Source organism: Mesorhizobium sp. CA14 (assembly GCF_020165195.1).
Classification (GTDB): domain Bacteria; phylum Pseudomonadota; class Alphaproteobacteria; order Rhizobiales; family Rhizobiaceae; genus Mesorhizobium.
In genome coordinates this window covers 1-57671 of record NZ_JAIUHR010000005.1, presented here as the reverse complement: position 1 = coordinate 57671, position 57671 = coordinate 1, and the positions used below count along the sequence as shown (strand labels likewise).

At 63.7% G+C, this 57671-nt stretch carries 42 protein-coding genes (1 of these 42 running past the window's edge); 22 read left to right on the top strand and 20 right to left on the bottom strand.

Features of this window, described 5'->3' with window-relative positions; translation table 11 throughout:
* Window positions 1-3420: the 3' portion of a PAS domain S-box protein gene (locus tag LB565_RS08235; protein WP_224582656.1), read on the top strand. Its footprint begins 543 nt before the window's first position; 3420 of the gene's 3963 nt are visible here — the last part of the coding sequence; its start codon lies beyond the left edge, outside the window; it ends in the stop codon at window positions 3418-3420.
* Between the two features lie 247 nt (window positions 3421-3667).
* On the opposite strand, the gene LB565_RS08230 is transcribed toward LB565_RS08235, so the two are convergent.
* Window positions 3668-5626 (bottom strand): acetoacetate--CoA ligase, encoded by a 1959-nt coding sequence (locus tag LB565_RS08230; protein WP_224582654.1) that lies wholly within the window; start codon window positions 5624-5626, stop codon window positions 3668-3670.
* Between the two features lie 263 nt (window positions 5627-5889).
* Here LB565_RS08230 and LB565_RS08225 point away from each other — a divergent pair, with 263 nt between their 5' ends.
* The gene (locus LB565_RS08225) at window positions 5890-7770 is read left to right on the top strand and encodes an AsmA family protein (protein ID WP_224582653.1); all 1881 of its coding nucleotides are present in this window, start codon (window positions 5890-5892) and stop codon (window positions 7768-7770) included.
* A 26-nt stretch (window positions 7771-7796) separates the two neighbouring features.
* Here the strand turns inward: LB565_RS08225 and LB565_RS08220 are convergent, their stop codons facing one another.
* The 6 genes from LB565_RS08220 to LB565_RS08195 form a co-directional block, all read right to left on the bottom strand.
* The gene (locus LB565_RS08220; RefSeq protein ID WP_224515774.1) at window positions 7797-8615 is read right to left on the bottom strand and encodes an ABC transporter permease; all 819 of its coding nucleotides are present in this window, start codon (window positions 8613-8615) and stop codon (window positions 7797-7799) included.
* Entirely contained in the window at window positions 8612-9577 is a 966-nt protein-coding gene (locus LB565_RS08215) for an ABC transporter permease subunit (RefSeq protein ID WP_224582651.1), read from the bottom strand. Before LB565_RS08215 ends, LB565_RS08220 begins: the two co-directional genes overlap by 4 nt.
* Before the next feature lie 9 nt (window positions 9578-9586).
* Window positions 9587-10726: an ABC transporter ATP-binding protein gene (locus LB565_RS08210; protein ID WP_224582649.1), complete on the bottom strand. Its 1140-nt coding sequence runs from the start codon at window positions 10724-10726 to the stop codon at window positions 9587-9589.
* 82 nt (window positions 10727-10808) lie between these two features.
* Window positions 10809-11906, bottom strand: a complete 1098-nt coding sequence (locus LB565_RS08205; protein ID WP_224582648.1) for a polyamine ABC transporter substrate-binding protein — start codon at window positions 11904-11906, stop codon at window positions 10809-10811.
* Window positions 11907-12244: 338 nt separating this feature from the next.
* The gene (locus tag LB565_RS08200) at window positions 12245-13210 is read right to left on the bottom strand and encodes a DMT family transporter (protein ID WP_224582646.1); all 966 of its coding nucleotides are present in this window, start codon (window positions 13208-13210) and stop codon (window positions 12245-12247) included.
* Between the two features lie 137 nt (window positions 13211-13347).
* Window positions 13348-14790, bottom strand: coding sequence for a short-chain fatty acyl-CoA regulator family protein (locus LB565_RS08195; protein WP_224582644.1), 1443 nt, complete (start codon window positions 14788-14790; stop codon window positions 13348-13350).
* A 252-nt stretch (window positions 14791-15042) separates the two neighbouring features.
* Between LB565_RS08195 and aceA the strand changes: the two genes are divergently transcribed.
* From aceA to LB565_RS08180, 3 genes are all read left to right on the top strand, one after another.
* Window positions 15043-16332 (top strand): isocitrate lyase, encoded by a 1290-nt coding sequence (gene aceA, locus LB565_RS08190; RefSeq protein WP_224582642.1) that lies wholly within the window; start codon window positions 15043-15045, stop codon window positions 16330-16332.
* A 54-nt stretch (window positions 16333-16386) separates the two neighbouring features.
* Complete coding sequence (locus LB565_RS08185; RefSeq protein ID WP_027168360.1) at window positions 16387-16629, top strand: hypothetical protein; 243 nt, start codon at window positions 16387-16389, stop codon at window positions 16627-16629.
* Between the two features lie 225 nt (window positions 16630-16854).
* Window positions 16855-17304: a response regulator gene (locus LB565_RS08180; protein ID WP_224582640.1), complete on the top strand. Its 450-nt coding sequence runs from the start codon at window positions 16855-16857 to the stop codon at window positions 17302-17304.
* Window positions 17305-17364: 60 nt separating this feature from the next.
* Here LB565_RS08180 and LB565_RS08175 read toward each other — a convergent pair whose 3' ends face one another.
* Both LB565_RS08175 and LB565_RS08170 read right to left on the bottom strand, forming a co-directional pair.
* Complete coding sequence (locus LB565_RS08175) at window positions 17365-18168, bottom strand: MerR family transcriptional regulator (protein ID WP_224582638.1); 804 nt, start codon at window positions 18166-18168, stop codon at window positions 17365-17367.
* 189 nt (window positions 18169-18357) lie between these two features.
* Window positions 18358-19071, bottom strand: a complete 714-nt coding sequence (locus LB565_RS08170; RefSeq protein ID WP_224582635.1) for an HAD family hydrolase — start codon at window positions 19069-19071, stop codon at window positions 18358-18360.
* Between the two features lie 146 nt (window positions 19072-19217).
* On the opposite strand from LB565_RS08170, the gene LB565_RS08165 reads away from it, so the two are divergent.
* The 4 genes from LB565_RS08165 (at window position 19218) to LB565_RS08150 (ending at window position 23561) form a co-directional block, all read left to right on the top strand.
* A complete protein-coding gene (locus tag LB565_RS08165; RefSeq protein ID WP_411970618.1) occupies window positions 19218-20654 on the top strand; it encodes a glutamine synthetase family protein in 1437 nt (478 codons plus the stop codon).
* Between the two features lie 45 nt (window positions 20655-20699).
* On the top strand, window positions 20700-21065 hold the full coding sequence (locus LB565_RS08160; protein ID WP_224582632.1) for a four helix bundle protein: 366 nt from the start codon (window positions 20700-20702) through the stop codon (window positions 21063-21065).
* A 76-nt stretch (window positions 21066-21141) separates the two neighbouring features.
* Window positions 21142-22428 carry an NAD(P)/FAD-dependent oxidoreductase gene (locus tag LB565_RS08155; RefSeq protein ID WP_224582630.1) on the top strand — a complete coding sequence of 429 codons (1287 nt, stop codon included), beginning with the start codon at window positions 21142-21144 and terminating at the stop codon, window positions 22426-22428.
* 248 nt (window positions 22429-22676) lie between these two features.
* Window positions 22677-23561 (top strand): SH3 domain-containing protein, encoded by an 885-nt coding sequence (locus LB565_RS08150; protein WP_224582627.1) that lies wholly within the window; start codon window positions 22677-22679, stop codon window positions 23559-23561.
* A 23-nt stretch (window positions 23562-23584) separates the two neighbouring features.
* On the opposite strand, the gene LB565_RS08145 is transcribed toward LB565_RS08150, so the two are convergent.
* Window positions 23585-24331, bottom strand: coding sequence for an SDR family oxidoreductase (locus LB565_RS08145; RefSeq protein WP_224582625.1), 747 nt, complete (start codon window positions 24329-24331; stop codon window positions 23585-23587).
* A gap of 292 nt (window positions 24332-24623) precedes the next feature.
* On the opposite strand from LB565_RS08145, the gene zwf reads away from it, so the two are divergent.
* From zwf to edd, 3 genes are all read left to right on the top strand, one after another.
* Window positions 24624-26093, top strand: a complete 1470-nt coding sequence (gene zwf, locus LB565_RS08140) for a glucose-6-phosphate dehydrogenase (RefSeq protein ID WP_224582623.1) — start codon at window positions 24624-24626, stop codon at window positions 26091-26093.
* Complete coding sequence (gene pgl / locus LB565_RS08135) at window positions 26075-26791, top strand: 6-phosphogluconolactonase (RefSeq protein ID WP_224582620.1); 717 nt, start codon at window positions 26075-26077, stop codon at window positions 26789-26791. The genes zwf and pgl overlap by 19 nt, the downstream gene beginning before the upstream one ends.
* A gap of 62 nt (window positions 26792-26853) precedes the next feature.
* A complete protein-coding gene (gene edd, locus LB565_RS08130; protein WP_224582618.1) occupies window positions 26854-28677 on the top strand; it encodes a phosphogluconate dehydratase in 1824 nt (607 codons plus the stop codon).
* A gap of 76 nt (window positions 28678-28753) precedes the next feature.
* On the opposite strand, the gene LB565_RS08125 is transcribed toward edd, so the two are convergent.
* Both LB565_RS08125 and LB565_RS30005 read right to left on the bottom strand, forming a co-directional pair.
* Entirely contained in the window at window positions 28754-30415 is a 1662-nt protein-coding gene (locus tag LB565_RS08125; protein ID WP_224582616.1) for a vWA domain-containing protein, read from the bottom strand.
* Between the two features lie 589 nt (window positions 30416-31004).
* On the bottom strand, window positions 31005-31451 hold the full coding sequence (locus LB565_RS30005; protein WP_411970617.1) for a hypothetical protein: 447 nt from the start codon (window positions 31449-31451) through the stop codon (window positions 31005-31007).
* Between the two features lie 728 nt (window positions 31452-32179).
* Between LB565_RS30005 and LB565_RS08115 the strand changes: the two genes are divergently transcribed.
* Window positions 32180-32995, top strand: a complete 816-nt coding sequence (locus LB565_RS08115; protein ID WP_224582612.1) for a class I SAM-dependent methyltransferase — start codon at window positions 32180-32182, stop codon at window positions 32993-32995.
* 374 nt (window positions 32996-33369) lie between these two features.
* Here the strand turns inward: LB565_RS08115 and LB565_RS08110 are convergent, their stop codons facing one another.
* The 3 genes from LB565_RS08110 to LB565_RS08100 all read right to left on the bottom strand — a co-directional run bounded on the left by LB565_RS08110 (window position 33370) and on the right by LB565_RS08100 (window position 38105).
* Window positions 33370-34377 (bottom strand): GlxA family transcriptional regulator, encoded by a 1008-nt coding sequence (locus tag LB565_RS08110; RefSeq protein ID WP_224515796.1) that lies wholly within the window; start codon window positions 34375-34377, stop codon window positions 33370-33372.
* Window positions 34378-34487: 110 nt separating this feature from the next.
* On the bottom strand, window positions 34488-35387 hold the full coding sequence (gene folD, locus LB565_RS08105; protein ID WP_224582611.1) for a bifunctional methylenetetrahydrofolate dehydrogenase/methenyltetrahydrofolate cyclohydrolase FolD: 900 nt from the start codon (window positions 35385-35387) through the stop codon (window positions 34488-34490).
* Between the two features lie 225 nt (window positions 35388-35612).
* Window positions 35613-38105, bottom strand: a complete 2493-nt coding sequence (locus LB565_RS08100; protein ID WP_224582600.1) for a GumC family protein — start codon at window positions 38103-38105, stop codon at window positions 35613-35615.
* Window positions 38106-38306: 201 nt separating this feature from the next.
* On the opposite strand from LB565_RS08100, the gene LB565_RS08095 reads away from it, so the two are divergent.
* On the top strand, window positions 38307-39602 hold the full coding sequence (locus LB565_RS08095; RefSeq protein ID WP_224582598.1) for a lipopolysaccharide biosynthesis protein: 1296 nt from the start codon (window positions 38307-38309) through the stop codon (window positions 39600-39602).
* A 3-nt stretch (window positions 39603-39605) separates the two neighbouring features.
* Here LB565_RS08095 and LB565_RS08090 read toward each other — a convergent pair whose 3' ends face one another.
* From LB565_RS08090 to LB565_RS08080, 3 genes are read right to left on the bottom strand one after another with little or no spacing between them, the layout of a single operon-like run.
* Window positions 39606-40532, bottom strand: coding sequence for a DUF6492 family protein (locus tag LB565_RS08090; RefSeq protein ID WP_224582596.1), 927 nt, complete (start codon window positions 40530-40532; stop codon window positions 39606-39608).
* Complete coding sequence (locus tag LB565_RS08085) at window positions 40529-41323, bottom strand: WecB/TagA/CpsF family glycosyltransferase (protein WP_224582594.1); 795 nt, start codon at window positions 41321-41323, stop codon at window positions 40529-40531. Before LB565_RS08085 ends, LB565_RS08090 begins: the two co-directional genes overlap by 4 nt.
* Window positions 41320-42492, bottom strand: coding sequence for a glycosyltransferase (locus tag LB565_RS08080; RefSeq protein ID WP_224582592.1), 1173 nt, complete (start codon window positions 42490-42492; stop codon window positions 41320-41322). Before LB565_RS08080 ends, LB565_RS08085 begins: the two co-directional genes overlap by 4 nt.
* A gap of 169 nt (window positions 42493-42661) precedes the next feature.
* Between LB565_RS08080 and LB565_RS08075 the strand changes: the two genes are divergently transcribed.
* From LB565_RS08075 to proC, 3 genes are all read left to right on the top strand, one after another.
* Window positions 42662-43660 carry a glycosyltransferase family 2 protein gene (locus tag LB565_RS08075; RefSeq protein WP_224582590.1) on the top strand — a complete coding sequence of 333 codons (999 nt, stop codon included), beginning with the start codon at window positions 42662-42664 and terminating at the stop codon, window positions 43658-43660.
* Complete coding sequence (locus LB565_RS08070) at window positions 43629-44948, top strand: O-antigen ligase family protein (protein WP_224582587.1); 1320 nt, start codon at window positions 43629-43631, stop codon at window positions 44946-44948. Before LB565_RS08075 ends, LB565_RS08070 begins: the two co-directional genes overlap by 32 nt.
* Window positions 44949-45030: 82 nt before the next feature.
* Window positions 45031-45846 (top strand): pyrroline-5-carboxylate reductase, encoded by an 816-nt coding sequence (proC, locus tag LB565_RS08065; protein WP_224582585.1) that lies wholly within the window; start codon window positions 45031-45033, stop codon window positions 45844-45846.
* Here the strand turns inward: proC and LB565_RS08060 are convergent.
* On the bottom strand, window positions 45821-47161 hold the full coding sequence (locus tag LB565_RS08060; RefSeq protein WP_224582583.1) for an NAD(P)H-dependent oxidoreductase: 1341 nt from the start codon (window positions 47159-47161) through the stop codon (window positions 45821-45823). The genes proC and LB565_RS08060 overlap by 26 nt on opposite strands.
* 407 nt (window positions 47162-47568) lie before the next feature.
* On the opposite strand from LB565_RS08060, the gene LB565_RS08055 reads away from it, so the two are divergent.
* From LB565_RS08055 to LB565_RS08040, 4 genes are read left to right on the top strand one after another with little or no spacing between them, the layout of a single operon-like run.
* Window positions 47569-49017 carry a TolC family protein gene (locus tag LB565_RS08055; RefSeq protein WP_224582581.1) on the top strand — a complete coding sequence of 483 codons (1449 nt, stop codon included), beginning with the start codon at window positions 47569-47571 and terminating at the stop codon, window positions 49015-49017.
* A 38-nt stretch (window positions 49018-49055) separates the two neighbouring features.
* Window positions 49056-51188 carry a type I secretion system permease/ATPase gene (locus tag LB565_RS08050; protein WP_224582579.1) on the top strand — a complete coding sequence of 711 codons (2133 nt, stop codon included), beginning with the start codon at window positions 49056-49058 and terminating at the stop codon, window positions 51186-51188.
* Between the two features lie 15 nt (window positions 51189-51203).
* Entirely contained in the window at window positions 51204-52493 is a 1290-nt protein-coding gene (locus tag LB565_RS08045; protein WP_224582577.1) for an HlyD family type I secretion periplasmic adaptor subunit, read from the top strand.
* Window positions 52483-53124 carry a ribbon-helix-helix domain-containing protein gene (locus LB565_RS08040; protein WP_224582575.1) on the top strand — a complete coding sequence of 214 codons (642 nt, stop codon included), beginning with the start codon at window positions 52483-52485 and terminating at the stop codon, window positions 53122-53124. The genes LB565_RS08045 and LB565_RS08040 overlap by 11 nt, the downstream gene beginning before the upstream one ends.
* Window positions 53125-53214: 90 nt before the next feature.
* Here the strand turns inward: LB565_RS08040 and LB565_RS08035 are convergent, their stop codons facing one another.
* On the bottom strand, window positions 53215-54159 hold the full coding sequence (locus LB565_RS08035) for a transglutaminase-like cysteine peptidase (protein ID WP_224582573.1): 945 nt from the start codon (window positions 54157-54159) through the stop codon (window positions 53215-53217).
* A 324-nt stretch (window positions 54160-54483) separates the two neighbouring features.
* On the opposite strand from LB565_RS08035, the gene LB565_RS08030 reads away from it, so the two are divergent.
* On the top strand, window positions 54484-57671 hold a 3188-nt coding region (locus tag LB565_RS08030; protein WP_224582571.1), incomplete at its 3' end, for a DUF5801 repeats-in-toxin domain-containing protein.

Sequence of the window (57671 nt, the reverse complement as noted above, 5' to 3'; positions counted from 1 at the left end):
AGCAGCGGCGACCGCATCGTCAAGCGCCTCGTGCCTGGCGCCGATACCGCCTACCCGGCCGGTTTTGCGCGGCTCACCGACACGCGCCATCTGCTGGTGGTGATCGACGAGGATCAGCTCGACGACTTCGATGGCGGCCAAGGAGATCGATCGACCACCGACCAGGGCGATCAGACCAGCGATCTAAAGGTTGCGCCCGAGTCCCAGTCCGCCCCGGACAGCCCTGTGCCGGCCGCGGCTGCCGGTGAAAAGGCAGAGCCGGCCCCAGACGCACGGCCGGACGCTGAAAGCCGTAGCTTGGCCGAGCAGCGGCCCATTCAGCCCGGCCGTCAGGCCGACGCCACCGACTCCAGCCGGGAGCCCGCCGATGCCGGAGCCGGCCAGCACGACCATTGGTATTTCAATGCCGGCGACGACGGCGCCGGGCATGCTCAACCGGCAGCGCCGGCGAAGGACGAACCGGAGGGCGCCGCCACGGCCGAAGGCCAAGGACAGGACGGCGCCGAAGCCGCCGAAGCCGAAACCGCCAAATCAGCCCGGCCGGCCCCGCCCCGCGACATCGATCGCTCCGCGCCGCCGCTGCGCTTCGTCTGGCGCACCGACGCCGAAGGCAGGTTCAGCGCGCTGTCGCCGGAATTCGCCGACATCGTCGGCCAGCCTGCCGCCGATGTGATCGGCCGCCGCTTCAGGGATGTCGCCGCCACTTTCGGTCTCGACGCCTCGGGCGAGATCGCCGGCCTGCTCGACCGGCGCGATACCTGGTCCGGCCGCTCGGTGCTGTGGCCGGTGGCCGGAACCGGTCTGAAGATCCCCGTCGATCTGGCGGCGCTGCCCGTCTATGGCCGCAGCCGCGCCTTCGAAGGTTTTCGCGGCTTTGGCGTTGCGCGCAGCGCTGACGCCGTGGTCGATCCCGAAGCGCTGGGGATGGCCCTGGTGCCGAATGCCGCCCGGACTGAGGCCGCCTCCGGCGGGACCGAACCGCCAGCCGAGCAGCCGGCGGAGCGGACGCCGCCGGAACAGCCGAAGCCCCAAGACCCGTTCCAGGGCGAAGTGCCGGCGCTGAGCATCGTGCCGAAGCCGGAGCGGCGCTTCGCCGACAAGGTGATAAGGCTGGCCGAGCATCGCCATCCGGCCAACGACAAGCAGCCGGGAACCGACACGCCGGCAAATCAGAAGAGCCTGTCGGTCCTCGAGCGCAGCGCCTTCCGCGAGATCGGCGAGCGGCTGCGCAAGGACAGCTCTGCCCCTGCCGAGCCGAATGCCCCCGAAGCCGACAAACGGCCCGATGCGGCGGCCGCCGGCGAGGACACGGCGGCGGTGAAGAAACCGGCCAACGAAGCGAGGGCCGACGCAAACCAACCGCTTCCGCCTGACGCGGCGAAGCACGACGATTCCGCGCGGCAAGCAAGCCCGGCATCCGCACCGGAAGCGTCGGAAGCCGATGACGCGAAGGCCGATGCGGAAACCGCGGAGGCGCAGACCGAGGCGGAGGACCAGGAAGACCTGGCGCGGCTCAACGGCATCGAGGACGCCGCCGAGATGGGCGCCGCCGGCCAAACCGGGAGCTCGGCCGGTTCCGGCTCGCTGCTCCACTACGCTGAAGAGGAAAAATCTGCCGAGGAAATTGGAGGCGCGCCGGTTTCCCAGCCCGAACAGGCAGAGGACGCCCGGCAGGCTGCCGTGGAGCCGCAGCAGCCGGTCGCTACCGGGCAGCCCGTCTCCGAGGCGACGGCCGACGACGACAGCATGACTGCCGACGATTTCCGCGATGCGCAGGACAATGAGGATTGGGCAGGCTCCGACGTGGATGCCGCCAAGGCAGCGGAAGAACAGCCGGAAGAGGCGCGGCCGCGCCTCGACGTGCCGCCCCTCAAACCGTCGGGTTTCGTGCCGTCCGCGTTTTCGACCGGAGAGGAAGCCAAGGCACCCGATACATCCATCATCGCCAGGCTGCCGGTGCCGCTGCTCATCCATTCGGGCGATGTGCTGCACTATGCCAATGACGCTTTCCTCGAACTCACCGGCTACGACGCGCTGGACGATCTCGCGGATGCGGGAGGCCTGGGCGCGCTCTTTGCCGATCCCTATGCCGAGGACACCGCGGCGGACGAAAGCGACCACTCGCTGAAGCTCAAGACCCGCCAGGGCCAGGAATTCCCGATCGACGCGCTGCTGCGTTCCGTACCGTGGCGCGGCGGCAGGGCGCTGATGCTGGTGGTGCGGCGCTCCGGCGAGGACGACGCGGCGGCGCATTTCACCGCCGCCAATGACGAACCGGCGCTGCAGCCGGACGTGCCGGAACTGAAATCGCGCATCGCCGAGATGCGCACCATCATCGACACCGCTACGGACGGGGTCGTGCTGATCGGCCGCGACGGCAACATCCGCTCGATCAGCCGGCCGGCGGAAGCGCTGTTCGGTTTCGACAGCGACGAGGTCGCGGGCAAGCCGTTCGCCTCGCTGTTTGCCATAGAAAGCCAGCGCGCGGCGCGCGACTATCTCGCCGGCCTTTCGGAGCCGGGTGTCGCGAGCGTCTTGAATGACGGCCGCGAGGTCATCGGCCGCGAGGCGCAGGGGCGTTTCATCCCGCTGTTCATGACCATCGGTCGGCTGCCCAACGACAGCGGCTTCTGCGCCGTCGTGCGCGACATCACGCAATGGAAGCGGGCCGAGGAAGACCTGACGCAGGCACGCGCGGTGGCAGAGCGCGCCTCCTCGCAGAAGACGGATTTCCTGGCCCGCATCAGCCACGAGATCCGCACTCCGCTCAACGCCATCATCGGCTTTTCCGAGCTGATGGTGGACGAGAAATTCGGTCCGATCACCAACGACCGCTACCGCGACTATCTGCGCGACATCAACCGCTCGGGCAATCATGTGCTCGACCTTGTCAACGACCTGCTGGACATCTCCAAGATCGAGGCCGGCCAGCAGGAGATGGATTACGAGGCGGTGTCGCTCAACGATACGCTGGCCGAGACGGTGGCGATGATGCAGCCGCAGGCCAATCGCGAACGGGTCATCATCCGCTCCAGTTTCGCCTCGCGGCTCCCGGAAGTGGTGGCGGATCTGAGAAGCGTGCGCCAGATCGCCCTCAACATCCTGTCCAACGCCATCCGCTACACCCAGGCCGGCGGCCAGGTGATCGTCTCGACCGCTTACGAAGCCTCGGGCGACGTCGTCATGCGCGTGCGCGACACCGGTATCGGCATGACCCAGGCCGAGATCGAGCAGGCGCTGAAGCCGTTCAAGCAGATCAATGCGTTGAAGCGCGGACGCGGCGACGGCACCGGCCTTGGCCTGCCCCTCACCAAGGCCATGGTGGAGGCGAACCGCGCCCGTTTCGCCATCACCTCCACACCAGGCGAAGGAACCCTGGTCGAGGTCGGCTTCCCCTCGACGCGCGTGCTCGCCGAATAACTTTACAGGAAAGGTTCGGCCAAAGAAAAAGGCGTCCAAGAGGACGCCTTGAGAAATGGGATGCTGTCACAACGGGGGCTTGAGCTGAACCTCAGGGGATGAGGAACGGGATTTCTCCCTCAAGTTACACGCGACTATCGGGGTCGTCCCTTAACAACTCCTTACCGGGCCGCGAAAAAATTTACGAATGTGTACCACCCGTGAAATCTAGGTAAATTCGCCGGATAGATTTCGTTAACCACATCGGTCAGCTTGCCAGTTGCGGCAGGTCGCGAAACAGCTCCAGCGCCTCGGGATTGGCGAGCGCTTCCTTGTTCTTCACGGCGCGACCGTGAACCACGTCGCGTACGGCCAGCTCGGTGATCTTGCCCGACTTGGTGCGCGGGATGTCGGTGACAGCGACGATCCTGGCCGGCACGTGACGCGGGCTGGCGCCGGAGCGGATCCTGGCGCGGATGCGCTTTTCCAGATCCTCGTCCAGGGTAACGCCTGCGGCCAGCCGCACGAAAAGCACGACACGGACATCATTGTCGAAATCCTGGCCGATGCAGAGCGCCTCGAGGATTTCCGGCATCTGCTCGACCTGGTTGTAGATTTCGGCCGTGCCGATCCGGACCCCGCCCGGATTGAGCGTGGCATCCGAGCGGCCGTGGATGATCATGCCGCCATGTTCTGTCCATTCGGCGAAGTCGCCATGGCACCAGACATTGTCGAAACGCTCGAAATAGGCCGCGTGATATTTCTTGCCTTCCGGGTCGTTCCAGAAGCCGATCGGCATCGAGGGGAAGGCCTCGGTGCAGACCAGCTCGCCCTTCTCCTGCCGGACAGGCTTGCCGTGATCGTCCCACACGTCGACCGCCAGGCCAAGGCCAGGGCCCTGGATCTCGCCGGTCCAGACCGGCTCGGTCGGCACGCCGAGCACGAAGCAGGAGACGATGTCGGTGCCGCCCGAGATCGAGGCCAGATGCACGTCCTTCTTGATGCCGTCATAGACGAAGCGGAAATCCTCCGGCGACAGCGGCGAGCCGGTGGAGGAGATGGTGCGCACGCTCGACAGATCGTGGCTCGCGATCGGCTTCAGACCGGCCTTGCGCACCGAATCGATGAATTTGGCCGAGGTGCCGAAATAGGTCATCTTCTCGGCATCGGCGAAATCGAACAGCGCGTTGCCGTCGGGATAGAAAGGCGAGCCGTCATAGAGCAGCAGCGTCGCGCCGGCGGCGAGGCCCGAGACAAGCCAGTTCCACATCATCCAGCCGCAGGTGGTGAAATAGAACAGGCGATCGCCGTCGAGCAGGCCGGCATGCAGCCGATGCTCCTTGACGTGCTGGATCAGCGTGCCGCCTGCCGAATGCACGATGCATTTCGGAATGCCGGTCGTGCCCGAGGAAAACAGGATGTAGAGCGGATGCGCGAAGGGCAGCCGCTCGAAGCTGACGGTCCTTGCGGCAAAGGGCGAGAGCGCATCTTCGAGCGCGGCCGCCCTGTCGATGGTGGCGGCGACGTCCTGAGAGGTGCCGAGATAGTCGACGATCAGCACCTTGCGCAGCGTGCCAAGCTTCGCCGCTACCGCGCGGACCTTGTCGGCCACCTCGATCGCCTTGCCATTGTACCAATAGCCGTCGGGCGCGATGAAGACGACCGGCTCGATCTGGCCGAAGCGGTCGAGCACGCCCTGCTCGCCGAAATCGGGAGAGCATGACGACCAGACCGCGCCGATCGAGCTTGCCGCCAGCATCGCGGCGATGGTTTCGGGCATATTCGGCATCATGGCGGCGACGCGGTCGCCGGCCTTGACGCCGAGCGCCAGGAAAAGCTGCTGCAGCCGCGAGGTCAACGCATGGAGCTCGTTCCAGGAGAGCCGCCGCTCGACCTTGTCCTCGCCGCGAAAGACGATGGCCAGGCCGCCGCCGGTCTTCTGCAAAAGGTTCTCGGCGAAATTGAGCCTGGCGTCGGGGAAGAAGCTGGCGCCGGGCATCCGCTCGCCGTCGACGAGGTGCCGCTCGCCCTTGTCGCCGACAAGCCCGCAGAAATCCCAGACCAGGCTCCAGAAGGCTTCGCGGTTGTCGATCGACCAGCGATGGAGTTCGGCATAGGAGGAGAAGGAAAGCGCAGCCTTCGCTTCCGCGGCCTTCATGAACGCGGTTAGGGGCGCTGCGTCGATGCGCTCCTGCGTCGGGGTCCACAAAGGTGTGTCGGCGGCCATCATCGCTCCTCCCAAAGCGTCGCGTTCGAGCCAGTTAAGCTCATCGTCGCCTGTGCCATCGTCCCAGAAACGGCGCGCGATTGCGGATCGGGATCGTGCAGCCCGCTTATGCATATTGCAGCGCAGCAGAGCAAGATTTTGTTCGGACGAGCCGTGGCTGCCGCTGCGCAAATGCCATCGCAAGGCCATAAAGACTTGAAAAGCGTCGGCGCTCGGTTACACCCGTCGGGCGATTTGTCGGCAATGAAAGCATACGGGGCGACATGCCATCATCTCTGATCCGGCGCGGGGTGTGGGCGATCGGCGTTGCCGTGCTCGTCATCGCGCTCGCGGTCGCGGCGCTGCCGCTGATTGCCTCGACCCGCATCGTACGCGACCGCATCGCCTGGGAGTTGAGTGCCTGGAGCGGCTTCAGGGTCACGATCGACGGCTCGCCGCGCATCGAGGTGTGGCCAAAGTTCCGGGCCATCCTCAGCGACGTGACGCTGTCGCAGTGGACCGAGACCGAAACACCGCCGGTGGTCGAGGCCGACCGGGTGGAAGTCGATCTCTCCGCCATGGCGGCCTTGCAGGGCAACGTCGCCTTCTCGACCGCAAGGCTGGTGCGCCCGACGATCAGGGTGCAGCGCACGGCGAGCGGCTTCTATCTGCCGCCGCTTCCGACCGGGGGGCGCATCACGCGCTCGATCGACACCGCGCGCGGTGTGGTCACCGCCAACCCGCAGAAGCCGGATCTCGGCAAATTGCCGTCCGATCCGTTCGGCACCGTCGAATTCCGCGATGGCCGCGTTGTGACTTCGGTTGACGGCAAGGAGGCCGAAATCCTGAGCAGCCTGAACGGCCAGGTCAATTGGGAAGCGATGAACAGCGATGCATCGCTGACCGCGACCGGAATCTGGCGCGGCGAAAGCGTGCAGCTCGATTTCTCCTCGGTGAAACCGCTGGTGCTGTTTGCCGGAGGGGCAGCTCCCGTCACCCTCTCCTTCAAGGCGGCGCCCGCGACATTCTCCTTCGAGGGAACAGCCTCGATGTCGGACAACGCCTATCTGGACGGCCAGGCGAAGTTCGCCGCGCCGTCGCTGCGGCGCGTGCTGGAGTGGTCGCAGGCCGGCATCGCGCCGGGTGCTGCGATCGGCGCCGTCTCGGTCAGCAGCAAGGTGAATGCCTCTGCGGGGCGCGCGAAGTTCGAGAACACCACAGTCACGCTCAACAACAATCCGGGCATGGGAGCGCTGGATTTCTCCTTCGCCGATGGGCGCCCGGTGATTGCCGGCACGCTCGCCTTCGATACGCTGGATCTGAGATCTTTCCTGTCGGCTTTCACGCCTGTCGCGCCCGCCGGCGAGGACGGCCCCGGCGACATCGACACCAGCTTCGCCGACCGCATCAACCTCGACCTCAGGCTGTCGGCGGCCCATGCCACGGTAGGAGCAGTCCAACTTGCCGACGTCGCTGCCACCGCGCAGGTCAAGAACGGCCTTGCCGTGTTCGACATATCCGACGCGTCGGCTTTCAACGGCACCATCCAGAGCAGCCTGCGCTTCGACCGCAAGCCGGAAGGCACGCAGGTCGAGATGCGGCTCCTGGCATCGGATGTGGATACGGGAGCCTTCGCCACAGCAGCCGGAATGACGCGGCTGGTGCCGGCCGGCACGGGCACGGTATCGGTCATCCTCAAGGGGCCGGGCAAGGCCTGGAATTCCATCTTCGAGAATGCCGACGGATCGTTCTCGGCGACGTTCGGGCCGGGCATGCTCAAAGGGCTCGACCTGCCGGCCTTCCTCAAGCGCAACCAGCAAGGCGGCTTCTTCGCGCTTGACGACGTCGCCAACGGTTCGCTGCCGATCGAAGGGGCCGAGATCAAGGCGAGCATTTCGAAGGGCGTGGCCCGCCTGGACAAGGCCGAGATCAATGCCCAGAAATACAAGATCTGGCTGTCGGGCATTGCCTCCTATGTCGGACGTGGGCTGGCGCTCTCGGGCGGAGTGGTGCCCAGCGGACAGCCGGCGCAGCAGCCTCAGCAGGCCAACGGCCAGGCGGCCAGTCCGCCGCCCCCTCCGCCGAACCAGTCGCTGTTCTTCGTCGGCGGCAACTGGAGCGCGCCGTTCATCTCGCCGATCGCGCCCGGCATTTCAGGCCAGTAAATGCGGGGGGCGCCCGCCCCCGTCGCTCAACCGCGCTGCGCGGCCTGTTCGTCGAGCTGGCGTTGGATCTCGCGGCGCTTGTTGGCGATCGAGGCTATGATGACGCCGATCGCCACCACCGCGATCAGGATGGTGCAGGCGGCGTTGATTTCCGGGGTCACGCCGAGACGCACCTGGCTGTAGATCTTCATCGGCAGCGTGGTGGCGCCGGGACCTGAGGTAAAGCTCGCGATCACCAGATCGTCCAGCGAAAGCGTGAAAGCCAGCATCCAGCCGGAGATGATCGCCGGCAGGATCACCGGCAAGGTGATCTGGAAGAAGGTCTTCACCGGCGGAGCGCCGAGGTCCATCGCCGCCTCCTCCAGCGAGCGGTCGAACGTCACCAGTCGCGACTGCACGACGACGGCGACGAAGCACATGGTGAAGGTGATATGGGCGAGCGTCACCGTGACAAAGCCGCGGTCGAGCCCGACGGCGACGAAGAGCAAGAGCAGCGAGAGGCCGGTGATGACTTCCGGCATGACCAGCGGGGCAAAGACCATGCCCGAGAAGAGCACCCGCCCCTTAAAGCGCGTGTAGCGCGTCAGCGTGATGGCGGCGAGCGTGCCGAGCACGGTCGCGACCGTTGCCGAGATGACGCCGACGCGCGCCGTCACCCAGGTCGCGTCCATCAGGCCCTGGTTGTGAAACAGCGACACATACCATTTGGTCGAGAAGCCGCCCCAGACGGTGACGAGCTTGGATTCGTTGAAGGAAAAGACGATCAGAAGCACGATCGGCAGATAGAGGAAGGCAAAGCCCAGCACGATCGAGGTGATGTTGAAGCGGCTCCAGGTCGAGTTCATCTGCCCTGCTCCTGTGCCTTTGCCTGCGCCTGCTGGAAGAACATGATCGGAATGGTCAGCACCAGAAGCAGGATGACGGCCACCGCCGACGACACCGGCCAATCTCGGTTCGAGAAGAACTCGTTCCAGAGCGTCTTGCCGATCATCAGCGTCTGCGAGCCGCCGAGGAGGTCGGGGATGACGAACTCGCCGACTGCCGGGATGAACACCAGCAGGCAGCCGGCGACGACGCCGGGCAGCGACAGCGGGAAGGTGATCTTCCAGAAGGCGCCGGTCGGCGGGCAGCCGAGGTCCTGCGCCGCCTCGATCAGCGAATAATCCATCTTCTCAAGCGAGGAATAGAGCGGCAGCACCATGAAGGGCAGATAGGAATAGACGATGCCGATGAAGATTGCGGTGTAGGTGTTGAGGATGACCAGAGGCTGGCTGATCAGGCCGGTGGCGAGCAGGACCTGATTGAGCAGCCCCTCGGGCTTCAGGATGCCGATCCAGGCATAGACGCGGATCAGGAACGAGGTCCAGAAAGGCAGGATCACCAGCATCAGCAATGTCGGGCGGATCGTGGCCGGCGCGCGGGCCATGCCGTAGGCGATCGGATAGCCAACGATCAGCGTGAGTATCGTCGAGATTCCCGCGATGATCAGGCTCGTCACATAGGCGTTGAAGTAGAGCGCATCCTGAGTGAGCCAGGTGTAGTTGTCGAAGTTGAGCTCGCGGAAGCCGGCGAAGAATCCCGCGACGCCATCCTTGAAGTCGAGCACGGGCGTATAGGGCGGCATCGAGATTGCGGTCTGCGACAGCGAAATCTTGAAGACGATGATGAAGGGAACGAGAAAGAAGAACAGCAGCCAGAGATAGGGAATGATGATGACGAGGCGGTCGACGAAGCCCTTCGCCAATGTCATCGGCGGGGCTGCGGCGGTTTCGGTCGACGAGGATGCGGCAGCGGCGATGTTGGTCATGACCCGCTCCTACCTCGTCAAAACGACGCCGGCGTCTGGCCGGAAGGAGACCCAGGCGCGGTCGTTCCAGGTGAGCGGATCCTCGGTGATCCGCGAGGCGTTCAATGCGCTCGCCCGCACGATCTGGCCGTCGTCGAGCTTGATATGATAGACCGTCATGTCGCCGAGATAGGCGACGTCATAGACCTCGCCTTCGAGCACGTTGACGGCATCGGCCGGCTTTTTCGAGGAAACCTTGATCTTCTCCGGCCGGATCGCGAAGATGATGTCGGAGCCGGCAGCGGCGGCGCCGCCATTGTCGACGACGATCTGCGCTCCGGTCGCGCCGGTGATGCGGGTCGTGCTTGCCGTGCGCTCGGCAACCCTGCCTTCAAACATGTTCACATTGCCGACGAAATGCGCCACGAAGCGCGAGGTCGGCGCCTCGTAAATCTCGGCAGGCGTCGCGACCTGCATCACCTCGCCCTTGTCCATGATGGCGATGCGGTCGGCCATGGTCATGGCCTCCTCCTGGTCGTGGGTGACGACGACGAAGGTAAGGCCGAGTTCCTGCTGCAGGTCCATCAGTTCGAACTGGGTTTCCTCGCGCAGCTTCTTGTCCAAAGCGCCGAGCGGTTCGTCGAGCAGCAGAACCTTCGGTCGCTTGGCGACCGAGCGGGCAAGCGCGACGCGCTGGCGCTGGCCGCCCGAGAGCTGGTGCGGCTTGCGCTTGGCGAACTGCTCGAGCTTGACGAGCCTCAGCATCTCGGCCACGCGTTTTTCGATATCGGGCCCGGGCATGCCTTCCTGCTTCAGGCCGAAGGCAATGTTCTTCTCCACCGTCATATGCGGGAACAGCGCGTAGGACTGGAACATCATGTTGACCGGCCGCTTGTAGGGCGGAATGCCGCGCAGGTCCTGTCCGTCGAGCAGGATGCGGCCCGCGGACGGCTCCTCGAAGCCGGCGAGCATCCTCAGCAGGGTCGACTTGCCGCAGCCCGAAGCGCCGAGCAGGGCGAAGAATTCGCGCTCGAAGATGGTCAGCGACAGATTGTTGACGGCGATGAAATCAGCGAACTTCTTGGTGACCTTGTCGAACTGGATATATGGCTTGGCATTCGGGTCGTTCCATGGCGCGAAATCCCTGCGGATGCTGCCAAGCGATTTCATGATCTCCACTCCGTTACTTTCTTAAAAAATCCCCAAAAGAAAGCGACCCCGGCAGTTGGCTGCCGGGGCCGTGTCGCAATGCTCACTGGCCGGTGACTATCTTGGTCCAGGTGCGCGTGATGATGCGCTGCGTCTTGGGATCGTATGGCGCAACCGTATACAGCTTCTTCATCGTCTCTTCGTCCGGATAGACCGAAGGATCTCCCAGGATCGCCTTATCGACGAATTGCTGCGAGGCTTTGTTGCCGTTGGCATAGAGCACGTAATTCGACGATTTGGCGATGACTTCGGGCGTCATCATGTAGTTGATGAATTCGAGCGCGTCGGCGGCATGGGGCGCGTCCGCGGGGATCGCCATCTGGTCGAACCACATCTCGGCGCCTTCCTTGGGCACCGAATAGCCGATCTCGACGCCCTGCTTGGCTTCCACGGCGCGGTTGCGCGCCTGGAAGACGTCGCCCGACCAGCCGATCGCCAGGCAGATGTCGCCGTTGGCCAAGGCGTTGATGTATTCGGACGAATGGAACTTGCGGACATAGGGCCGCACCTTCAGCAACGCCTCCTCGGCCTTGGAAATGTCATCGGGAGAGGTGCTGTTGGGGTCGAGGCCGAGATATTTAAGCGCCGCCGGAATGACGTCGGTGGGAGAGTCCAGCACATAGACGCCGCAATCCTTCAGCTTGGCCAGCTTGTCCGGATTGAAGAAGACGTCCCAGCTGTCGATCTTGTCGGTGCCGAGCGCGGCCTGCACCTTCTTGACGTTATAGCCGAGGCCGACCGTGCCCCACATGTAGTTGACCGAATATTCGTTGCCAGGATCGTATTTGGCAGTACGCTCGGAAATGACGTCCCACATGTTGGAGATGTTGGGCAGCTTCGACTTGTCGAGCTTCTGGAACACGCCTGCCTGGACCTGGCGCGCCAGGAAGTTGGCGCTCGGCACGACCACGTCATAACCACTGCCGCCGGCAAGCAGTTTCGTCTCCAGGATCTCGTTGGAATCGAAGGTGTCATAAACGACCTTGATGCCCGTCTTCTTGGTGAAGTCGTCGATGATCGAGCTGTCGATATAGTCCGACCAGTTGTAGACGTTGACGACGCGGTCTTCGGCGTGGCCGCTTATTGTGAAAAGCGTCAGAAATGCCGACGTCGCCGAAAGCCAAAGCGCTTTGCGGATCATGTTGTTCTCCTTTGGTGAGTGTTCCCTTGCCGGCTCGTCGCGATATGGCGGGGCGGCTTTGGTTTGAGAGTATTGAGCTTTCTGGAGAGCGACAGGCGTGAACTCTTCACGCAAGGCCCAGTAACGGCATCAGGGTTCGAGACATTTTGGCCGCCCCGGCGAGGCACCCGGGCGGCGTCAACGGCATTCACCGTGGCGTATTGAGAGCTATGACGATGCTGTCCGGTCCCGAGCGGGCCGGCGGAGACACTTGGCAAGATACGCCTGTCTTGTTGTTGCCGTAGCTGCAGCCTGCCCGCCCGGCAACTGGGTTGTCAATGGGGGACGGCTGCCGGTCGTCAATTGGGCGACGGCAGGCCGGTGACGCCGGGACGTGTCGGCCGCGTCTGGCGCTTGAACTCCAGGCCTATGTGGATCAGCAGCGCCGTGACCACGACCGTGCCGCCGATGATGGTGCGCATCGACGGCACTTCGGAATGGACCAGCCAGACCCAGATCGGCCCAAGGATCGGCTCGAAGGTGCCGAGCAGCGCCGCGATCGCCGCCGGCACCAGGCGCGCGCCCATGGCGAAAAAGGCGAGGCCGACGCCAAGGTTGATGACGCCAAAGGCGAAGAGGAAGCCCATGTCGCGCCCCGGGACCGCGAATGCCGAGGCCTGGGAAGCGGCGAACGCACCGGCAAGCAGCGCGCCGAGACAGGTGGCCGGCACCATGCGTACATGGGCAAAGCGACGGGTGATCACCGTCGCCAGCGAAAACATCACCGCGATCATTAGCGCCAGGCCGTCGCCGATCGGCGACACGGCTCCGCCCAGGGATTCGGAGACCATGATGGCGACGCCGGCGATGACGGCGGCAATCGCGATCCAGGTCGCCGGACCGACCCGCTCGCGAAACAGGAGCCAGGCAAGGAGAGCCGCAAGCAGCGGCACGCCGGCCTGCATCAGGAGGATGTTGGCGACCGTGGTGTAGGCAAGCGCCACCACGAAGCTGGTCGAGGCGGTGGCGAAGCAGAAGGCGACGCCAAGGCCGGGCAGTCCCATGTGCCGAAAGAGGTTCAAGGTGCCGCGCCAACCGTCGCGCCAAAGCATGAATGCGATGAGAAAGGCCACGGCCCATAGCGAACGCCAGAACACCACGGTCCAGCTGTCGCCGATATGGATGAAACGGGCGATGGTGCCGCCGAAACTCCACATCAGCGCCGAAAGGAAGACCAGGAGCATGCCGATCCGCTCCTCGCGCGGCGAGACGGCCGGCAAGGCGGTGGAGGACGGGGCGGCGGGGGACGAGGCGGTATCGGTCATGTCGGATGACCGTCAGCGAGTTGCGTTCGACACGATGCACCAGGGACGACAAAGAACTGCGTCTCAATCGCGTAGCGCAAAAGCGTAAAACCGGCGTGATCCAGCGTCCGGCGAAGCTTGGGGCACATCCGGCGCTGTCATCCCTGGAAATCGAAGGCGCTGAGGCCCGTCACCATCTCGTCGAGGCCGAGCGGGCGCGTCACCGGCGGCTCGGCGCGCGCAAGACAGCCGACCCGCTCGCAGAGCCTGCAGGCGGGGCCTACCGGCGTGGCGGAGCCTTGCCCGGATTTGCCGGCGGCTCCGACCGGCAGCGCCGCGCCATAGACGATCTCGTCGCGGAAGCCGATATCGCAGCCGAGCAGAAGCGCGGTGCGACGCGGCCGTTCGGAGAAAGCGCCTTGCGGGCCTTCCAGCGTGCGGGCGATGCAAAGGAACTCGGCGCCGTCGGGCATTTCCACCGCCTCGACCAGGATCTGACCCGGCTGCGAGAAGGCCGCATGGATGGGAAGCTTGGGGCAGCCGCCGCCGAAGCGGCTCTGCGGATAGCCCTGGCTGCCGGCCTTGCGGAAGCGGTTTCCGGCATTGTCGACTTCCAGCATGAAGAACGGCACGCCCGACGCACCCTGCCGCTGCAGCATGGTCAGCCGGTTGGCCGCCTGCTCAAAAGAGACGCCGAAGCGGGAGCGCAAGACGTCGATGTCATAGCGAGCGCGAACGGCGACGGCGTGAAAAGCCTGATAGGGCATCATCAGCGCATGCGCGGCGTAGCGGCCGAGCTCGAAGCGGGCGAGCCGGCGCGCCTCGTCGGTGCCGAGCTTCAGCGCCTGGATTTCGCCGGCGATGGCCACCGACATGCGCATGAGGCTCGCCTCCATGGCGACTTCGCGCAGTTGGTCGAAAGGCGACAGCCGCTCGGACAGGAACAGACGCTGCGAATGGCGATCGTAGCGGCGGCGCCAGTTGGGCATGGTGGCGACCGGCAACACTTTGACGACAATGCCATGCTCACGCCTCAGCCAGGCCTTCAGCGCGCCGGACAGGTCGTCGCCGGGATCGAGGACCGATGTGAAAGCCTCCGCCTCCTCCTCCAGAGATGCGAAGTGGTTCGGCCGGCGCTCGAACACTTCGTGGACTTCGTCGGCTGGCAGGCGCGCGCCGGACAGCGCGGTTGCCTTGCCCTCCTTGGCCAGAAGCTGGTTGAGATCAGACAAGCGCTCAGCCTGCTCGCGATAGGCGCGAAAGAGCTTCACCATCGCCGCCGAAGCATTCGGCGCCGTCTCGGCGAGGTCGATCAGTTCCTGATCGCCGGGCAGCTCGCCAGCAAGAAGCGGATCGCTGAAGGCCTCGCGCAATGCCGCGATCGAGCCTTTTGTCTCACCCTGCAGTTCGTGCGGATCGACCTTGTAGACGGAGGCGAGCTTGAGAATGAGCTGCACCGTCAGCGGCCGCTGGTTGCGCTCGATCAGGTTGAGATAGGAAGGCGAGATGCCCAGCCCCTCGGCCATCGCCGTCTGGGTCAGGCTCCTGGCGTTGCGCAGCCGGCGCAGCCGCGGCCCGGCAAAGATCTTCTGGTCGGCCATCTCTGCCATCCTTGACAAGAATTTACATGAACGTCGAGTGCGGTGCCCGCTTCGCCGCTTTTACAATCGTGACAAATTTACAGAGCTAACTTGTCAATGACAACACAGCTTTTCCCTTATTTTTCGAAGGGTTTGCCGGTTTTTCTAGGTGCCTTTCGCGCTGCGATGTAAACGATGTCATACGCAGACGTCGCAGAATATGTCTTTGCAGCGCAGCGCCTGACACAGTTGCCAAGTGACCCGGAGTGACCAATGACCGATTTTTACAACCTCGTCCCCTGCGCGCCGGAAGGCCGTTTCGACGGCATCGAGCGCCCCTATTCGCCGGAGGACGTGAAGCGGTTGCGGGGCTCCGTGCAAATTCGCCAGACGCTGGCCGAGATGGGCGCGAACCGGCTGTGGAAGCTCATCCACGAGGAGGATTTCGTCAACGCGCTGGGCGCCATGTCGGGCAACCAGGCCATGCAGCAGGTTCGGGCCGGGCTGAAGGCGATCTATCTCTCCGGCTGGCAGGTCGCCGCGGATGCCAACACCGCCTCGGCGATGTATCCGGACCAGTCGCTCTACCCGGCCAATGCCGCACCGGAACTCGTCAAGCGCATCAATCGCACCTTGCAGCGCGCTGACCAGATCGAGACGTCCGAAGGCGGCGGGCTGTCGGTCGAGACCTGGTTCGCGCCGATCGTGGCCGATGCCGAAGCCGGCTTCGGCGGCCCGCTCAACGCCTTCGAGATCATGAAGGCCTTCATCGAGGCCGGCGCCGCGGGCGTCCACTATGAGGACCAGCTGGCGTCGGAAAAGAAGTGCGGCCATCTCGGCGGCAAGGTGCTGATCCCGACGGCGGCGCATATCCGCAACCTCAACGCGGCACGCCTTGCGGCCGACGTGATGGGTACGCCGACGCTGGTCGTGGCGCGCACGGACGCCGAGGCGGCGAAGCTGTTGACCTCCGATATCGACGAGCGCGACCGGCCCTTCGTCGACTACGACGCAGGCCGCACGGTCGAGGGCTTCTACAATGTGCGGAACGGCATCGAGCCTTGCATCGCGCGCGCCGTGGCCTATGCGCCGCATGCCGACCTGATCTGGTGCGAGACCTCGAAGCCGGATCTGGCGCAGGCCAGGAAATTCGCCGAGGGCGTGCATAGGCACCATCCGGGCAAGCTGCTCGCCTACAATTGTTCGCCGTCCTTCAACTGGAAGAAGAACCTCGACGACGCGACGATCGCGAAGTTCCAGAAGGAGCTCGGCGCGATGGGCTACAAGTTCCAATTCATCACGCTCGCCGGCTTCCACCAGTTGAACTTCGGCATGTTCGAGCTGGCGCGCGGCTACAAGGATCGCCAGATGGCCGCCTATTCGGAACTGCAGGAGGCCGAGTTCGCGGCCGAGGCCCACGGCTATACCGCGACCAAGCACCAGCGCGAGGTCGGCACCGGCTATTTCGACGCCGTGTCGATGGCGATCACCGGCGGCCAGTCCTCGACCACCGCCATGCATGAATCGACCGAGCACGCCCAATTCAGGCCGGCGGCCGAGTAACGGATAACAACCAGAGGAAGCGCCCGCAGGGCATCTACATCGAGGAGAAGAGCGATGGCATCGATAAGCCGCGTCAAGGAAAGGGCAGAAGAGCAATCGAGCGCGATGAGCGTCGACCAGCAGGCGACGATCCGCATGCTCGCCAACGATCTGCACAGGCTCAACCAGTCGGTCATGAAGGCAGTCGAGGCCGGCGTCTCGGTGGAGTTGGTGCGTTCGGCCAGGCACCATGGCGGCGACGGCAACTGGGGAGACCTTTTGATCCCGGTGATCGTTACCCAGCAGAGCCATACTTGACGTAACGTCAACAGTTTCGGCGATAGTCTTCCGTGCGCTATACGTTCGGGAGACTATCGCATTTTTTCGGTTTGCCTTCGTCGCCAAGAGGTACGACTTGCGCTGAATTCCGGAATTTCTTGCTATATTTTCGACCTCGACCGTTTCAGCTTGACACCGGCCGCGATCTCACCCAATTGTGCCTCAGGTTTCAACCCTGCATTGAACCAGAGTGCCTGCCCGCCGATGTGTCCCGCCAACCATGACGACCACTCCGAAAAACATCCGAAACCGGCAGCCCGGAACGGCGCGATCGCGGCGAATTTTTCCAAGGTGCTCGTCGTCGGAAAATCATCGATCAACCGGGTCGTGGTATCGAAAATCGTCGAGAAATCGGGACTGAAACCGATCTCGGAAACGCCCGAAACCGCCGAGAAGACGCTCACTGGCCAGTTGCCCGGCGCCGTCATCCTGGACGGCGGCCCGGACAACAAGGATTGCGACCGGCTGATGTCTGCAATCGACGCGCTGCGGCGCGCCTCCGGCAAGCCGCTGCCGGCGGTGATCCTGCTTTCAACCAGGAATGGCACGCCGGAGAGCCTGGGCCTGTCGAGCATGGTCGATGCGGTGGTTGCCAAGCCGATCACGCCCGAGAGGCTGCAACCCGTGGTCGATCGCCTCATGGGCCGCGGCTAAGGCGTTCGGGAGATTGGGCCGTTAAGGCGAGATTCCGGAAACTGTTCTCGTGAGGCTGGGTCAGTTCAGCTCGCCGCGTTCCTTCATTCCTTGCGCGACCTGCCGGAAAAATTCGAGGACCGCCGGATCGAACCAGAGGGACTCGGATCTCGCCTGCGCCTCGGCGAGCGTTTTGGTATACGCGTCGCGTATAAGCTCTTGCTCAGCCTGCGAGGTGGAACGCCTGATGCCAGCGGTACGGGATCGCACACGCCGAACGAATTCTTTGGCGGCTTCGGAATTGACGTCGCCCACCTCCTTCAGTCGGCTGGCTTCCTCCATGAGGGCCTTCAGCGCAACCTTATGAGCGTCTCCGTCATATTCTTTCTTTATCTCGTCAAAGGTGCGGCTTGCCTGCCCTGTCGGGTCCTGCTCCGCGATCAGAGCTTCGAACCTTGCGAGGAATTTCTTTTTATCGGCGGGTTGTTGCATGAGAGTCTCCTTGGTGAGGATTGCCAACTCGTCCAGGGAAAGGTCCCGCCCCTCGTGGATCTGACATAGCGCCACGTCTATAATGGCGATCGCGCGCTTGATCTTGTCTTGTTGGGACTCCAGCGTTTCGCGTTGCAGCCGCAGAATGTCCCGAAGCCGGGGATGATCCCCGACAAGCTTCTTGATCGATTTGAGAGACAGGCCGAGATCACGAAGCACGACGATCTGGTGCAAGCGGGCGATTTGGGTTGGGCCGTACAGGCGCCATCTCGATTCGGCGCGATGAGGCACAACGAGGCCCTCCCGCTCATAGACCCTGAGCGCCTTGGTGGTGACGCCGACCCGTCGAGCTGTCTCGCCTGGACCGAACCATTGCTCCTTTTCGCCGCTCATGACCGACCTTCCGTTCCGGACCCTCGCTTTTGTAAGAGCGGCCCCAAGGTCCGATGCAAGAGCTCGTCGGCCGGTTCGTTCGCGCCGGCCGCTCACCTGAAGCCGACGTTCAGCGCGTCGGCTTCAGCGACGCCGCGGAGCTATGCCGCCACCGGGCTTTTTGTGGAGGCTGGGGAACAACCACCGTCATCAATCCGCCGTGGCGATGCGTTCGATCAGCGCCGGCAATTCGCTCAAGTCGGCGATCTGGCGGAAACGCGGCGCCGCGACAGGCGCCTCGGCATGCTCGGCCGCCCAGGTCAGTTCATGCGGGACATAGATGCCCCAGCCGCCGGCATCGATGGCAGGGACGACATCCGACTTCAGCGAGTTGCCGACCATCATGCTTTTTTGTGGTCCGTCGCCATGGCGGCTGAAGATGCGGGCATAGGTAGCGGCGCTCTTGTCGCTGACGATCTCGACGGCGTCGAAAAGCTCGCCCAATCCCGATTGCGCCAGCTTGCGCTCCTGGTCCATGAGGTCACCCTTGGTGATCAGCACCAGGCGATAGCTGCCGGCGAGCTTCTCGACCGTCTCACGCACATGCGGCAGCGGCTCGATCGGATGGCTGAGCATGTCGCGCCCGGCAGCCAGGATTTCCGCGATGGTCGAGGCCGGGACACGGCCTTCGGTAACCTCGATCGCGGTCTCGATCATCGACAGCGTGAAGCTCTTAATACCGAAGCCGTAGACGCCGAGATTGCGCTTTGCCGCTTCCAGCAGGTTCGCGGAAATCCGGCTTGCGTCGCCGTGCTCGGCAAGCATGGCGATAAAGCGCTGTTCGGTCATGCGGAAGAACTGCTCGTTCTGCCACAGCGTGTCGTCGGCATCGAAGCCTATCGTCGTCAGATGAGAGGCGGGCATATGCGGACACCGTTCTTCATGGACGGCCGGTTTAGCCGTTGTTACGGCCCGCCGCCAGCCTGAAGACGGGCGTGCGCCTTGCGCCTCCCCTTCCCTTCCGCCGTGGCCCCCGGCTATAGTCCGAAATCCGCAACACAATCTGGTGAATGATGCCGCCTGAAAAAAAGGAAGTCCGTCCGTCGAGCCGGGGGGGACGCGCCCGCACGCCTGCCTTTCTGAAGAACCAACGCGGTGTGAAGAACTGGAAGGAAGCCAGCGCCTGGCTCGAATGGCGCGGTATCGAGGACATCGAGTGCATCACGCCCGACCAGGCGGGCGTCGCCCGCGGCAAGATGATGCCGTCGAAGAAATTCACCTCCAACACCTCGCTGGCGCTGCCTTCGGCCGTCTTCATGACGACGATCTCCGGCGGCTATCCCGAGGACGGCAACGGGTTCCACTATCCCGAGGACGACGGCGACCTGAAGCTTCTGCCCGATCTTTCGACGCTGACCGTCGTGCCCTGGGAAGAGGACCCGACGGCTGCGGTGATCTGCGATCTCGTTCACCAGGACGGCCGCTCGGTCGAGTTCACGCCGCGCAACGTGCTGAAGCGCGTGCTCGCGGCCTATGACGAGCGCGGGCTGAAGCCGGTGGTGGCGCCCGAGATCGAATTCTATCTGGTGCGCAAGAACCCCGATCCGGACTATCCGCTGACGCCGCCCGTCGGGCGTTCGGGCCGGCCGATCGGCGGCGGCGCCGGCTACTCTATTGCCGGCGTCAACGAATTCGACGAACTGATCGACGATATCTACCACTTCTCGGAACGGCAGGGCCTGGAGATCGACACGCTGATCCATGAGGAGGGCGCCGGCCAGCTCGAGATCAATCTGCGCCACGGCAATCCGATCGAGCTCGCCGACCAGGTCTTCATGTTCAAGCGCACCATCCGCGAGGCGGCGCTGAAGCACGAGATCTACGCCACCTTCATGGCCAAGCCGATCCAGGGGCAGCCGGGCTCGGCCATGCACATCCACCAGTCGGTGATCGACAAGAAGACCGGCAAAAACATCTTTTCGGCCGAGGACGGCTCGGAGACCGACGCGTTCTTCCATTTTATCGGCGGCATGCAGAAGCATGTGCCGAACGCGCTGGTGATGTTCGCGCCCTACGTCAATTCCTACCGCCGGCTGACCCAGCAGGCGTCGGCGCCTGTCAACAACAAATGGGGCTATGACAACCGCACCACCGCCTTCCGTGTGCCGCGCTCGGATCCGGCGGCGCGACGCGTCGAAAACCGCATCCCCTCCTCCGACGCCAACCCCTACCTGGCGCTGGCGGCGTCGCTTGCCTGCGGGCTGGTCGGCATAAACAAGAAGATCAAGGCGGAACCGCCGGTCCTGACGACCGCCAACGCGGATGAGATCGACCTGCCGCGCGGGCTTCTGGAGGCCGTAGGCCTGTTCGAGGACGACAAGGAACTCGGGGCCATCCTCGGCAAATCCTTCGCCGCCACCTACACCGCGATCAAGCGCGCCGAGTTCGAGACCTTCATGGAAGTGATCAGCCCGTGGGAGCGGGAGTATCTGCTGCTCAACGTGTAGGGGAGTAGGGAGTAAGGGAGTAAGGCAGTAGGGCAGTAGGGGGCGATGGCGAAGATCGAATCGTACAGAGATTTAGTCTCCGGGCAGCAGGCGATGGACCTCGCAGTTTTGATTTACGAAACGACAAGAGCGTGGCCGAAAGAAGAGCTCTATGGATTGACAACCCAGCTACGCAGGGCGGCCGCGTCCGTACCCGCCAATATTGCTGAGGGCTATGGACGAGAAAGTCGGGCCTCCTATCAACAGTTTCTTAGAATTGCCCAGGGATCACTCAAAGAGTTGGAAACTCACTTACTGATCGCACAGCGCGTCGGAATCACGTCCAGCGAAGCAGCCCAACAATTGATGACACGTAGTGAGAGCGTGGGAACACTCTTGCGGCTTCTGATCCGTAAATTGTCACCCGAATAGCTGCCCTACTGCCCTACTGCCCTACTGCCCTACTGCCCTACTCCCCTACTCCCCTACTCCCCTACTCCCGAGCATCATGCCCTACCAATCCCCCATCTCTCCCGGCCGTTCGTGGTACGAAGACACGGCCGGGCCTCGACCCGAATACCCTTCGCTAGATGGTGATCGCCAATGTGACGTCGTCATTATTGGCGGCGGCTTCACTGGCTTGTCGGCAGCCGCGCACTTGGCGAAGACAGGCGCAAATGTCGTCCTCATCGAAGCCCATCGTTTCGGCGACGGCGCTTCGGGGCGCAATGGCGGCCAGCTCGGCACCGGGCAGCGCGCCTGGGCGGAAGAATTGGAGGCCGAGTACGGCCTCTCCCGCGCCAAGGCGCTGTTCGACATGGCCGAAGAAGCCAAGGCGCATCTGTTCGACTTCGCCGCCGCCAATGCAATCGACATCGACTATATGCCGGGTCAGCTTTCGGTCGCGCACAAGCGGCGCTACGTCGACGACTACAGGCGCCACGCCGAGATCATGGCGAGCCGCTTCGGATACCCGCATATAAGCTTCATGGACGCGGCGGAGACGGCGGAACGGCTGGGCTCGACGCGCTATTTCGGCGGCACCCGCGACACCGGCACTGGCCACATCCACCCGCTGAAGCTGGTGATCGGCACGGCGAAAGTGGCGGCCGCCGCCGGCGCGCATCTCTTCGAGCAGACGCCCTCCACCGGCATCGTGTCCAATGGCGGCAAGGTGACGGTCACGACGCCCAAAGGCACGATCACGGCCGACAGATGCCTGATCGGGGTCAATGCCTATGGCGGCAATCTGGAGCCGGTGAGCGCGGCGCACATCATGCCCATCGGTTCCTTCATCGGTGCGACCGTGCCGCTCGGCGCGGCCTCCAAAGTGCTGCCGGGCGGCGAGTCTGTCGACGATTCCCGCTTCGTGGTGCGCTATTTCCGCAAGTCGAAAGACGGACGGCTCCTGTTCGGCGGCCGCGAGGTCTATGCCGTCAACGACCCGAAGGACATCCATATCCACATCCGCAGGCAAATCGCCGAGCTCTACCCGGACCTGAAGGATATCGAGATCACGCATGGCTGGGGCGGCTATGTCGGCATCACGGTGCCGAGAAAGCCGTTCGTGCGCGAGGTGATGCCGAAGGTGATTTCGATAGGCGGCTATTCCGGCCACGGCGTCATACTGTCGAACTTCTTCGGCAAGCTCTATGCCGAGACCGTTGCCGGCAACCGCGACCGGCTGGAACTCATCGAGGATCTGAAAATCCCCGCCTTCCCCGGCGGCCGCCGATTCCGCGCGCCGCTCTTGTTTCTTGCGCTCAACTGGTTCGCGTTGCGTGACAGGATTTGAAGCTGGCTGCCCAGCCGAAGCCACCGATTCGGCGCCGGCGGCTTCCACGCGGCAGGTTGTGGAAGCCTTAACAGGCACGCAGAATTTCGCAATTTGGCTCACTCATGCCATAATCAGCAGTAAAAGGTGCAATCATGGGCGAAAATCCGGGGATTTAGCGGGCCTTGTCCGCAGTGATTTAGGGACCGATGCCGATCCTTACGGCAATGATCGAAAGAACGTCGGCCCGCTTGTTGGAGGTGGTTTGAGTGAACGAGCCCTTCAGTTTCGGCGCGCCGGAACGGCAGCGCTTTACAATGCAGTTCGGCTATAACGTACGGCCATCCTTCTGGCAGAAGGTTCAGTCGAACGCGCATCTGGTCATTGCAGCGGTCGGTACCGCCGCGCTGCTCGGCGTGGCCGCGGTGGCGCTGTGGCTGTGCGTTCCGGGCACTGACCGGCAAGTGACTGCGGCAAATGCCGCGCAGATCGTTCCGACAATTCCGGTGAAAACCACGAAAGTCGCTCCGGCGGCAGCGGCGGTCACCGTGGCGACGGCGCCGCAGGCCGCGCGCAAGGGGGATGCGGTAACGCCCACGACGGCGGCCCGCGAAGCCAACATTCCGGCCTTGGCATCAAACAACCCTCGCTGGACGGCTTCCGACGCCAAGACGCCACCTGCCCCGGCCGAGAACCAGCCAGCTCCATCCAAGCAGGCCGCCGACACGGCCCCCGCGCAATTGACCGATACGGCCTTTGCCGAGGCCGATGCCGAGAACGACGCCGCGAACGCGCTGTCGCAAGTCGCCGGTTCCGCCAGCGAGACAGCAGCGAAGAAGCCGGGCGACAAAATGGATGGCGCCCAAACCGCCGCCATTCCCGAAGCCAACCCGCAGGTCCCAGATCCGCAGCCGGCAGCGACGGACAGCTCGGCGCAGCCTGAGCCGAAAGCTCAAAAGGCCAGCGCGGCCGCAAACGGGCACGTCTTGAGGGCTGTGACCATGCGCTCAGGCCCGAAGAAAGGCGCCGCAGCAATCATCACGGTGCCGGCCAAGGCATCGGTGCAGGTGGTGAATTGCAAGAAATGGTGCGAGATCGTCTATAACGGCAAGCACGGCTGGGTCTACAAAAGCTACGTCAAGACCGGCGCCTGACCGCATGCGCCACCTGAAGCGGCTCAGATGCAGCGGCCGCCATCGACCTCCAACGCCACGCCGGTGATGAAGGCGGCTTCGTCCGAGGCCAGCCAAAGCGCCGCGTTGGCAATATCGAGCGGCGTCGAGAGCCGGCCGAGCGGGATCGAGGCGCGGAACTTTTCGCGGATTTCAGGGGTGTCGGCGCCCATGAACTTCTCCAGCATGCCGGTTTCGCCGGCGACCGGGCAGAGGCAGTTGACGCGGATGTTCTTCGGCGCCAGTTCGACCGCCATCGACTTGGTGGCGGTGATCGCCCAGCCCTTGGAGGCGTTGTACCAGGTCAGGCCCGGCCGCGGCCTGATGCCGGCAGTCGAGGCCGTGGTCAGGATGACGCCGCCGCCCTGCCGGTCCATGATCGGCACGACGCCGAGCGCCGCGTGATAGATCGCCTTCATGTTGACCGCGGTGATCAGGTCGAAGGTTTCCTCGTCGACGCCGAGCATATCGCCGTTGCGATGGGTGAAACCCGCATTGTTGACCATGATGTCGATGCGACCGAAAGCGCTCTTGGCGGCATAGATCATCTCGTCGAATTCGGAGCGCAAGGAAACGTCGGTCTGGGTCCAGATGGCGCTCTCGCCGATCTCTTCGGCCACCCGCTCGGCGCCCTTGGCGTTGAGGTCGGCGACGACAACGCGCGCGCCCTCTTCGGCGAAGCGCTTGGCCATGCCTTCACCGAAGCCCGACGCGGCACCCGTAATGACGGCGACCTTGTTTTCCAGACGCATGGTTTTCCCGCTCATGGATTCCAGCTTGACGTGACTTTTCCACCTGCACGCGCGTCAGGCTACATCTCCCTTAGCTTTCGTCACATTCGCGTTCTATGCTGCAGTCGCGAACGTTGCCGGAAGCCATGGTTTTACCGACAGGGCCTGTCGGCAGCGCAAGTGTCGGCAAACAGGTGGACCGATGCAACAGCAAGCGATTGGTCCTGCCTGGGACACCATGGCACTGGAAAATTTAAATCGATTAGCATAATACCAACCATGCTGCCGGCATCGGCATCAAATCGGACTGACCATGACCAGCCAGATCATCCCTGTCGATCCTTTCGATTTCATCATCTTCGGCGGCACCGGCGACTTGTCGGAACGCAAGCTCCTGCCGTCGCTCTACTATCGCCAGTGCGGCCACCAGTTCTCCGAGCCGACGCGCATCATCGGCACCTCGCGCGCCAAGATGACCGATGCCGAATTCCAGGCCTTCGCCAAGAAGGCGATATCAGACCATGTCAAGCCTGCCGATATCGATCCGAAGGAGTTGGAGATATTCCTGGCAAGGCTCTCCTACGTGTCGGCGGACGCCACGACTGGCGCCGGCTTCGACAAGTTGAAGAAGGCAATCGGCGACAGCGACCGCATCCGCGCCTTCTACCTTGCGGTGGCGCCGGCGCTGTTCGGCGACATTTCGCACCAGCTCAAGGAACACAAGCTGATCACGCCGAACTCGCGCATCGTGCTGGAAAAGCCGATCGGCCGCGACCTCCCCTCGGCGCGGGCGCTCAATGACGCGGTCGGTGACGATTTCCACGAAAGCCAGATCTTCCGCATCGACCACTATCTCGGCAAGGAAACGGTGCAGAACCTGATGGCGCTGCGCTTTGCCAATGCGCTCTACGAGCCGTTGTGGAACTCCGCCCAGATCGACCATGTTCAGATCACGGTGGCCGAGACTGTTGGTCTCGAGGATCGCGTCACCTACTACGACAAGGCAGGCGCGTTGCGCGACATGGTGCAGAACCACATCCTGCAGCTGCTCTGTCTGGTAGCCATGGAAACGCCGTCGTCAATGGACGCGGACGCGGTGCGCGACGAGAAACTGAAGGTGCTGAGGGCACTGAAGCGCATCAACGGCAACGAGGCGCCGAAGCACACTGTGCGCGGCCAGTATCGAGCCGGCGCTTCGGCCGGCGGGCCGGTCAAGGGTTACGTCGAGGAGCTCGGCAAGGACAGCAACACCGAGACCTTCGTCGCTGTAAAGGCCGAGATCGGCAACTGGCGCTGGGCCGGCGTTCCCTTCTATCTGAGGACCGGCAAGCGGCTCGCCACCCGCGTCTCGGAAATCGTCATCGAGTTCAAGCCGATCCCCTATTCCATCTTCGGCGACAGCGCCGGGCCGATCTTCCCCAACCAGTTGGTCATCCGCCTGCAGCCGGACGAGGGGGTGAAGCAGTTCATCATGATCAAGGATCCGGGGCCAGGCGGCATGCGGCTGCGGCAGATCTCGCTCGACATGAGCTTCGCGCAGTCCTTCCAAGGCCGTGCGCCGGACGCTTACGAGCGGCTGATCATGGATGTGGTGCGCGGCAACCAGACGCTGTTCATGCGCCGCGACGAAGTCGAGGCGGCCTGGAAATGGATCGACCCGATCCAGAACGCCTGGGAAAGCGCCAGGCAGGAGGCTCAGGGCTATACGGCCGGAACCTGGGGACCGTCGGCCTCGATCGCTCTTATCGAACGTGACGGACGGACATGGCACGAGAGCAATTGAGCGAAGTCCGCTACGGCTGGAACGGCTTTGCCGACCGCCAAGACCTGGCGATGGCACTTGCCGGTGAGATCGCAGACCGGTTGACCAGCGCCATCGCGGAACGCGGCACGGCGCTGCTCGCGGTGTCCGGCGGCACCACGCCGGCAAAGCTGTTCGCGGCGCTGTCGACCACGCCGATCGCCTGGGACAAGGTCACCGTGACGCTGGTCGACGAGCGTTTCGTGCCGCCGTCCTCGCCGCGCTCGAATGCCGGGCTGGTGGCGGCGAACCTGCTCCAGAACAAGGCGGCAGCGGCGCGCTTCGTCCCGCTCTATCATGAGGCGGCAAGCATTGAGGATGCGGCGGCAACCGACAGCGAGGCGCTCAGATCGCTGCCCTGGCCGCTTGACGTGGTGATCCTCGGCATGGGCGGCGACGGCCATACGGCATCATTCTTCCCGGATGCCGGCAATCTCGAGGACTTGCTCGACCCGGCCTCGCAGCGGATCGTGCTGCCGGTGCATGCGCAGAGCGGCGGCGAGCCGCGGCTCACGCTGTCGATGGCGCGCATCATCGCCGCTGGTTTCGTAGCGCTCCACATCGAAGGCGAGGACAAGCGCGCCGCGTTCAATGGCGCGATGGGTCCCGGCGCGAAAAAGCCCATCCGCAGAGTGCTCGAGGCGGCGCCGAGACCGATAGAGGTGTTCTGGGCACCTTGATTTTCAGATGAGGACAGTCCGGTGGCAGAGGGAGGACGTCGCCGGGCTCGAAAGGACGGACCATGACAGCCAGACGCGATATCGAAGCCATCACCGAACGCATCCGCCACCGTTCGAAAGCCGGCCGCGAAGCCTATCTCGGCCGCATCACGGAGGCTTCCAGCCGGACCGCGAACCGCGCGGTGCTGGGCTGCGGCAACCTTGCCCATGGCTTTGCCGTGTGCAGCCCCGCCGAAAAGGTCGCGCTCGGCGGCGACCGCGTGCCGAACCTCGGCATCATCACCTCCTACAATGACATGCTGTCGGCGCATCAGCCCTTCGAGACGTTCCCGGCGCTGATCAAGGAAGCCGCGCGCGAAGCGGGCGGCATCGCTCAGGTCGCCGGCGGCGTGCCGGCGATGTGCGACGGCGTCACCCAAGGCCAGCCCGGCATGGAGCTTTCGCTGTTCTCGCGCGACGTGATCGCCATGGCGGCGGCGATCGGCCTGTCGCACAACATGTTCGACGCGGCCGTCTTCCTCGGCGTCTGCGACAAGATCGTGCCCGGGCTTGTGATCGCTGCGCTCACCTTCGGACATCTGCCTGCCGTCTTCATCCCGGCCGGGCCGATGACGACCGGTCTCGCGAACGACGAGAAGGCCAAGGTCCGCCAGCTCTATGCCGAAGGCAAGGTCGGCCGCGCCGAACTGCTGGAAGCGGAGTCCAAGTCCTATCACGGGCCGGGCACCTGCACCTTCTACGGCACCGCCAATTCCAACCAGATGCTGATGGAGATCATGGGCCTGCATACGCCCGGCGCCTCCTTCGTCAATCCGGGCACGCCGCTGCGCGACGCGCTGACCAGGGAAGCGGCGAAGCGCGCGCTGGCGATCACCGCGCTCGGCAACGCCTATACGCCGGTCGGGCGCATGATCGACGAACGCTCGATCGTCAACGGCGTCGTCGGCCTGCATGCCACCGGCGGCTCGACCAACCACACGATCCACCTCATCGCCATGGCCGCCGCCGCCGGCATTGCGCTGACCTGGCAGGACATTTCCGACCTGTCGGAGGCCGTGCCGCTGCTCGCGCGCGTCTACCCGAACGGGCTTGCCGACGTGAACCACTTCCACGCGGCAGGCGGGCTCGGCTTCATGATCCGCGAGTTGCTCGACGAAGGCCTGTTGCACGAGGATGTGCAGACGGTGTGGGGCGAAGGCCTGCGGCCCTATGCGGTCGAGGCGAGGCTTGGCGACGACGGCAGCGTGCTGCGCGAAGCGGCGCCGCTCAACAGCGGCGACGAGAAGGTGCTGGCCCCGGTCAAGAAAGCGTTCCAGCCGACAGGCGGACTAAAGGTGCTTGCGGGTAATCTCGGCCACGCCGTGATCAAAACCTCTGCGGTCAAGCCCGAACGGCGCGTCATTGAGGCGCCGGCCAAGGTGTTCGACAGCCAGCAGGGCCTGAATGATGCTTTCAAGGCCGGCCAGCTTACCGGCGACTTCGTCGCCGTGATCCGCTTTCAGGGGCCGAAGGCCAACGGCATGCCGGAACTGCACAAGCTGACCACCGTGCTCGGCATCCTGCAGGATCGCGGCCAGCGCGTGGCGCTGGTCACCGACGGGCGCATGTCGGGCGCTTCCGGCAAGGTGCCGGCGGCGATCCATGTGACGCCGGAGGCGGTCGAGGAGGGGCCGATCGCCAGGATCCATGACGGCGATATCATCCGCCTCGATGCGGATGCCGGCACGCTGGAGGTGCTGGTGCCGGGGACGGAATTCGCGCTGCGCCGCACGGCGGAGGCCGACCTCATCGGCAACGAGTTCGGCTTCGGCCGCGAGCTGTTCGCAGGCTTCCGGCAGTTGGTCGGGCGGGCCGATCATGGCGCGGCGGCATTCGGCAACGCCTGATCTCTTCCCCAATGTGCCTTACAAAAAAAGGGCGGCTCGGAGCCGCCCTTTTTCGTTCGTTCGCTAACCGCAACGCCTACTGAACGGTGATCTCGGCCCGTTCGCCGGCCTTGATCGTCACCGGCGTTTCCTTCTCCTGGCCCTCAGCGGACATGTGGCGCACTACCACATAGTCGCCGGCGGGAATCGTCTGCTGCCAGCTGTCGCCATAGCTTAAGCCCAGCGACTTGCGTTTGCCTTCGATGTCCTTCTTCGACGAGAGCACCTCGATCGAATAGGCGCCGGGCGCCGACATCGCCAGCACGCCGGCATCGAGAGCCACCTTCACGTCCTGATTGTCACCGGCCTTGATGCTGAAGGGCTGTTCGACGACGGCGAGATCGAGCGTGGTGAGCGCGACATAGTCGTCCGGCGGCAGCCAGAACTTACTGTCCGGACCGTAGGAGTGCTCCACGCTTTCACGCGAGCCGTCGATCTTCTTCTTCGCCTTGACGATCTCGAAGCCGATGCCGGAATTGTCGGCCTTGTCGCCGCCGGCGGTGTAGTAGGCATTGAGCACGGCATGGCCGACGCCGACGACGATGTCCTTCTCGACGGTCTGCCCGGCGGCAAGCTGGACGGTCTCGGTCACGGTGCCGGCGCCGATCTGCACCGTCACCTTCTGTTCGCCGGCGGGTAGCGTGGCCTTGGTGTCGCCGTAGTGCGTGGTGCTGCCGCCTGGATAGGCGGAGTCGACACGCGCTTCGCCGCTGATCTCCGAGCCCTGGCTAGCATGCGGGTGGATGACCAAAGTGCCGGCGTTCAGCGTGAACAGCGGGCTGTAGGTCTTGCCAGCCTCTATCTTGATCTTCTGCTCGCTCCTTGCCTCGTCGTCGCGGCCGACGACGATGTAGTCGCCCGGCTCGAGATTGGTCTTGAGCACGCCATACTCGGTCGTAACTTGGTCGCCGCGCGAGCCGTCGGCCGCGGCTTTATAAATCTCCCAGGCATTGCCATCGGTGATCGGATCGCCGTCCTCGGCCATAACCATGCTCGGTGTGAAATTGAATTCAGGCTTGGCCGGCTCGGGCGCGGGAGCCGGCGCCGGTTCGGGAGCTGGCGCAGGGGCCGGCGCGGGAGTCGCAACGGTCTCGACCAGCGCTTCCTGAAGCGCCTTTTCATCGGAGGCCTGGATATATTTGCCGCCGGTGTTTTCGGCGAGGCAGGCGATCTGCTTGCCCTCGTCGGCGGTCAAGCCGAAGCCGACGACATCGGCGGTGAAATCGACGCCACTTTGCTTCAGCTCCCTGCCGAGCGCGCAGGGATCGCCGCCGCAGGTCTCAAGCCCGTCGGTGATCAGCACCACGGTTGCCTTGTCCTCGGTGTACTTCAGCGCCTCGGCGGCCTGTTTCACGGCGGCCGTGAGTGGCGTCTTGCCCAGGAATTTCATGCTGTCGGCCGCCGCCGAAATAGCGCTGGCGGAGCCGGCCTGCGGCGGCACGATCAACTCGATGTCGTCGCAGCTGCCCTTGGTGCGATGGCCATAGGCCATGAAGCCGATCTCGTCGTCGGCCGGAACCGACTGCAGCACCGTGCGCAGCGATTCACGCGCGATCTCCAGCTTCGGCTTGCCGTCGATCTGGGCCCACATCGAGCCTGATGCATCGAGGATGATGATGACCTTGTTGGCGGCAAAGCCGAAACTGGTCATCGAAAAAAGGAGGATCGCCGCAGCGGCGCTCCGCATCAGTCCCGCCATGAAAATCTCCTGAGAGCAACCCTCGTCCGCGCTGCGAAAGCTATTTGACGCGGCCCCTGGAGACAAGCCCGCCCGAGAATGAAGGGCGGCTCCGTCTAAGGTTTGTCGCGTCGCAGTTGATGAGGGTAGACCAGCCATCTCCCCGCAACGGTAGCACATGAGTAGAAAAGGACTCTTGTGCGCATGTGGAAACCGATTCTGAGAGACCTCTGGATGGAGCTCGCGATGGTGTTTGTGGATGTATTCAGCGAGGTCCCGGATCCGCGGGACTTGACCGCGCAGCACCCGTTGATCGCCACCAAGGGCAACCAGTCGAAACTGGCCACAGGCCAATGCCGCGCTCGACAAGGTGCGGCACCAAACAGCCCCCAATCTCGGCGATAGCTCTGCTACCAACCGTTAACCTATAGATCTAGCCCCGATCCGGGTCCTTAGGCCCGACAGGCCAGCAGCTTGTGATCGGTGTGACCATTGTGACCGCACAAGACCGGGAGGTCGGGCCTATGGGTGGCAATAGGAGTTCAGTATTGCTGGATGGGTCATTTACCAACGATGCGCAGGCGTCAGCAAGTCCAGCTGTTCAACATCATTATGGTTGTGCCAAGGAGGTCTCTTTAGTGTGTTCTCCGAACACTCGCGCGATGACGTTTTCGAAATTGTGGGGATCACCGCCGTTTACTTTTATCAAAGGCCATCCGTCCTGGTACAGGCAGTCGCCGATCTTCCTTGAGATGTCAGCTTGCTTCAATGCTCTTTCTACCCCGAGTTCGAACAGCAGAACCTCAATCAATGGCTGCCGCGCATACCGATCCACAAGGCGACGGCGCACTGTTTCGGGGGGCGCATCCAGTTGAACTAGGAGATCCGGTCGCGGCAGGAACGTTAGGCTGTCGCGTATCGCGTCAATGTTGGGATTGCGCGCAAACACGATCATCGCACATACTGCCTGAATTAGCCCTTCTTCAAAAACGAAGTAGCCTTCCGATTCCTGCGCCTTATGCCAAGATTCGCACAGCTGAGCGATGTCAACCTTCATGCGCCAGGACCATGTTCGGCTTCGCAGTGGGATTGACGCTAGGAGACGCCCCGCGACACTGTCCTTTGGCAAGGTGGATAGCAGGATAGGAGCACAGGTCGCAATTTTTCGTCCAATCCGACCAATGCCATGGCGCGTTTCCGGACCCTCCTGCAGAGTCGACGCGTATTCAATTAGCCGATAGCCGTTCACGGTCTTTACGCGAACGCCTCGTTCCGCCATGGCCAAACAGAGGCGGCGAAGAAATGTAGTCTTGCCCGCACCAGGCGGCCCGAATAATTCGATGATCATGTCGGCAAGCATCCCCTGGCAAAGCCGTCATTTGCCCGCAGAACCTAGCAAGGACACGAACGGCGCCAACATTCATTTGGATGATTGTGGGTTCTGCAGAAGACATGATGGCGGTGTCCCGCAGACTTGCCTCGGGTCATGAGTTGTAGATCCGCGGATTCCCGTACATTTGGTTCACTAGACTAGCAGCGGATGAACCTGGGGGCCGCTCGGCAGGCAGGTGGTCCACTTAGACATTCGTGTTGAAGCTCCAGCCCGGCGAGAACTCGTCCGGTTGGCTCGCAAGAAGCTAGCTCATGAATTCATTCTGACCCGTTCGTCCCGTCCATCCAGACAGCCGCGTGTGTCTTATTAACGTCGTACATTCAGAGGATGCGGCTATTGAGAGGAAGGACTAACCGAGAGCGGCCGGGCACAAATCAAAGCTTGAGACCTATATGCCGAAGCAATCCACGGCCGCCTCAGCCTCTTCGCGTCCAGGCGACGTGCTCTCACGTGATTACCGTTTGAGTCATGTTGCCCAAGGGTGCGGCGCCAAATACATTCAGACCTTTCAATCGGGCTATTACGCTGCGCTATGGGAAAAGGTTGAGAGACCCCTTGTTGAAGAGATCTTTCGCTCACTAGGTGGGCCAGATCGTAGTTGCCTCGATTTTGCCTGTGGGACAGGCCGGATAACGAGCGTGGCCGCGAGATTTTTTGGAACGGTCGTTGGGGTCGATGTTTCCGAACCCATGCTAGCCTGCGCCGCACCTCGCGACAACGTCCGCCTCCTCCTCATGGACATAACCAAAGAACCGCTCAGAGATTCATTCGATGTCGTATCGGCATTTCGGTTCTTTTTGAATGCGGAAGATAGCCTAAGGCGCCAAGCGTTGCTTGCAATACACGAGCATCTTGTCGAGGGTGGCCGGATCGTCTGCAATATTCACGCCAACGCAAGCTCACCAGCCGGCGTGGCCTCAAGATACTTAAATTCAGTGCTTCGTCGTACAAAATATAATACGATCAGCCTCGACCAGATGAAAGAGCTACTGGTTGATGCCGGCTTCCTTGTCGAGAAAGTCATCCCGTACGGCTTCCTTCCTCGACCTGGCCGGTTCGCGCCCGGCCTTTGCGAGGCTTTGGTGGCGCCCGCGGAGACAGTGAGCAGGGCGCTTCGGATCCCTTCGCGATTTGCAGAAAACTTCGTTGTTGTGGCTACCAAACCAGCCGCATTGCCCAACCGACTTGAGAGCGCCCGCTTCAAATAGCGCCTTGCCGGTTCGACCCTGGGAGTGACGATAGGACAGCGGAATCTGGCTACTCACGCCGACTCCGTGCGCCAGGGGATGACCTAGAATGGTGATCTGAGGATGCACCGGTCAAAGGGGCCGTTTGCTTCACGGGCTGGGCCTCAGTCACAAAAAAAGCCCCTCCGGGCAAGCAAGCAAGCACCAGCGTCAGGCAGATGCGCGAGCATTGGAGGTAGCGGCGCAAACCGTTCTTCGTCAAAGCCCTGACCCGCCTCGTCTTCATTGCACGCGGTTGTCCACGCAAACCGGCTGAGCGCTCCGAGAGCCGATGCTATCGAACATCCGCGCGGTTCGGCGGATGGAGAACGCAGATCTTAATTACCGGCCTTAAATTAATACGTGGTGCGCCGCTCTTCCGAGGGCGGGCGACCGAACTGCAGCCGGTAGCTCTGCGCGAAATAGGAATGCGAGGTGAAGCCGGTGGCGATCGCCACGTCGAGGATCGGCATGTTGGTCTGGCGCAGCAACTCGCGCGCGCGTTCGAGCCGCAGCCGCATATAGTAGCGGCCGGGCGTCACGCTCAAATGACGCAGGAACAGGCGCTCGACCTGGCGCACCGAAAGTCCAGCCGACTTGGCAAGTTGCACCGCCGACAGCGGCTCGTCGAGATGGTCGGCCATCAATTCGACGATGCGCCTGAGCTTTTCCGACTTGCCGGTGAGGTCCCGCTCCGGTCCGACGCGCTGGCGGTCGCCGGCCGAGCGGATGCGCTCGTGCTGGAACTGGTTGGCGACGCCGTTGGCAAGGTTGGAGCCGAAATCGCCGCGCACGATCTCCAGCATCAGGTCGATCGAGGTGGTGCCGCCGGCGCAGGTGTAGCGCTTGCGGTCGATCTCGAAGACATTGCCGGTGCAGTTGATGTCAGGGAAGCGCTCCATGAAGCCGGCGCGGTTCTCCCAATGGATGGTGCAGCGATAGCCGTCGAGCTGCCCGGCTTCGGCAAGCAGATAGGAGCCGACCGACAACGCTCCGAGCGCATTGCCGCGCCGGCCCCAGCTGCGCAGCGCCGCCAGCACCTTGCTCTTGCCGGGGAATTCAGTGGTGAGCCCTACCGAGACGAACAGGATGTCGACCGGCGGCATGTCGGCGACGGAATAGTCAATCTTCAGCGGCAGGCCGTTGGAGGCCATGACCGCGTCGCCGTCGGCCGAAATCGTCGTCCAGCCATAGAAGTCGCGGCCGAGCAGACGGTTCGCCGAACGGAAGCAGTCGATGGCCGCAGCCAGCGAGAACATCGAGAATTTATCGACCAGCAGGAAGCCGAATTGACGGCCGCCCTGAACGGGATCGTTCGTGATCGGCCGCTCGAGAGCGGGATGCGACTGGGTCGAGTGGGGCATCCTGCTCTGTCCCTTTATTTCAGCCGCATTTGTGCAACGCCAAGTGGTTCCACTTGGCTGCTAAATGCTGGGGAACAGTCAGGTTCGGCAACGCAAAGGCTTTCTCAAAATCAGAAGGACGGCCGCTTCAGTCCGGCCGCGAGGTAGGCGGAAGCTACAGTGTTCGCCATCAGCATGGCAATGGTCATCGGCCCGACGCCGCCGGGCACCGGCGTGATGGCGCCCGCAGCCTTGGCCGCTTCGGCATAGGCGACGTCGCCGACCAGGCGGCTCTTGCCTTCGCCCTTCTCGGGCGCCGGGATGCGGTTGATGCCGACGTCGATGACGGTCGCGCCGGGCTTCACCCAGTCGCCCTTGACCATCTCCGGGCGGCCGACGGCGGCGACCAAGATGTCGGCGGTGCGGGCAAGCGCCGGCAGATCCCGGGTGCGGCTGTGGGCAATGGTGACGGTGCAGTTGGCGGCGAGCAGCAGATTGGCCATCGGCTTGCCGACGATGTTGGAGCGGCCGACGACGACGGCGCTGAGGCCGGACAGGTCCTTGCCGCGCACGCGCTCGATCAAAAGCATGGAGCCCGCCGGCGTGCAGGGCACGAATGCCGTTTCGAGCTCGCCGGTGCCGAGCTTGCCGACATTGATGAAGTGGAAGCCGTCGACATCCTTCTCCGGCGCGATCGTTTGAATCACCTTGCCGGCGTCGATGTGGCCGGGAAGCGGCAGTTGCACGAGGATGCCGTGGATCGAGTTATCGGCATTCAAGTCGCCGATGATCTTCAGCAATTGCTCCTCGGTGGTGTCTGCCGGCAGCGTATGCTGGAGCGAATGGAAGCCGCATTCCTTGGCGGTGCGCGATTTCGAGGCGACATAGACCTGGCTTGCCGGATCCTCGCCGACGATCACCACCGCAAGGCCGGGCTTGGTGGCGCCTTTGGCCGAAAGCTCCGACGTCAGCGCCTTAACCTTCGAAACCACATCCTCGGCGACACGCTTTCCGTCGATCACTTCGGTCATCACGAACTCTCCGTTTTGAGGCCGCATCGATGCATGCCCTGTCTCAATCCCGCATTCCGATCCGCCGACGCCAAGCGCAATCCGCCGGAATGCAGCGCGGCATTTTCACGAAAATTCGACAAGGCAATCCCGTCAAAGCGTCGTCGGATGCCGTAAACCCGAAACCGGCTGCTTTTATCGAACCGCAAGCGGCTTAGAAATACGGCGATCTGGAAATGCGGCGCCTTAGAAATAGCGGCGCGCGCGGCTTTCGGTCAGCTCGCGCACCGCCTCGCGGAATTCGCGCAGGCTGGCGCGGATCTCGTCGATCTCGCCTTGCTGGTCGGCAGGTGGCCGGCCGAGCTCGCTACCGGCAGGAGACTGCAGATGGTAAGAGGCGGGCGATGCCGAATGATGATCCTCGTACGGATCGGTCCGGCCATGGTCCGGCCGATACGAATAGGAATAGCCCTGCTCGTAAGGCAGCCGGAAATTCGCCCGCTCCTGTGTCTCGGCCCCGGTATGGCGCTCTTCACGATCGGGCGCGCGCCAGGCGCTTTCGGGCGGGACAGAATCCAGATCGGCCGTTTCAGCCGGCTCGCGCCGCACGAAATAGCGAACCGCCGAGGCCAGCGAGCCGAAGAGCCCTGCACGGCCGGCGTCGTTGTCGGGCGTCGGTGGCGGCGTGACGGATTGCGCCGGAGCCGGCCCGGCGGCCGACACCGGCGGAGGGGCCGGGGGTGAGGCAGGCGGCGGCGTAAACGAAGCGGCTGAGGGCGGTGCATAAGATGCCGCCGCTGAGGGCGGCGCGAATGACGGAGCTGGCGGCGGCGTGAATGACCGAACCGGAGGCGGAGCAACAGGTGGAGCCGGCGGCGGCGTCACGAGCGGCGGCGGCGCCGGCGGCGGAGCGGCTCGGTTGGAATTGCTCTCCACCCTGGGACCACGCTCATCGATCCCGCGCCGCGAGCGGTTGTCGGCCGTCTCGCGCAGGCTCGCATAGATGCCGCGCAGCCCGCCGAGGCCGATGCCGGCGAACAGGCCGCCGAACAGGCCTGCCAAGGCCACCACCGCGCGCGACGGCCCCTTGGCCTGCAGCGGCGCATAGGCATCCGAAATGACGCTGATGTTGGCGGTGTTGATGTCCTTCTGCTCGCCGGTTTCCTTGGCGCGCAGCAGGAACTGTTCGTAGACCGAACGCTTGGCGGCGGCCTCGCGCTCCAGTTCGCGTAGCGAGACCAGATTGTTGTTGACATCGCCGCTCTGCACCTTGGCTTGCGCCAAGCGCGAGGACAGGTCCTGCTCGAGCTGGACGGAGCGCTTCAGGTCGACCTGCAGCGAGGACGCGATGCGCTGCAGCTCGGCGCCGATGCGCTCACGCGCGCCGGCGAGCTGGGCGTTGAGCGCCCCGATTTCCGGATGCCGCGGTCCGAGCTTGACCTCGGCGCGGTCGGCTTCCTGCTTCAGCGCCGCGTATTGCGAGCGCAGCTCGCTCATCATATTGGAGTTGATCTCTTCCGGCAAAGTGCCGCTGAGGACCGAATTGACGTTCAACGAGCGCGCCGACGCGGCGCGGGCGTTGAGCTCGAGCGTGCGGGCGCGGGCGACGGAAAGCTGCTCGTTGAGCTTGAGCATCTGGTCGTCGCTGATCAGGTGGCCCTGCGCATCGACGAGGTCGTGCGTGGCCCTGAAATCCTCGACGTTGCGTTCGGCGGTCTCGACGCCCTTGCGCAATTCGTCGAGCCTGGCGGTGAGCTCGTCATTGGCGCGGCCCGCCGTGCTGGACTGGATCTCGCTGGATATCTGCCTGAAGGCCTTGACCATGGTGTTGGCGATCAGGGCGGATTTCTCCGCGTTCTGCGTCGTGGCGCTGACCGAGACCACAAAGGTCTTGCCGCCACGCTCGACGTCGAGGCTTTCATACAGATTGCCAACCGCCAGCGCGCGCTTACGCGCCTCATCGGCGGCGCCCGCGTCCTGCCGCGACAGGAGCGAGCGGAGCGTCGACATCAGGCCAAAGCCGCCCTCGCCCTGGCCGTTGAACTCAGGATCGTTGGTTAGGTTGAGGTCGGTGACGACCTTGTTGAGAACGGTTCCCGAGGTCAGGATGCGGACCTGGTTCTCGACGATGGCGAGCGTCGCATCCGAGGCGACCACGTTCTGCGTCAGGTCGCGATCGGTGAGCTTGAGGTCGCGCGGGTCGACGATGACGTCGGTGGTAGCTTCATATTTCTTTGGTGTCGACAGCGCGATGGCGACGCCGAGCGCGGCACCAAGAATGGTCGTCGACAGGATCAGCGCCTTGGATCGCGTGATACCGTGAACGACCTGCATCGGGTCGATCAGCGGCTTCCATTCCTCGGTATCGCCGCTGGCCGGCGGCCGGCGCGTATGAGGTTCGGAAGCGGCTTGCGGCTGATGGCTCCCCGACGGGGATTCATAGAAGGGCCCGGATGAAGGGGACCGATTTCTTCCGCGCCAGTCATGTTCGGTTTCGACCGGCTCCGATTCCGCTTGCACCTGGTCGGGGCCAAAGCCTTCGGTATCGCCGGGCCGCGGATTCAGCTTTTCTTCGCGCTCAGAACGCGCGGCGCGGTGGCGCGCGGCGGCGTCCTCGCGCCAGGAGGAATTGGCCCGGTCGCCGATCGAAACCGTGTTGTCGTCGCCACGCATGGCTTGGCCGAGTGCGAGCAGAGAACGCTCGCGCTTCCAGTCATCACGGTTATCCCTGTCGACCATTGTCCTGGAACTTGCTCTCTGGCGGCTTGCGCGCGGCGGATCGGCCAATCGTTAAGTCACGCTAAACGGGCATAGGAAACAAACGGTTAATTTTGCATCCGGGTCCGCACGGTTTCTCGCCCTGTTCGCGGCATTTCGGCGCCGCCGGACGGGCGCCAGAACGCCGCGTTAAACTTTTCCAGCCTATCTATCGCCCCGGATATGACCCAGGCCAGCGACATGCCGCAAAGGCGGAGCTTCGCGCGGATCGGCCACTTCGTGGCCACCCGCCGGAAACTGGTATTCGATTATTTCTCGGCGATCAGCGGCGCCGGCGGCCGGCTGGTGTTTTCGCTCGCCTATTTCATTGCTTTGGCCAACACGCTTTCGATCGCCGAATTCGGCATGTTCGCGACCGCCTCGGCCGCCGGCATCATGCTGTCGCGCATCCTGGCCTTCGGCTTCATCTCGGCGCTCTACCGCACCGCCACGATCCGTCCCAACCTGATCGGCACGTTCACGGCCGGTTTCCTGCTTCTGGGCGTGTTGTCGCTGCCGTTCCTCGCCGCCGCATCCTATGGCGTCTATCTGATCTTCTTTGCCGGCACCGTGCCGCTATCGGCCTTCGCCGCGGTCGTCTTCGCCGAGGCGCTTTTGTGGCGACCTGTCGAAGTGGCGCTGATCGTCAACAACGGGCTCGGCAAGTTCGGGCGGGCGGCCGTGCTCGCCATCCTGGCGACGGCGCTCAGGGCAGTCGGCGCGATCCTGTTCATGCTTGGCGCGCGGCACACGATCGGCGTCTGGTCGCTGTTCTATATCGGCGCCAATGCCGCCTCGCTCGTCGTCGCCTTCGTCTTCTTCTATCCGCGCCAGCGGCTGAGGCTGCGCGCCGAGCTCTATTTCCGCCGGCTCGCCGATTCCGTCTATGTCGCCGGATCCGAAGTGCTGTTCTATCTGCAGATGGAGTTCGACAAGCTGCTGGTGCTGTCGATCGGCGGACCGCATCTGGCCGGCATCTATGCCATCATCATGCGGCTGGTCGATCTCACCGCGATCCCGATCCGCACCTTCTCGATGATGCTGGTGCAGCGCATGATGCGTGCGCCGGAGCTTCTGTCGCGGCTGGCGGTGAAGAGCGGTATCGAAGGCGGCGTGTTCCTGGTCTCGACGCTGGCGCTGGCATCGCTCGGCATCGTGCTGCATTTCTTCCCGAACGCGCTTGGCAAGAATGTTGCCGAGGCAGCGCCGCTGGTGGCTCTCGCGGTCTGCGTTCCCGGCCTGCGCAACCTCGTCGAATACCAGGCAGAGCTGCTCTTCGCGCGCGGCCAGACGGCGGTGCGGGCGATCAATCTCGGTCTGCTCGCCGGCTTGAAGGCGGTGCTCTTGACCTATGTGCTGACGACGATCCCCGACACGCCCAACCTGGTATCGTCGCTCAACATCGTCTTTTTGCTGCTTTATCTCGCCTCGATGCTGCTGACCTATTCGGCAATGCGCCGGCCCGCGAAAGCTATCTGAGCCTTACGCGGTAAGACCGATCAGGCGGCGGATGCGGCCGATATCGGTGCCGATGAAGGACTGCATGCCGATCGCCACCTGTTCCGGCGCCATGGTGTCGACGAAGCGGCGGAATTCGTCATCCGAGAGCGGTTCGCCATTCCAGTGGACGCGGCAAAACTCCTCCGAACCGTGGAAATGGCCAGCACCTTGAAGCAGGTCGTCGATGTAGCGGCCATAGATCATGCATTCGGAGAACCGGCGCGCCGAACCGACGACGCCAACCCAGTCGCGACCATGCACCTTCTCGATGCGCTCGCACATCGCGTTGACCGTCTCGCGGCGCCAGGCGATCAGCGTCGAGATATAGTCGTGGCTCGATGCATTGGCGGGATCGATGCCGAGCGCGGCGCCAGCGTTGCGCGACCAGATGCGATGCTCGTCATGACCATCGTTCGACAGCACGCCGTCGCGCCGGAACAGCCGCACCTTGCCGTCGCGCCAGAAGGCGCCGGTGTCGAACGGTTTCAGGAAGGCGACATCGGAATCGCAGAAGATCAGCACGTCTTCGCTTGCCTGCCCGGCAATGGCGATGCGGCGCAGCTGCTGCACATGCCAGCCGCGCAGCGGCTGCGTTTTGAGGCTCAGCCAGACGCGGCGGCGAAAGCCGCTCAGCGGATCGTCGAAGACATGCAGCCAGCGCGGCAACAGGTCCCGCTCGTCGACAACGCTGCGGCGGCTGCCTTCCAGCTGGCGAAACAGCGCGACGTCGCGGTGCTCGGTGAGGATGTAATGATGCGTCATGCCGGTGAGGTGGCGGTCGATGGTCTCGCACAACAACCGGCAGCGCTCGAAATCGGGGGCGTAGCTCGCGGTGACGATCGCTGCCAGGGGAGCACGCGGCAGCGGTTCTATAGCGGTGGCGGTATCCGGCACGAAGCGGCTGTTCACCGGCGCGCCTCCAGCCGGCGCGGGCCGAGCGACAGCTTCTGCCTGACGACGCGCCACAGGAAGAGCGGATTGCCGACGATATAACGGCGCCACAGGCGGCCGGGTTCGATCCACAGGCGGAACAGCCATTCGAGCCGCAGCCGGCGCAGCCATCGCGGCGCGCGCGGCACAGAGCCGCTCATGAAATCGAGCAGCGCGCCGACGGCGACCGGCAGCGTGCAATGGCGGCTGTCGATGTGGCGCTCGATCCACAATTCCTGGCGCGGCACGCCCATGGCGACGAGCAGCACATCCGGCCGCAGCCTGGCAATGCGCTCGAGGATCTCCGGCTCCTCGGAGGCGGAGAAGAAGCCGTCATGGACGACGACGAATTTGTGCTGCATAGCCAGTGTCGAGAGCTTCGCGGATGCGGCTTCGGCATTGGCGCGCGTCGTGCCGAGCAGCGCCACGGTCAGCGGATGCGACGAGGCCTGCAGGAAGGCCGGAATGAAATCGGTGCCGTTGAGATTGCTGGGGAAAGGCGCGCCGTAAAGCAGCTTTGCCGCCATGTCGACGCCGACACCGTCTGGGAGGATGAGGAAGTTTTCCAGCGCCTCGGCAAACACCGGGTCGGTGCAGGCAAGGTTGGCGTTGTGGGCGTTGAGGAAGCTCACCTTGGTGAAGCGGCGCTCGTCGATCAGCCTTGTGAGCAGAGCGATGGCCTCTTCCCAGCCGATGGCCAGCACCGGAATGCCCAAAATGGTCTTCAGCGTATCGAAGCCGAAGGCGGCGCGCGCTCTGTGCATGTTCATGCGGCGGCCTCCTGCATGACGGCGCCGAGCTTCTCCAGACCAAGGCCGATCGCGGCGTCGAGCGCCTTCAACTGGCGGCGGTGGAAGGCGCTGCCATCGACGTCCCGGACATTGGCCGCTGCCGCCTGCAGCGCCGTCGCGAAAGCAATCGGGTCGTCGGTCACGACGCAATTGTCGGGACGATAGCCGATGCCGCGCAGCGAGCGACTGGTGGCGACGGACGGCAGGCCGAGCTCGAAGGTCTCGATCGTCTTCAGCTGTACGCCGCTGCCGGCGGTGCTGATCAAGGGGATGACGGCAGCGCTGCGCACAAAGGCCTGCGCATCCGGAACCCTGCCGACGAAGGAGACGCCGGGATGGGGCGAGCTGATGCCGGAAGGCAGGTTGCCCGCGATCCTGATGCGGAAATCCGGCTTCAGATGCGGCACGACCTTCGTCAGGAACCAGTCGAGGCCGATGCGGTTCGGCTGCCAGGTCCAGGTGCCGATCAGCGCGGCGTCGCAATCGATATGGCGCTTCGCCTTGCCTATCGGCGCCTGCGCACAGGTCACCAGCGGCAGCACCGCCGAGCGTCTGTCGGAGGCGACGCCAAGTGCCGCGCGGTCTTCCTCGGCCAGCGTGAACACAAAGCGGGCGGCGCCGCACAGGCGCTCCTCCATGACCTTGAGGAGTCTGGCTTCGCGGCGGAACATCCAACGCTGAAGCGCGTTGCCGGCCGCGGCCGCATTTTCCTCGGCCGAGCGATGCTCGACATTGTGCGCGACGAAGACGAATGGACGGTCGGTGAGCACCGTCTCGAAGGCGCCGGCGAACTGCACGGAGTTCAGGACATAGCCGTCGAAGGGACCGGCGCGCTCGATGGCGTCGCGGACTTGCGCGTCGGAAACGACGCGCAGCTTGACCGAGGAGAAGGTAAGGCCGGAGAGAACCGCCTTGCCCAGCCAGGCAAGCTTTTGCAGCGGCGGAGCGCTTTCGGTGCGGACCTCGACGGCGTCAAGCACGATGGTGTTTTGCGGATCGGACGGCGTCTTCCCCGGCCAGATGAAGCCGATCACCGTCACGCGCACGCCGGCGCGCCGCAGCGCATCGATGATCGCGGCATTGGCAATCTCGTAGCCCGAGGCGAGAGCGCCGTCGGGCACGATCGATGTGGCAAACAGCAGATGCATCTCACCTATCCTTGGCTGCATCCGGTAGCAAAACGCGGTGAAGCCTTGATTAAATGGCATTGTCAAAGGCCGAAGACCCGACTTTTCCGACAGACCGGCGGGAAGGTGATTAACGAAACGTTATCACCGCGATGCTATCGAGGGCTCAAACTCACGCCGCTGGAAACGGATGATCCCTTTGCCGTCCGACGCTTCTGTATCGATCGCGGGACGGTCGCCGGGGCTCGCCGCCGAGACCGTCGAAGCGATCGTGACGCTGCCGACTTTCAAGCGGCCCAAGCAGGTGCTGGAAACCCTGGCTTCGCTCAAGGCGCAGCGGACGGACCGGCGCTTCGCCGTCATCGTCATGGAAAACGAGGCCGAAGCGCGCGAGGGCGCAGCCGCGGTGCTGCCGCTGTTCGAACGCGGCGAGATACCCGGCCTGGTCATCATCGCGCATGAGCGCGGCAATTGCAGCGCCTACAATGCCGGCTGGCAGACGGCGATGCTGCAGTTTCCCAATTTTCGCCACCTGCTGGTCATCGATGACGACGAGATCGCCGAGCCAGACTGGCTGGAGCGCATGTGCAAAGCCGCCGAGACCCTTGGCGCCGACATTGTCGGCGGTCCGCAGATACCCATCTTCGCCGATGCCTCGCATGCCCGATGGGCCGAGCATCCGGTCTTTGCACCGCCCTATCGTGAAACGGGTCGCGTCCCGGCGCTTTATTCATCCGGCAACCTGCTGGTGGGGCGCAACGTGCTTAAGTCCATGGGACCGCCCTTTCTCGACCTCAGGTTCAATTTCATGGGCGGCGGCGATTCCGACTTTCTCAGCCGGTCGGCGCAGAAAGGCTTCGTTCTCGGCTGGTGCGCCGAGGCAAAGGTCAACGAGACCGTGCCGGCCAGGCGCGTCGAGGCCGACTGGATCCGCGCCCGCAGCCTGCGCAACGGCGTGATCTCGACGCTGGTCGAAAAGAAGAAGCGGGCCGGCACGCCGTTTGCCGGCGCCAAAGTTTTCCTGAAGAGCCTGGCGCTGCTTGCAGCCTCGCCGCTGCGCGGCGCCGTCCGGCTGGCGCGCACCGGCTCGCTGACGACGAGCCTCTATCCGGTCTATGTCGCGCTCGGCCGGGTGCTCGCCGAATTCGGATATGCCAATGAGCAGTACCGGCAGCCTGAGAAGAATTGAGCGCGCGCCGCTCGGCGCCGCCTTCACCAGGGAAGGTGTGGCGACGGCTATCGCCGCGCTCCTGTTCACCGTCATCATGGTCTCGTTCCGGCCTTTCCAGCCGGCGGGCGCAGAACTGACCGGCGACGGCGGCGACATCGTCAACCAGCTCGGCTTCGGCTCGCTCGGCGCGGTCTCCATCTTCTCGCTGCTTGCCTTCGCCGATCCGCGCGTGGTGCGCTCGCTGGTGAGTCTCTCCTGGGCGCTGATGCTGGGCTTCTTCTTCCTGTCGGTGGTGCTCGCCACCGATCCCCCCGCGGCAATGCGCGCGGCCTCCTTCACCATGATCGGCATCATCACCATGGCGACCATCCTGGTGCTGCCGCGCGATGCAGATTCCTTCGCCAGGGTGGTCATCTTCACCGCCGTGGTGGTGATCGGCCTTTCCTATATCGGCCTGATCGTCTTCCCGCATGAGGCGCTGCACACCGCCGACTCGCAGGAGCCGGAGCATGCCGGCTTGTGGCGCGGCGTCTTCACGCACAAGAACATCGCCGGGCCGGTCATGGCCTGTTTCAGCTTCGCCGGACTCTATCTCTTCCGGCGCGGCCAGCGCTGGTGGGGCGCCGGCATCTTCTGCGCGGCAATGGTGTTCATGCTCCACACCGGCTCCAAGACGACCGCTGGCCTCGTCCCGTTCTCGATCATGATCGTCGTGCTGCCGAGCCTCATCGGCATGCGGCTGGGCACGCCGATCCTGTTCGCGCTGGCGATCATCGCGACCGCCGTCGGCACGCTCGGCATCGTCTTCATCCCGCCGGTGAAACATCTGGCGGCAATCTATTTCCCCGACCTGACCTATACCGGACGCACGACGCTTTGGGAGTTCGCCGGCGAGATGCTGGCGAAGAAGCCGTGGACCGGCTACGGCTATGAAAGTTTCTGGGGAACGCCGCTGCTGCTCAACCAGGACCAGCCCTTCGATCGGCCCTGGGATATCCGCACCATCGTGCATGGCCATGACGGCTATCTCGACGTCGCGGTGCTGATGGGCATCCCGGCGCTCTGCGTCGCTGCCTACACCTTCCTGATCGCCCCCTTGCGCGACTACATGCGCATCCCGGCGCGCAAGGAAAACATCTTCCTCGGCGATTTCTTCATGATGGTGGTGCTGTTCACGGCGCTGAACGGTTTCCTGGAAAGCTTCTTCTTCCATCGCGGCGATCCCGTCTGGCTGTTCTTCGTGCTGGGCGTGCTCGGCTTAAGGCAAGTCTCGCTGCGACCGATCCCGGTTCGCCTCCCCCGCTGATCCGGGACTGTCGATCTCCCGCCACTGGACTTTTCCAGCGCTCCGCAATTGTCTAAGGAGAGCCTTCTTTTCGGAGGCTTTCATGACGATCAGGCTCGTTCTCGCCGGTTGCGGCAATATGGGTTACGCCATGCTCTCGGGTTGGCTGAAATCCGCCAAGCTCGAGCCGCAGTCAGTGTTCGTGGTCGAACCCAATGCCGAATTGCGCCAGCGCGCCCAACATCTCGGCTGCCGCGCCGCAGCTGACGCCGCAGCCATCCCGGCCGACGCCGTGCCTGATCTCGTCGTCATCGCGGTAAAGCCACAGGTGATCCGCGAGGTGACGGCGCAGTACAAGCGCTTCGGCGACGGCAGGTCCAGCTTTCTCAGCATTGCGGCCGGCACGCCGGTCGCCACCTTCGAAGAAATTCTGGGCGAGCTCGCGCCGGTGATCCGCTGCATGCCGAACACACCGGCGGCGATCGGCAAGGGGATGATGGTGGTGTTCTCCAACCCGCTGGTCTCCGATGACATCCGCCGCTTCGTCCTTGAGCTGCTTTCGGCGAGCGGCGTCGTGACGACGATCGACGACGAAGGGCTCATGGACGCCGTGACGGCCGTCTCCGGCTCCGGCCCGGCCTATATCTTCCACTTCATCGAGGCGCTGACCGTTGCAGCCGAGAAGGCCGGCCTTCCCGCCGAAACCGCGAAGCTGCTTGCCATGCAGACCGTCTTCGGCGCCGCCTCGCTCGCCGCGGAATCGGACGAGGAGCCGGGCGTGCTGCGCCAGCAGGTGACCAGCCCCAACGGCACCACCGCCGCGGCTTTGGCCGTGCTGATGGGCGGGGACCGCCTGACGAAGCTGGTCACCGAAGCCGTGGAGGCCGCGCGGCTTAGGTCGATAGAGCTGGGGAAATGATCTTCGTTCCATAGAGCATGTCATCCTGAAGCCGGCGCAGGGCGTGGAGCCTTGTTGTCCGGTCCGGCACGGCGTTGTCCTCAGTCAACAGCTCGCCCTTCTTCGTCGGCTTCAGCACCTTGCCGCCTTCGAGCAAGCCGACCGGGACGGCGCGACTGGCGCGGGCGTCAGTGACGGTCATGGTCCAGGAGCGGTAGCAGGTCTCGCCGATGGCATCGAAGATCTCCCCGGCGGCGAGGTCGCGCTTGGCGACCGCGCAGACTTCCGCCACCGGCCTCGGCAGAGGCACCATGTCGGGCTTGCCGTAGAGCATGATGCGGGCGGCGGTGAGCGGCACCTCCAGCGAAGTCAAGTGATAGGGCCGAAACAAGCCGTAATAAGGGCCTTTGCCGACATGGAGATCGTCCATGCGCTCGACAACACGCGGATGTGTCGCCTCGACGATGACGAAGACGCCAGGCGCCACACCCTTGCCGATCGTGTAATCGACGACGCCTTTCCTCGACAGGAGGCCGCCATCCTCTTTCGGGATCAGCACCCTGGCCAGTTCGTCGCGGTCGGCCTTGGGGCCGTGCATGCCGGGAACATCCGGGACCAGGCCGGTGGCATTGGCGATGGCGCACATCTCGACCATGGTCTTCGAGCCGTCGACGAACTCGACCAGCATGCGCGGGTTCATGTTGCGGCGCGCCGCCTCTTCCCGATAATCATCCGGAACGGCGTCGTGGTTGAGCGGATTGTTCTTGCCCTTGCCGGCCGCGACGATGCTTAGCCCGAGCGCCGAGGCGAACTCGATCAGCTCCATGCAGCTCGAAGGTTCATCGCCGGCGCCGACCGAGTAGACAACTCCCAACCGGTCTGCCTGCTGCTTCAGGTAGCAGCCGATGGTCACGTCGGCCTCGACATTCATCATCACCAGATGCTTGCCATGCTGCATGGCCATCAGGTCGAAATCGGCAGCGACCCCCGGCTTGCCGGTGGCGTCGATGACGACGTCGATGAGCGGGTTGGTGACCAGCATCTCGTTCGAGGTGATGGCGATCTTGCCGCCTTCGATCGCCCGCGTGACCTTGGAAGCGGTTTCGGCCTCTACCGCCATCGCCTCGTCGCCATAGGCGATACGGATCGCGTCACGGGCGGTGTGCGGACGGCGCGTGGAGATGGCCGCGATCGAGATGCCCGGCATCAACATGCCTTGCGTCACCAGATCGGTCCCCATCTCGCCGGAGCCGATGACACCGAGCCGCACCGGCCTGCCCTCGGCGGCGCGTCGGGCAAGATCGCGGGCAAGCCCGGTCAGGGCGATATTGGTCATGCAACAAAATCCAAGGCTGTTTGCTCGGCCCGCAATACCGGGAACGATCCGCGTTTGCCAATCAAACCAGGCTGAAATGGCGATTTCTTGCGCATGCTTTGCAAGGCCGCAGCAGATTTCGCGGGAACTTGCGCATGGCCGCCGCACGATTCGCAGTTCCTTTCAGACCACAATCATCGCAACGCGCTTTGAACTAGGGAGTCTCGACGAGCGCGCCCGGTTTCTGTGCCATTTTTGCTACAGGCTTTAACCCTAATGCCGGAAAACGCAATTTTAGCGGGTGTCTAATCCATTATATGCTCACACCCTCGAAAAATCTGATAGATACTGGCCGAAAGCTCCGGTGGCAGGCTTGGGCAAATAAGCGCCATAAAAACAAACGGCGCGGGGATAGTTACGGGGTAGAAATGACCAGGACGGGTAAAGTTACCGTCGGCTGGCGTGTTGCGCTTGCCATTACGGTGTCAATGCTGGCTTGTGGTAGCGCCAGCGCACTCACGCTCAAAGAAGCCGTCGCCGTCGCCGTGGAATCCAATCCGGAGATTGGACAGGCGATCGAGAACCGCGAAGCAATTGAATTCGAGCTGAGACAGGCCAAAGGCCTTTATCTTCCCAGCGTCGATCTGGAGGCATCGACCGGCGTTCGGCGCCTGGACAACGACACACGGCGCGCGCTCGACGAGGACCACAAAGCCCTCTATCCGAACGAGGCCGATCTCACGGTTTCGCAGACGCTTTATGACAGCGGCGCAAGGCGGGCCGAACTGAACCGCCAGGCCTCGCGCGTCGATGGGGCTTCCTTCAGGGTTCTGGAACGGTCCGAGTTCATCGGACTTGCAGTCGTCCAGGACTATCTGGAATACATGCTGCAGGCTTCGATCGTGGTCGAAGCCAAGAAGAACCTCGGCTTCCATCAGTCCATTCTCAGCGACATCAGGCAAGGCATCGCGGGCGGCGCGCTCAACGACGCCGACCGGCAGCAGGCCGAGGAACGTCTATTTGCCGCCAAGGCGCGGATGCAGGAAGCGACCGAAGAACTAGAAGCTGCCAAGATCCGCTTCTTCAAGAATGTCGGCAAGCCGCTGACCAACGCATCGCGGCCGGCCGATGTCGCGGCCGCCCTGCCGCGGTCGCTAGACGATGCGATCGGGCTCGCCAGGCAGAACAATCCACGCGTCCACATGGCCAACAGCGACATCGACGCCGCCGCTTCGCTGGTCGACGCAGCGCGGGCGAAATACGGCCCGACCATTACCGCCGAGGGTGTTGCCCGGGGCGGGTATGACATAGACGGCGACAATGGCGATGCGAGCGACCTGCAGGCCCGGGTGGTGCTGCGCTGGAACCTCTATCGGGGCGGCATCGACAAGGCCAACGAACAGGAACAGATCCGCCGCACCAGCGAGCAGCGCCTTGCGCTGCACCAGGTGCTGCGCGAGATCGAGGAAGCCGTCCGCACCTCGTGGGACCGCCGCTTCCGCCAGGCGGAACTGGCAAAGACGTTGCGCCAGCAGGCAGCCACCAATGAAAAGCTGGTTGCTTCCTATCGCGAGCAGTTCAAGGTCGGGCAGCGCTCGTTGCTCGACGTGCTTGATGCCCAGAACACGCGCTTCAACACCGCGACGCTGGCCGACACATCGTCCTATGCGTCGCTGTTCGCGGAATACCGGCTGCTGGCCGCAACCGGGGAATTGCTGAAGACACTCAACATCCAGCCGGCCAAGCAGTCCGCGGCCTACGCCCGTGAGGAATTCGGTGCGCCGGCTACGGCCGATACCGAGACTTATGCGCGCGCGCCGTCGGAGCAGAAGAACGATCTGCCGTTCGACATCCTCGCGCCGGTCAGGAAAAAGTAGCCGATGTAGCGTCGATCTTCGGTCCTTCGGGGCGGATCGTGAACCAGCAACCTAATATCCTATCGCCCAAGGAGGCTTTCAAGGCCTGCTTCTGCGCTGTCGCGGCCTATCTCGGCAGGCCGAGCGCGGAAACGGTGCTGTTCGCCGGCGTGCCGATCTCGGAAACGCGCATCGGGCCCGACGAAATTCGCCATCTGGCCGAGCGCATCGGGCTGGAGGTTCAGGATTTCAGCCATCGCGATTTCCTGCGCGGCCGCTTCGATCTTCCGGCGATCGTCTTTCGCGCCAGCCAATTGCCGATCGCTCTCCTGGCGGAAATGGAGGGCGGGCAATATCTGACCGCGCCGCAGGAAAACGGCCGCACCGCGATCGGCAGGCCGGAACTCGCCGAAAGCTATATCAGCGGCGGCGCGTCCTTCTCGATCACCTATGCCAACCAGGCCGAGGAGATGACGGTCGGCACCGCCGCTCGGATCGAAAGGCGCCATTGGCTGACCGGCACCATGGGGGCGTTCTGGCGCACCTACTCCAAGGTGGTGCTGTCGGCGGTCTTCATCAACCTGCTGGCGATCGCCTCGCCGATCTTCACCATGAACGTGTACGACCGCATCCTACCCAACAAGGCGATCTCGACGCTCTGGGTACTGGCGCTCGGTATCGGCGCGGCCATCCTGTTCGACCTGCTTCTCAAGACGGCCAGAGCGTCGCTGATCGATTATGCCGGCCGCAAGGCGGACCTGCGGATTTCCTACCTGCTGTTCGAGAAAGTGCTGAATTCCTCGCTTTCAGCGCGGCCCGGGTCGACCGGCGAATATGCAAACCGCGTCACGCAATATGAGTTCGTGCGCGAGTTCTTCACCTCAAACACGATCAGCGTCTTCATCGACACGATCTTCGTCTTCGTCTTCCTGGCTGTGATCTACGCCATCGGCGGCTGGCTGGTGATCATACCGGCGCTGGCCTTCGTCATCTCCGTCATTGTCGGGCTGATCACGCAGCGGCGGATCGGCAAGCGGGTCGCCGCCTCAATGAACGAGGCGTCGCAGCGCCAAGCCCTGCTGGTCGAGTCCATCTCGACGCTGGAGACGATCAAGTCGCTGCGCGCCGAAGCCTATCTGCTGCGCAAATGGGGCGAGCACTCGAAGAACGCGGCCAACACGTCGGAAAAAATCAAGGAGCTCTCGGCGGCGGCGGGCAACATCACCGGCGCCATCCAGCAATTCGTGACGGTCGCCCTGGTTGTGGCCGGCGCCTATGCGTTCTCGGAAGGCCAGGTCTCGACCGGCGCCATCATCGGCACCGTGATGCTCGCCGGCCGCGCCGTGGCGCCGCTCGGTCAGATCGCCATCACGCTTGCCCGGTTCCGGCAGGCCATGCTGTCGCTCAAGATCATCAACACGATCATGTCGCAACCGGAAGACCGCCCCGACACGGTCGGCTTCGTCAACCGGCCGATCCGCAGCGGCGCGCTGGTCTTCAAGAATGTCGGCTTTGCCTATCCGGGCACGGAAAACGAGGTTCTGAGCGGGCTCAACATCGCGGTCAGGCCCGGCGAACGGGTCGGCATCATCGGCCGCATCGGCTCCGGCAAGACCACGATGGGCCGGCTGATCGGCCGGCTCTTCCTGCCGACGTCGGGAGAACTGCTGTTCGACGGCATCGACATCCGCCAATACCACCCCTCGGAGGTCCGCGCCGCGGTCGGCATCGTCGCGCAGGCCGGCGACCTGTTTTCGGGAACCATCAAGGAGAACCTCCTGATGGCGGCGCCGGAAGCGACCGACGAGGAGATCATCGACGCGGCGAAAGCCGCCGGCGTCGACGACTTCGTCTCGCGGCATCCGCGCGGCTACGACATGAATGTCGGCGAGCGTGGCACGAATCTGTCGGGCGGGCAAAGGCAGGCGGTGGCGATCGCGCGGCTGCTTTTGACCAAACCGAAGATCGTGTTCCTGGACGAGCCGTCGGGTTCGATGGATCTCGCGTCCGAACGGCAGTTGATCAAGCAGCTCAAGGTGGCGTTCGACCGCAGCACGACGCTGATCGTGTCGACCCATCGCTACAGCATGCTGGAGCTTGCCGACCGCCTCATCGTCATCGACCAGGGCCGCGTCGTCGCCGACGGGCCGAAGGAACAAGTCATCCAGGCGCTGCAGAAGGCAAATGCCTGACCGGAACGTATGGATATGCTAGCAAGGGAAGACCGGCCACCCCTATTCGCCTCGGCCTCCGTCTACATCGTCGGAGCGCTGTTCGTGTGCTTCACGGCCTGGGCATCCTTTGCCGAGGTCGACGAGATCGCGCGTGGCGACGGCAAGGTGATACCCGCTTCGAAGACGCAGATCATCCAGGCCAGCGAAGCCGGCGTGGTGCAGGAGATCGCCGTCCAGATCGGCCAGACCGTCAAGAAGAACGACCTCATCATCCGTCTCGACAATTCGGGCAACACGTCGAGCCTTGGCGAAGAGAAGGCCAAGGCGCGAGCGCTGCAGGCGCGCATCGCCAGGCTGCAGTTCGAGCAGAGCGGCAGTGTCGAAGGGTCGTTTCCCTGTCCGGCGGAAATCCAGAAGGTCGCGCCGGAGATTTGCGACAACGAGCAAAAGCTGCTCGTCGCGCGCCGCGACAATTTCGAGGTCAAGCTGTCGGTTCTCAAATCACGCCTCGACCAGCGCGAGAAGGAACTCGACGAGGCCACCGCCAATGCCGACCGCCTGTCCAAGAGCCTTGCCGTCACCGACCAGGAAGCGGCGCTGGTCGAACCCATGGTCAAGAAAGGCCTGATGGCCAGGACCGAACAGATCCGCGTCGAGCGGGAACAGACCGACCTTCGCGGACAGCTGACCCTTGCCGGCGAGACCATCAAGAAGAGCCAGGGGGCAATCACAGAAGCGCAGCTTCAGGTGAACGAATTGGGGCTGCAATTGCAGCAGGAAGCATTGAGCGACCTGACGCAGGCGCTCGCCGATCTGTCCGTGGTCGACGAAACCATCCGCGGCGCCACCGACAAGGTGGCGCGCACCGACATCCGCTCGCCGGTCGACGGCATCGTCAACACGCTCGACGTCAACACGCTCGGCTCCTTCGTCCAGCCGGGCGCCGTCGTGGCCGGCATCGTGCCGACCTCCGAGACGCTGCTGGTCGAGGCCCGGGTTTCGCCGCGCGACGTCGCCTTCATCCAGCCGAACCAGGAGGCACTGATCAAGGTCACGGCCTATGACTTCTCGATCTTCGGCGGCATCGAGGGCAAGGTCTCCAACATCACCGCCGACAGTCTCGTCGACCAGAAGACGGGCGAGCCCTATTACCAGGTGCGGGTCGCCACCGACAAATCGACGCTTACAAGGAACGGCAAGACCTATTCGATCATCCCTGGCATGATCTGCTCGGTCGACATCAAGACCGGACGCAAGACGATCCTCAACTATCTTTTGAAGCCCATCAACAAGGCGCGTCAGGAGGCAATGAGTGAGCGGTAGCGCCATCCATCCGGACACTTCGCGCGAACGGCTGCTGCCGGCGCTCGCGGCCGAGGATTTCGGCCCGGAATTCCGCGTCGTGGCGCGCGGCGGCGTGCGTCGCGGCATCCGGCTGGAGCGCGCCTTCTGGGTGTCGCTGAAGCAGATGGCCGAAAGCCGCAAATGCACGATCGGCATGCTGGTCGAGGAGATCGCCGAACATCATCCCGATCAGGGCAATCTCACCTCGGCAATTCGCGTCGCCTGCATGCGCGGCCTTGCCGAGGAGAGCATGGAGCTGCGCAAGCTCGCTTCGATCCGCACGATCAACGCAATCCTGGTCGCCTGCCCCTCGCCCGCCTTCGCGCTATCTTCGTCGAAGAAGATCCTGGCCTTCAACACGCCGTTCCAGCAACTGGTCAGGCGCCAATTGCCGAGCGCGCCCGGCGAGGATGGGCGCCAGGACCTGAAGCTGGCGCTCGATCTCAACGTTCCCGATATCTTCGCCCGGCTCGACGCCAATGGCGAAACACCCGTGACCAGCGGCTTCGTCATCGGCGCCGGCGAGCGCCGCTATCGCGGCCAGCTCAGCGCCGTGCGCGCACCCGTCACCGAGCCGGAACTGCTGATGGCTTTCGTCTACAACGGCTGAGGCCATTCCAGAAAGCACGGGCCGGTTTTGTCGTCCGGAATTTGCGTAAAAAAGGAACGGTTGCCGTTTCTGTGAAACGCTGAACGTAGTCTACTGCCGCGGATTCGAAGCCTCTGATGGTTCCGGCGATCCTTCGCCCGGCGCTACGGTCGTGAAACCGCCGGCAACGTCGGCGATCTGCGCGCCGGACTTCGACCCGTGGATCCAGGCGCGATCGGTGCTGAAGGAATAGAGCGGAACATAGTCGGGCAGATCGCTGTCGCGCATGACGGCGTTGCCGAGGCTATCGAGGATGAAGGCGCCGCTTCCCGTGCTCACCGACAGGACGGCATGGAAGAACTTGCGGCGGCGATCCTGGAGCACCACCAGCGACATGCTCTGCGCCGGGATGCCGGCTCTGAGCAGCGCCGCCATCTTCAATATGGCGAAATCCTCGCAATCGCCGGCGCGATGCTCGAGGATTTCCGAAGGCTTCGCCCAATAGTCGAGCTTGCCGTAGACGGCCGTATCCGACTTGTAGGCGATCAGGCGATTGATGCTGCTGTTGACGAAGGAGAGCTTCTCGCGAAAGCCCTTGTCGGCGGCGATATTGACGATCTCGGCGAAAGCCGGGCTCTCGTGGTCGCAGACGCTGCCGGCGGTGCAATCGACGATGGCCCTGTAGACTGGAGCCCAGCGCGCCGCGACCGGAAAGTTGCGCATCGACAAAGCGACGGAGCCGAAGACGCCGGGAATGATCGCGGCAGTCTGGATCGGGTCGATGCCGGGATCGGCCGTGACGGTCGAATGCGCTTCAACCTTGCGGAACGCTGTATAGCCCGCCGAAACCTCTGCGATCAGGTAGGCGGCGGCCGGCTGCCAGGGCTGCGGCCGGGCCAGCGAAACGCCGCCGAGGCTCGCCGGCGCAAGCACCTTTTGCAGGATCGAAGCCACGGCCGGATTCACGCTGGCGGATGACGGATTCGCCTGAACGGCAAGGCCGATCGCCAGCAAGAGTACCTTGATCCCCGTCGGGGCTGCTTTTTGTATTTTCATAACGCCCACCTTTGACTGTGGACGCTACCAATCTTGTCTCAAATTATCGGAAATGAAGGTGGGTAAATTTCCGCGAATCACGCTATTCTATTTTGCATCAAATTTTATTCAAAATTATACTTCCATTTACCACGGCGGAAGGCGCGCGGCGCGGTCAATCCCGTCTTCGTTAAGATCATGCATATCCAGATATATGATCGCAATTTACCAAGTGTAAAAAATGCGATTCTCTACATATTCGAATATATGAAATAGATTGAATGTCTGTTGCAAAGCCCGGGCCTGCCATGTCTCTTTCCGGGAAATGCCGGAGGGGCTTTAGCTATGACGACCAATATCGAATTCGACGCCGTTTCAAATTCCTGGGACGAGCATACGAGCGCTGGTGAAAATCATATCTCGACGGGTGTGCAGGTCGCGCAGGCGACCTCCGGCCAGGCGGCGAGCGAGCCGGTGCCGGTCGATGTCGGCAGCGGCGCGCCGGCCCAGGGCGCGGCCAATACGCCGGCAGCCAACCAGCCGGCGGCCAATGCCCCTGCCAATGCCCCGGCTTCCAATGCCGCCCAAGGAAACGCGCCGGCTGGAACCGCGCCGGCGGCGAATGCCGCGGCTACGAACGTTCCGCATGAATACCACGCCGAAGCCGGCAATGTCGTGAAGCTGCCGGCCAATGTCTCGATCGACAATATCAAGGTCGACGGCCACAATCTGGTGCTGGTGCAGCCCGACGGATCCGAGATCGTCATCAAGGACGGCGCGCTGAACGTGCCGACCTTCATCCTCGGCGACGTCGAGGTGCCGCGCGTGGCGCTGATCGCCGCGCTCGAGGCCAGTCATGTCGATGTCGCCTTCGGCGCCGACGGCTCGATCTCGGCCGGCGGCAACGGCTCGCCGGGCAGCGCGGGCGGAAATTTCGAACATCCCGCAGGCGGGATCGGCGACGGCTTCGGCCTCACCGCTCTGCTGCCGCCGACCGACCTCGCGTTCGGCCAGCCGGAACATCGCGATCTGTTCCCGGGGTTGGCACCGAACCATACGCCGACGATCCTCGATCTGTCGCCTTCCGTCGATGGCGGCGACACCACCGTCAACGAGAAGGGCCTGGAGACCGCCAGCGCGACGGGGTCCGGCGAAGCGGGCACTAACCCGTCGGTCGACAACGACCCCTCCGAGCACAACACCGGTACCTTCACCATCAACTCGCCCGACGGCATCGGTTCGGTGACCATTAACGGCCAGTCGATCTCGGGCGCAGCCCTTGCAAACAGCGCGTCGTCACCGATCGACATCACGACGCCGTTCGGCAACATTCTGACCATCAACGGCTACAACGCCGCCACCGGCCAGGTGAGCTACACCTATACGCTGGAGCATAACGAGCAGCATCCCGGTACGGGCACCGATTCCATCTTCGATAACATGACGGTGACGGTCACCGACAGCGACGGCGACGTCTCGCTTCCCGGCACGCTTTCGGTGCAGATCGTCGACGATGTGCCGACGGCCATTGCCGACACCGATGCCGTGACTGCGGGCTCGCATACGCCAATTGATGGCAACGTCATCACCGGAGCCGGCAGCGACGGCAACGCCGCGGGCGCTGACGTCAAGGGCGCCGACGACGCTAGTGTGACATCGGCCTATGGCAAGGATGGCGCCGGTTCGGTGCAGACGGTGACGGACGCCGGCGTCTCGATCGCCGGCCAGTACGGCACGCTGCTTTTGCACTCGGACGGCAGCTACACCTACACCCGTGCGGCGAACACGCCCGGCGGCGTGGACGACGTGTTCCACTACACGCTGACGGATGGCGACGGTGATCAGTCGAGCACCACGCTGACCATCAATATCGGCAACGAGCCGCCGAAGCTGGGAGATATCCCGGCCGCAGGCGCCGACGGTGCGATCGTGTACGAGGCCGGACTGGCGAGCGGTACGCTGCATGACGGCTCGAATGCGGTAAGCGGCACGATCGGCTTCACCTCGCAGGACGGTGTGAACTCGGTGACGCTGGGCAACCATGCAGTGTCCAACGATTCCGGCAATCCGACGACATTCATCGACCCCACCACAGGCGGCACAGTGAGCGCGTGGTACGAGTACAACGGCGCCACCGGCGCCGGCACGATCCATTACAGCTACGAGCTGACGGCCGACTACCCCAGCGCCACGGGCGGCGATGGCGCCAATACCGAAGCGGCACCCAGCTTTGCGGTCGTGGTAACCGACCTGGATAATCAGCCGGCTTCCGGCAACCTGGTCATCAACGTCATCGACGACGTGCCGACGGCCAAGGCCGACACGGACGCAGCGCAGTCGGGCGAAACGGTGACCGGCAATGTCGAGACCGGCACGAGCACTCAAGGCGTCGGCGCTGCGGATACCGCCGGAGCCGACGGGATCGCGTCGATCGCCTGGACGGGTTCGGTAACGAACAACGGCGTCACGACGGTTACCGGCGCGCATGGCGTGCTGACGGTCTACGCCAATGGCGATTACAGCTATCACGCCAATCCGAACACGCCGACTGGCACCGACGTCTTCAACTACACCATCACTGACGGTGACGGCGATACCTCGCCGGCAACGTTGACTATCGACGTGACCGGCAGCCAACCGCGTGTGATGGCGGAGGTTGCGGCGGTGAATGAGGCGGGCCTCGACACGACGCCGCCAGCCGGCGATCTTGGCCCCGGGACGGTGGACGGCTCGCATGCCGGCGACGGCTCGGAGACGACGACGGGCACGCTGACCTTCTCGGATCCTGACGGGGCGACCGTGACCGGCGTTGCATCGGGCAATGTCGGCAGCGACGTGAGCGGCAATGTCGGCACGAACATAAATGGCACATACGGCATCCTGCACGTCAACGCGGACGGAACCTACAGCTATACGCTGACCAATCCGGAAGCGAATGTGCCGGCGGGCAACGACGGCCCCAATGTGCAGCCCGGGCAGGACGTGTTCACGTTCACGGTAACCGACGGCTTCGGCAATACATCCACTTCGACCATCTCTATCAATATCACGGATGATGTTCCCTCGATCACATTGAGCGGCACGGCCGCGCCGACGCTGACGGTGGACGAGAGCTACCTGACGGCGGCGACCAACGGCGGCGTCAACGGCTCGGGCACCGGCCCTGCCGGCTCGACGCATGCGGAAGGCTCCTTCAGCGGCGCCTTCACGGTGACGACGGGCGCCGACGGCGGCACGACCAGCTACGCGCTCAGCGTGACGGCCGGCCCCTCCAACCTGATCGACACGGCGACGGGCCAGACGGTGGTGCTGTCGATGAACGGCAATGTGGTCGAAGGCCACGCCGGCGCCGGCGGCCCGCTGGTGTTCACGGCCAGCGTGGATGCCAACGGCAAGGTGTCGTTCGATCTCGACCGGGCGGTGCATGAGGACAATGCCTCCAACACCCCCGACGACGCCACCAGCCTGACGGCCAACCTGATCCAGCTGACGGCGACGGTGACCGACGGCGACGGCGACAAGGCCTCGCAGTC

Coding starts and splice junctions, on each gene's coding strand:
- LB565_RS08230 (WP_224582654.1), bottom strand. CDS start 5,626: ATGGCCGCCGACACACCTTTGTGGACCCCGACGCAGGAGCGCATCGAC.
- LB565_RS08225 (WP_224582653.1), top strand. CDS start 5,890: ATGCCATCATCTCTGATCCGGCGCGGGGTGTGGGCGATCGGCGTTGCC.
- LB565_RS08220 (WP_224515774.1), bottom strand. CDS start 8,615: ATGAACTCGACCTGGAGCCGCTTCAACATCACCTCGATCGTGCTGGGC.
- LB565_RS08215 (WP_224582651.1), bottom strand. CDS start 9,577: ATGACCAACATCGCCGCTGCCGCATCCTCGTCGACCGAAACCGCCGCA.
- LB565_RS08210 (WP_224582649.1), bottom strand. CDS start 10,726: ATGAAATCGCTTGGCAGCATCCGCAGGGATTTCGCGCCATGGAACGAC.
- LB565_RS08205 (WP_224582648.1), bottom strand. CDS start 11,906: ATGATCCGCAAAGCGCTTTGGCTTTCGGCGACGTCGGCATTTCTGACG.
- LB565_RS08200 (WP_224582646.1), bottom strand. CDS start 13,210: ATGACCGATACCGCCTCGTCCCCCGCCGCCCCGTCCTCCACCGCCTTG.
- LB565_RS08195 (WP_224582644.1), bottom strand. CDS start 14,790: ATGGCCGACCAGAAGATCTTTGCCGGGCCGCGGCTGCGCCGGCTGCGC.
- aceA (WP_224582642.1), top strand. CDS start 15,043: ATGACCGATTTTTACAACCTCGTCCCCTGCGCGCCGGAAGGCCGTTTC.
- LB565_RS08185 (WP_027168360.1), top strand. CDS start 16,387: ATGGCATCGATAAGCCGCGTCAAGGAAAGGGCAGAAGAGCAATCGAGC.
- LB565_RS08180 (WP_224582640.1), top strand. CDS start 16,855: ATGTGTCCCGCCAACCATGACGACCACTCCGAAAAACATCCGAAACCG.
- LB565_RS08175 (WP_224582638.1), bottom strand. CDS start 18,168: ATGAGCGGCGAAAAGGAGCAATGGTTCGGTCCAGGCGAGACAGCTCGA.
- LB565_RS08170 (WP_224582635.1), bottom strand. CDS start 19,071: ATGCCCGCCTCTCATCTGACGACGATAGGCTTCGATGCCGACGACACG.
- LB565_RS08165 (WP_411970618.1), top strand. CDS start 19,218: ATGATGCCGCCTGAAAAAAAGGAAGTCCGTCCGTCGAGCCGGGGGGGA.
- LB565_RS08160 (WP_224582632.1), top strand. CDS start 20,700: ATGGCGAAGATCGAATCGTACAGAGATTTAGTCTCCGGGCAGCAGGCG.
- LB565_RS08155 (WP_224582630.1), top strand. CDS start 21,142: ATGCCCTACCAATCCCCCATCTCTCCCGGCCGTTCGTGGTACGAAGAC.
- LB565_RS08145 (WP_224582625.1), bottom strand. CDS start 24,331: ATGCGTCTGGAAAACAAGGTCGCCGTCATTACGGGTGCCGCGTCGGGC.
- zwf (WP_224582623.1), top strand. CDS start 24,624: ATGACCAGCCAGATCATCCCTGTCGATCCTTTCGATTTCATCATCTTC.
- pgl (WP_224582620.1), top strand. CDS start 26,075: ATGGCACGAGAGCAATTGAGCGAAGTCCGCTACGGCTGGAACGGCTTT.
- edd (WP_224582618.1), top strand. CDS start 26,854: ATGACAGCCAGACGCGATATCGAAGCCATCACCGAACGCATCCGCCAC.
- LB565_RS08125 (WP_224582616.1), bottom strand. CDS start 30,415: ATGGCGGGACTGATGCGGAGCGCCGCTGCGGCGATCCTCCTTTTTTCG.
- LB565_RS30005 (WP_411970617.1), bottom strand. CDS start 31,451: ATGAAGGTTGACATCGCTCAGCTGTGCGAATCTTGGCATAAGGCGCAG.
- LB565_RS08115 (WP_224582612.1), top strand. CDS start 32,180: ATGCCGAAGCAATCCACGGCCGCCTCAGCCTCTTCGCGTCCAGGCGAC.
- LB565_RS08110 (WP_224515796.1), bottom strand. CDS start 34,377: ATGCCCCACTCGACCCAGTCGCATCCCGCTCTCGAGCGGCCGATCACG.
- folD (WP_224582611.1), bottom strand. CDS start 35,387: ATGACCGAAGTGATCGACGGAAAGCGTGTCGCCGAGGATGTGGTTTCG.
- LB565_RS08100 (WP_224582600.1), bottom strand. CDS start 38,105: ATGGTCGACAGGGATAACCGTGATGACTGGAAGCGCGAGCGTTCTCTG.
- LB565_RS08095 (WP_224582598.1), top strand. CDS start 38,307: ATGACCCAGGCCAGCGACATGCCGCAAAGGCGGAGCTTCGCGCGGATC.
- LB565_RS08085 (WP_224582594.1), bottom strand. CDS start 41,323: ATGAACATGCACAGAGCGCGCGCCGCCTTCGGCTTCGATACGCTGAAG.
- LB565_RS08080 (WP_224582592.1), bottom strand. CDS start 42,492: ATGCATCTGCTGTTTGCCACATCGATCGTGCCCGACGGCGCTCTCGCC.
- LB565_RS08075 (WP_224582590.1), top strand. CDS start 42,662: ATGATCCCTTTGCCGTCCGACGCTTCTGTATCGATCGCGGGACGGTCG.
- LB565_RS08070 (WP_224582587.1), top strand. CDS start 43,629: ATGAGCAGTACCGGCAGCCTGAGAAGAATTGAGCGCGCGCCGCTCGGC.
- proC (WP_224582585.1), top strand. CDS start 45,031: ATGACGATCAGGCTCGTTCTCGCCGGTTGCGGCAATATGGGTTACGCC.
- LB565_RS08060 (WP_224582583.1), bottom strand. CDS start 47,161: ATGACCAATATCGCCCTGACCGGGCTTGCCCGCGATCTTGCCCGACGC.
- LB565_RS08055 (WP_224582581.1), top strand. CDS start 47,569: ATGACCAGGACGGGTAAAGTTACCGTCGGCTGGCGTGTTGCGCTTGCC.
- LB565_RS08045 (WP_224582577.1), top strand. CDS start 51,204: ATGCTAGCAAGGGAAGACCGGCCACCCCTATTCGCCTCGGCCTCCGTC.
- LB565_RS08035 (WP_224582573.1), bottom strand. CDS start 54,159: ATGAAAATACAAAAAGCAGCCCCGACGGGGATCAAGGTACTCTTGCTG.